This is a genomic window from Roseospira navarrensis (genome assembly GCF_009601025.1).
GTDB lineage: Bacteria > Pseudomonadota > Alphaproteobacteria > Rhodospirillales > Rhodospirillaceae > Rhodospira > Rhodospira navarrensis.
This window is the reverse complement of sequence record NZ_WIVE01000025.1, coordinates 1-56,615: the sequence shown is the minus strand read 5'-3', so window position 1 is coordinate 56,615 and position 56,615 is coordinate 1. Positions and strand designations below refer to the sequence as shown.

The 56,615-nt window shown below is 72.2% G+C and carries 45 protein-coding genes and 1 other RNA gene; 18 read left to right on the top strand and 28 right to left on the bottom strand.

Annotated elements, in window-relative coordinates:
* The first annotated feature begins 363 nt into the window (after positions 1–363).
* The 4 genes from GHC57_RS09540 (at position 364) to GHC57_RS09525 (ending at position 6,554) form a co-directional block, all read left to right on the top strand.
* A complete protein-coding gene (locus tag GHC57_RS09540; RefSeq protein WP_153343547.1) occupies positions 364–2,838 on the top strand; it encodes a caspase family protein in 2,475 nt (824 codons plus the stop codon).
* Positions 2,839–2,880: 42 nt separating this feature from the next.
* On the top strand, positions 2,881–3,600 hold the full coding sequence (locus GHC57_RS09535; protein WP_153343545.1) for a DUF6134 family protein: 720 nt from the start codon (positions 2,881–2,883) through the stop codon (positions 3,598–3,600).
* 167 nt (positions 3,601–3,767) lie between these two features.
* A complete protein-coding gene (locus GHC57_RS09530; RefSeq protein ID WP_153343543.1) occupies positions 3,768–5,888 on the top strand; it encodes a sensor histidine kinase in 2,121 nt (706 codons plus the stop codon).
* 75 nt (positions 5,889–5,963) lie between these two features.
* Positions 5,964–6,554 carry a DUF2155 domain-containing protein gene (locus GHC57_RS09525; RefSeq protein ID WP_153343541.1) on the top strand — a complete coding sequence of 197 codons (591 nt, stop codon included), beginning with the start codon at positions 5,964–5,966 and terminating at the stop codon, positions 6,552–6,554.
* Here GHC57_RS09525 and aat read toward each other — a convergent pair.
* Both aat and GHC57_RS09515 read right to left on the bottom strand, forming a co-directional pair.
* Positions 6,464–7,144: a leucyl/phenylalanyl-tRNA--protein transferase gene (gene aat, locus GHC57_RS09520; protein WP_170294794.1), complete on the bottom strand. Its 681-nt coding sequence runs from the start codon at positions 7,142–7,144 to the stop codon at positions 6,464–6,466. The two genes, GHC57_RS09525 and aat, sit on opposite strands and share 91 nt — an antisense overlap.
* Positions 7,145–7,302: 158 nt before the next feature.
* Positions 7,303–7,593, bottom strand: coding sequence for a Dabb family protein (locus GHC57_RS09515; RefSeq protein ID WP_153343537.1), 291 nt, complete (start codon positions 7,591–7,593; stop codon positions 7,303–7,305).
* Positions 7,594–7,861: 268 nt separating this feature from the next.
* Here GHC57_RS09515 and GHC57_RS09510 point away from each other — a divergent pair, with 268 nt between their 5' ends.
* The 7 genes from GHC57_RS09510 to GHC57_RS09480 all read left to right on the top strand — a co-directional run bounded on the left by GHC57_RS09510 (position 7,862) and on the right by GHC57_RS09480 (position 12,943).
* Positions 7,862–9,595: a penicillin-binding protein activator gene (locus tag GHC57_RS09510; RefSeq protein WP_170294793.1), complete on the top strand. Its 1,734-nt coding sequence runs from the start codon at positions 7,862–7,864 to the stop codon at positions 9,593–9,595.
* 36 nt (positions 9,596–9,631) lie between these two features.
* Positions 9,632–10,396 carry a DNA repair protein RecO gene (gene recO / locus GHC57_RS09505; protein ID WP_153343533.1) on the top strand — a complete coding sequence of 255 codons (765 nt, stop codon included), beginning with the start codon at positions 9,632–9,634 and terminating at the stop codon, positions 10,394–10,396.
* 64 nt (positions 10,397–10,460) lie between these two features.
* The gene (locus GHC57_RS20545; protein ID WP_153343531.1) at positions 10,461–10,775 is read left to right on the top strand and encodes a hypothetical protein; all 315 of its coding nucleotides are present in this window, start codon (positions 10,461–10,463) and stop codon (positions 10,773–10,775) included.
* A gap of 218 nt (positions 10,776–10,993) precedes the next feature.
* Positions 10,994–11,293 carry a 50S ribosomal protein L21 gene (gene rplU, locus GHC57_RS09495; RefSeq protein ID WP_153343529.1) on the top strand — a complete coding sequence of 100 codons (300 nt, stop codon included), beginning with the start codon at positions 10,994–10,996 and terminating at the stop codon, positions 11,291–11,293.
* A gap of 76 nt (positions 11,294–11,369) precedes the next feature.
* A complete protein-coding gene (gene rpmA / locus GHC57_RS09490) occupies positions 11,370–11,648 on the top strand; it encodes a 50S ribosomal protein L27 (RefSeq protein ID WP_153343527.1) in 279 nt (92 codons plus the stop codon).
* A 214-nt stretch (positions 11,649–11,862) separates the two neighbouring features.
* Positions 11,863–12,582 carry a ZIP family metal transporter gene (locus tag GHC57_RS09485; RefSeq protein WP_153343525.1) on the top strand — a complete coding sequence of 240 codons (720 nt, stop codon included), beginning with the start codon at positions 11,863–11,865 and terminating at the stop codon, positions 12,580–12,582.
* Positions 12,583–12,736: 154 nt separating this feature from the next.
* Positions 12,737–12,943 carry a hypothetical protein gene (locus GHC57_RS09480; RefSeq protein WP_153343523.1) on the top strand — a complete coding sequence of 69 codons (207 nt, stop codon included), beginning with the start codon at positions 12,737–12,739 and terminating at the stop codon, positions 12,941–12,943.
* 3 nt (positions 12,944–12,946) lie between these two features.
* Here the strand turns inward: GHC57_RS09480 and GHC57_RS09475 are convergent, their stop codons facing one another.
* The 21 genes from GHC57_RS09475 to GHC57_RS09375 all read right to left on the bottom strand — a co-directional run bounded on the left by GHC57_RS09475 (position 12,947) and on the right by GHC57_RS09375 (position 39,546).
* Positions 12,947–13,384, bottom strand: a complete 438-nt coding sequence (locus GHC57_RS09475; RefSeq protein WP_153343521.1) for a hypothetical protein — start codon at positions 13,382–13,384, stop codon at positions 12,947–12,949.
* 96 nt (positions 13,385–13,480) lie between these two features.
* Positions 13,481–15,217 (bottom strand): hypothetical protein, encoded by a 1,737-nt coding sequence (locus GHC57_RS09470; RefSeq protein ID WP_153343519.1) that lies wholly within the window; start codon positions 15,215–15,217, stop codon positions 13,481–13,483.
* Between the two features lie 208 nt (positions 15,218–15,425).
* The gene (ftsZ, locus tag GHC57_RS09465; protein ID WP_153343517.1) at positions 15,426–17,471 is read right to left on the bottom strand and encodes a cell division protein FtsZ; all 2,046 of its coding nucleotides are present in this window, start codon (positions 17,469–17,471) and stop codon (positions 15,426–15,428) included.
* A 302-nt stretch (positions 17,472–17,773) separates the two neighbouring features.
* The gene (gene ftsA / locus GHC57_RS09460; RefSeq protein WP_246152234.1) at positions 17,774–19,078 is read right to left on the bottom strand and encodes a cell division protein FtsA; all 1,305 of its coding nucleotides are present in this window, start codon (positions 19,076–19,078) and stop codon (positions 17,774–17,776) included.
* 5 nt (positions 19,079–19,083) lie between these two features.
* A complete protein-coding gene (locus GHC57_RS09455) occupies positions 19,084–20,055 on the bottom strand; it encodes a cell division protein FtsQ/DivIB (RefSeq protein ID WP_153343513.1) in 972 nt (323 codons plus the stop codon).
* The gene (locus GHC57_RS09450; protein WP_153343511.1) at positions 20,043–20,969 is read right to left on the bottom strand and encodes a D-alanine--D-alanine ligase; all 927 of its coding nucleotides are present in this window, start codon (positions 20,967–20,969) and stop codon (positions 20,043–20,045) included. The genes GHC57_RS09455 and GHC57_RS09450 overlap by 13 nt, the downstream gene beginning before the upstream one ends.
* Entirely contained in the window at positions 20,966–21,919 is a 954-nt protein-coding gene (gene murB / locus GHC57_RS09445; RefSeq protein WP_153343509.1) for a UDP-N-acetylmuramate dehydrogenase, read from the bottom strand. Before murB ends, GHC57_RS09450 begins: the two co-directional genes overlap by 4 nt.
* Entirely contained in the window at positions 21,916–23,346 is a 1,431-nt protein-coding gene (gene murC / locus GHC57_RS09440; protein WP_153343507.1) for a UDP-N-acetylmuramate--L-alanine ligase, read from the bottom strand. Before murC ends, murB begins: the two co-directional genes overlap by 4 nt.
* Positions 23,343–24,467: an undecaprenyldiphospho-muramoylpentapeptide beta-N-acetylglucosaminyltransferase gene (gene murG, locus GHC57_RS09435; RefSeq protein ID WP_153343505.1), complete on the bottom strand. Its 1,125-nt coding sequence runs from the start codon at positions 24,465–24,467 to the stop codon at positions 23,343–23,345. The genes murC and murG overlap by 4 nt, the downstream gene beginning before the upstream one ends.
* Positions 24,464–25,693, bottom strand: a complete 1,230-nt coding sequence (locus GHC57_RS09430; RefSeq protein WP_246152233.1) for an FtsW/RodA/SpoVE family cell cycle protein — start codon at positions 25,691–25,693, stop codon at positions 24,464–24,466. Before GHC57_RS09430 ends, murG begins: the two co-directional genes overlap by 4 nt.
* Complete coding sequence (murD, locus tag GHC57_RS09425) at positions 25,690–27,171, bottom strand: UDP-N-acetylmuramoyl-L-alanine--D-glutamate ligase (RefSeq protein WP_343031148.1); 1,482 nt, start codon at positions 27,169–27,171, stop codon at positions 25,690–25,692. Before murD ends, GHC57_RS09430 begins: the two co-directional genes overlap by 4 nt.
* A 19-nt stretch (positions 27,172–27,190) precedes the next feature.
* Positions 27,191–28,276 (bottom strand): phospho-N-acetylmuramoyl-pentapeptide-transferase, encoded by a 1,086-nt coding sequence (mraY, locus tag GHC57_RS09420; RefSeq protein WP_153343503.1) that lies wholly within the window; start codon positions 28,274–28,276, stop codon positions 27,191–27,193.
* 50 nt (positions 28,277–28,326) lie between these two features.
* A complete protein-coding gene (locus GHC57_RS09415) occupies positions 28,327–29,799 on the bottom strand; it encodes a UDP-N-acetylmuramoyl-tripeptide--D-alanyl-D-alanine ligase (protein ID WP_153343501.1) in 1,473 nt (490 codons plus the stop codon).
* Entirely contained in the window at positions 29,796–31,256 is a 1,461-nt protein-coding gene (locus GHC57_RS09410) for a UDP-N-acetylmuramoyl-L-alanyl-D-glutamate--2,6-diaminopimelate ligase (protein ID WP_153343551.1), read from the bottom strand. Before GHC57_RS09410 ends, GHC57_RS09415 begins: the two co-directional genes overlap by 4 nt.
* Positions 31,257–31,338: 82 nt before the next feature.
* Positions 31,339–33,138 carry a peptidoglycan D,D-transpeptidase FtsI family protein gene (locus tag GHC57_RS09405; RefSeq protein ID WP_153343499.1) on the bottom strand — a complete coding sequence of 600 codons (1,800 nt, stop codon included), beginning with the start codon at positions 33,136–33,138 and terminating at the stop codon, positions 31,339–31,341.
* Positions 33,135–33,569 (bottom strand): cell division protein FtsL, encoded by a 435-nt coding sequence (gene ftsL / locus GHC57_RS09400; protein ID WP_153343497.1) that lies wholly within the window; start codon positions 33,567–33,569, stop codon positions 33,135–33,137. Before ftsL ends, GHC57_RS09405 begins: the two co-directional genes overlap by 4 nt.
* Positions 33,566–34,567, bottom strand: a complete 1,002-nt coding sequence (gene rsmH / locus GHC57_RS09395) for a 16S rRNA (cytosine(1402)-N(4))-methyltransferase RsmH (protein ID WP_153343495.1) — start codon at positions 34,565–34,567, stop codon at positions 33,566–33,568. The genes ftsL and rsmH overlap by 4 nt, the downstream gene beginning before the upstream one ends.
* Positions 34,564–35,061, bottom strand: a complete 498-nt coding sequence (locus tag GHC57_RS09390) for a division/cell wall cluster transcriptional repressor MraZ (RefSeq protein ID WP_153343549.1) — start codon at positions 35,059–35,061, stop codon at positions 34,564–34,566. The genes rsmH and GHC57_RS09390 overlap by 4 nt, the downstream gene beginning before the upstream one ends.
* Positions 35,062–35,604: 543 nt before the next feature.
* On the bottom strand, positions 35,605–36,567 hold the full coding sequence (locus GHC57_RS09385) for a glycosyltransferase family protein (RefSeq protein WP_153343493.1): 963 nt from the start codon (positions 36,565–36,567) through the stop codon (positions 35,605–35,607).
* Between the two features lie 166 nt (positions 36,568–36,733).
* Positions 36,734–38,317 carry an ABC transporter substrate-binding protein gene (locus GHC57_RS09380; protein WP_153343491.1) on the bottom strand — a complete coding sequence of 528 codons (1,584 nt, stop codon included), beginning with the start codon at positions 38,315–38,317 and terminating at the stop codon, positions 36,734–36,736.
* A 188-nt stretch (positions 38,318–38,505) separates the two neighbouring features.
* Positions 38,506–39,546 (bottom strand): glycosyltransferase family 2 protein, encoded by a 1,041-nt coding sequence (locus GHC57_RS09375; protein WP_153343489.1) that lies wholly within the window; start codon positions 39,544–39,546, stop codon positions 38,506–38,508.
* Between the two features lie 179 nt (positions 39,547–39,725).
* On the opposite strand from GHC57_RS09375, the gene GHC57_RS09370 reads away from it, so the two are divergent.
* The gene (locus tag GHC57_RS09370) at positions 39,726–40,367 is read left to right on the top strand and encodes an SOUL family heme-binding protein (RefSeq protein WP_153343487.1); all 642 of its coding nucleotides are present in this window, start codon (positions 39,726–39,728) and stop codon (positions 40,365–40,367) included.
* 42 nt (positions 40,368–40,409) lie between these two features.
* Here the strand turns inward: GHC57_RS09370 and GHC57_RS09365 are convergent, their stop codons facing one another.
* Together GHC57_RS09365 and lexA are read right to left on the bottom strand one after the other, a co-directional pair.
* Positions 40,410–40,811: a bacteriohemerythrin gene (locus tag GHC57_RS09365; protein WP_170294792.1), complete on the bottom strand. Its 402-nt coding sequence runs from the start codon at positions 40,809–40,811 to the stop codon at positions 40,410–40,412.
* A 363-nt stretch (positions 40,812–41,174) separates the two neighbouring features.
* Positions 41,175–41,930 (bottom strand): transcriptional repressor LexA, encoded by a 756-nt coding sequence (gene lexA / locus GHC57_RS09360; protein ID WP_153343483.1) that lies wholly within the window; start codon positions 41,928–41,930, stop codon positions 41,175–41,177.
* A gap of 736 nt (positions 41,931–42,666) precedes the next feature.
* On the opposite strand from lexA, the gene ssrA reads away from it, so the two are divergent.
* Positions 42,667–42,742, top strand: a transfer-messenger RNA (tmRNA) gene (gene ssrA / locus GHC57_RS09355).
* A 27-nt stretch (positions 42,743–42,769) separates the two neighbouring features.
* On the opposite strand, the gene GHC57_RS09350 is transcribed toward ssrA, so the two are convergent.
* Positions 42,770–44,005: an aminomethyl transferase family protein gene (locus GHC57_RS09350; protein ID WP_153343481.1), complete on the bottom strand. Its 1,236-nt coding sequence runs from the start codon at positions 44,003–44,005 to the stop codon at positions 42,770–42,772.
* 228 nt (positions 44,006–44,233) lie between these two features.
* Between GHC57_RS09350 and GHC57_RS09345 the strand changes: the two genes are divergently transcribed.
* The 3 genes from GHC57_RS09345 (at position 44,234) to obgE (ending at position 46,558) form a co-directional block, all read left to right on the top strand.
* Positions 44,234–44,656 carry a CBS domain-containing protein gene (locus GHC57_RS09345; protein ID WP_153343479.1) on the top strand — a complete coding sequence of 141 codons (423 nt, stop codon included), beginning with the start codon at positions 44,234–44,236 and terminating at the stop codon, positions 44,654–44,656.
* 129 nt (positions 44,657–44,785) lie between these two features.
* Positions 44,786–45,373 carry a hypothetical protein gene (locus tag GHC57_RS09340; protein WP_153343477.1) on the top strand — a complete coding sequence of 196 codons (588 nt, stop codon included), beginning with the start codon at positions 44,786–44,788 and terminating at the stop codon, positions 45,371–45,373.
* Between the two features lie 96 nt (positions 45,374–45,469).
* Positions 45,470–46,558, top strand: a complete 1,089-nt coding sequence (gene obgE / locus GHC57_RS09335; RefSeq protein ID WP_153343475.1) for a GTPase ObgE — start codon at positions 45,470–45,472, stop codon at positions 46,556–46,558.
* A gap of 316 nt (positions 46,559–46,874) precedes the next feature.
* Here obgE and GHC57_RS09330 read toward each other — a convergent pair whose 3' ends face one another.
* Positions 46,875–51,482, bottom strand: a complete 4,608-nt coding sequence (locus GHC57_RS09330) for a 2-oxoacid:acceptor oxidoreductase family protein (protein WP_153343473.1) — start codon at positions 51,480–51,482, stop codon at positions 46,875–46,877.
* A gap of 653 nt (positions 51,483–52,135) precedes the next feature.
* Between GHC57_RS09330 and GHC57_RS09325 the strand changes: the two genes are divergently transcribed.
* Complete coding sequence (locus GHC57_RS09325; RefSeq protein ID WP_170294791.1) at positions 52,136–54,328, top strand: response regulator; 2,193 nt, start codon at positions 52,136–52,138, stop codon at positions 54,326–54,328.
* 21 nt (positions 54,329–54,349) lie between these two features.
* On the opposite strand, the gene dusA is transcribed toward GHC57_RS09325, so the two are convergent.
* Positions 54,350–55,360, bottom strand: a complete 1,011-nt coding sequence (gene dusA, locus GHC57_RS09320; protein ID WP_153343469.1) for a tRNA dihydrouridine(20/20a) synthase DusA — start codon at positions 55,358–55,360, stop codon at positions 54,350–54,352.
* 327 nt (positions 55,361–55,687) lie between these two features.
* Here dusA and GHC57_RS09315 point away from each other — a divergent pair, with 327 nt between their 5' ends.
* A complete protein-coding gene (locus GHC57_RS09315) occupies positions 55,688–56,035 on the top strand; it encodes a hypothetical protein (protein WP_153343467.1) in 348 nt (115 codons plus the stop codon).
* Positions 56,036–56,615 lie beyond the last annotated feature (580 nt).

Below are 56,615 nucleotides of genomic sequence, written 5' to 3'. Positions count from 1 at the left end.
AACGTGTCCCGATCCATGCCCGCCTCCCGCGTTCGGTATCCTTCATGATACCAAATCCGGGAATGCATAGCGAACGCTATTTGAGCCATATTTAATGTGTCATCCCGAGTGAGCGAAGCGAGACGAGGGATCTCGAGAGACCCGCTCCGACAGCGAGGAACATGCCGCCATGTTAACCTGAACCCGTTGCCCTGGCCCGCACGCCAGCGCGAGTCGCAGGGTCTCGCGGACACCTGTGGCGCGGGCGCCGCACCATCCGGCCCGGTGTGCGCCGCACCGGGACCGCGGAGTGGCCATCAGGCCGATCCGATCCTATAATACCTGATCCGGATCAAGGGCCATGGCGGCATGGGAGGACGAGTGATGGGGTGGCGTCGGACAATGCGGGCGGTCACGCCCGAGAGCCTCGGGACGCGTGGGGAAACCCGGGGGCGGCCGCGCACGATCCCGGGCGTCGTGCTGGTGCTGGCGGCCCTGGTTTCGCTGGGGCTGGCCGCGCTGGGGCCGTCCGGTCCGGCGCGCGCCCAGGGACTCGCGCCGGGGGAGGATCCCACCGAAAACCGCATCGCGCTGGTCATTGGCAACGGCGCCTATGACAGCGGCGCGCTGACCAACCCGGCCAACGACGCCTTTGACGTCTCGCGGGCGCTGGCCGAGGTCGGGTTCGAGGTCACCACCCTGATCGACGCCACCCACCGCGAGATCCGCCGGGCCTACATCGAGTTCGGGCGCAAGCTCAGCGATGGGGGCGTGGGCCTGTTTTACTACGCCGGCCACGGCGTGCAGGTGAACGGCGAGAACTATCTGATCCCCGTGGATGCCGTGATCGAGGACGAAGCCCACGTCGAGGTCGAGGGCGTGAACGTGCGCGAGGTCCTGGCCCGCATGGGCGGCGCGCGCAACCGTCTGAACATCGTCATCCTCGATGCCTGCCGCGACAACCCGTACAAGTCGGTCATGCGCTCGGGCGCCGGACGCGGCCTGGCGCGCACCAGCGCCCCCACCGGGACCTATCTGGCCTATGCCACGGCGCCGGATCAGGTGGCGCTGGACGGCGACCGCCGCCGCAACAGCCCCTTCACCTCGGCCCTGGTCGAGGCCATGGCCACCCCGGGCCACGACCTGGACGACGTGTTCCTGTCGGTCCGCCAGGACGTGCTGGCGGAAACCGACGGCAAGCAGGTGCCCTGGGTGAGCAACTCGGTCACCGGCCACTTCTACTTCCGGCCGCCGCAGGATCAGGTGGCGCAGGCCTCCGGCGCGGACGGCGCGCCCGCGCGCACGCGCTCGATCGAGCTGTCCGCGCCCACGGTTCCCGCGCCGCCGCCGGCCGGCAGCAACGCCGAGGCCCTGTTCTGGCAGTCCATCATGACCAGCCAGGAGCCGGACCTGTATCGCCAGTACCTGGAGCGCTGGCCGGACGGCACCTATGCGCCCATCGCCGAAGTGCGGATCGAGCAGTTGGAAGGCGGTCGCCCGGTGGATGTGGCGTCGGCCGATCCGGGGGGCGCTCCGGCGCCCACCCAATCGCAGCCGCAGCCGCAGCCGCCGGCCTCCACGCCGGCGCCCGGCGGTCCCGTGACGGCCCAGCCGCCCGCCCAGCCGCCCTTGCAGCCGGCGACGCCGCCGGCCACCGATCCGGGGACTCCGATGGCGGGCACCGGCACCGGCACCGGCACCGGCACCGGCACCGGCACGACCCGGACGCCCCGGCCGGCCGCGCCGCTGGCATTCGGGGGCGCCACCCCGCCGGGGCAGAGCGACGCCGGCATGGCCACCGCGCCGCCCCAGACCGTGACGCCTTCCACGCCGACACCCGAGCAGACGGCCGGTCTGCCGGCCACGGGCGTCGCGCCGGCGCAACCGGGCGGGCCGCCGCTGGGCGCGGACGGCAGCAACGACCCCAACGCCTTCGACGCGCTGGGGCGGACCGCGCTGATGATCGCGGCCCAGGCCGGCGATCAGGCCCGGATCCGCTCCCTGCTCGCCAACGGGGCCCGCGTGGACCTGACGGCGGAGGACGGCAACACGGCCCTGACCCTCGCCGCCTGGAGCGGCCACGTGGAGACCGCGCGCCTGCTGCTGCAGGCCGGGGCCGATCCCATGCACGCCGGCCCGGCGGGCCCGGCCTGGAAGGCGCTCACACGGCTGCCGCAGGGGCAGGCGGTGCTCAACGACATCGCTTTGCGCAATCCGTCCCTGGGCGAGGCCATGGCCGATCCGACGCGCACGGACTGGCGCGAGATCCAGGCCCGGCTCAACGCGCTCGGCCACAATGCCGGCGTGGTGGACGGGCTGCCCGGCTCCCAGACCCGCAGCGCCCTGCAGTCCTTCCAGAGCGCCCAGGGCCTGCCCGCCACCGGGTACGTTACGCCCGTCAGCCTGACCCGCCTGCGGGCGGTCTCGCCGGCCATCGAGACGCCGCGCCCCAGCCGGCCGACGCGGCCCGCGCCCTCGGCGTCCATGGAAACGGTGCTGGTGGTCTGCCGCCGCATCGAGGCCGCGCTGGGCGGGGACGGCGCGGACATCCCCAACCCGCTGCAGATCACCCTGGACGGCCGCATGGACGTGGACCGGATCGAGGTGGACGCCCATGACGATGTCGGCTTCTTCACCAACGCCGTGCTGCACGCCTACATCGACGACGGCTTCGTCGGCCGCCGTGACGTCAAGGCGTCCGGCAGTCTGCTCAGCTACACGGTCGGCCGGGAGGGGCGCACGCTGCAGTTCTACTCCCGCGAGGAGGACGGCATCGTCGGCGACGAGGAAACCTATATCCGGACCATCAAGATCTACGCCAAGCGGCCGGCCGGAACGCCGGACGCGGCCTGCCGGTAGGGACCGACCGGCGCCGCCGCGCCGACAACAGGGAGGGGACACATGACGCAGACGGGATCGGGGCGCGGCCACAGTCGCCGCGCCGTGCTGGCGGGCGGGCTGACGGCGCTGGTCGCGGGGTCCGCGCTGGTGGCGGGCGGGGTGCCCTCGCGCGCCGCCCGGGCGCAGACCATCCCCGACGGTTATGCGCTGAACCAGACGCTGACCTACCGCATCTTTCGGGGCGACGATCCCATCGGCAAGACGGTGTTCGAGTTCTACGCCCGGGGGGCCGACCGCACCATCGTGACCCGCACCAACATCAACGTGTCCGTGCTGATCTACTCCTACGCCAGCCAGCACATGGCCACCGAGGTCTGGGAGAACGGCCAGCTCGTCCGCCTGGAAACCCGCACCAACGACGACGGCGAGCCCTTCCGCGTGGACGGGGCGCCCGGCACCGGGGGGTTCACCGTGACGGGATCCGAGGGCACCGTCACCGTCTCGCCCACCACGCCGCCCAAGAGCTTCTGGAACGCCGGCATCCTGACGGCGCCCAAGGTCATCACCACCAAGCGCGGCGCTGTCGCCCCGGTGAAGACCCGCACCATCGGCCGCGAGCGCGTGGCCTACAAGGGCGGCAGCACCGACGCCGTCCGCTATCGGTTCGAGACGGACGACGTGATCGACCTGTGGTACACGGACGACGGCCTGTGGGTGAAGGCGCTGCGGGAATCGTTCGGCGAGGACATCGTCTATCTGCTGGACACCACAGGCGGCTGACGGGCGGCGGCTGACGGGCAGCGCCTGATGGGCGGCGGCTGACGGAACTGCGCCGGATCGGGCGCCGCCCGGTTACGGACCATTCATCGATCCCGTCTAGTCTATCGGCGGGGCACCGTCGGCATGCGCCCCACGCATCCCCTCGCGGACAGGGACATCCGATCAGCATGGAGCGCCCCGCGCCCCCCTCCAAGCACCGCTCCCTTGCGGTCATCTACGGCACGGTCATCCTGGGCATCACCCTGGTGCTCGGGGTGGTGTTCCTGCTCGGCCTGCTGCCGCTCGCCCGCACCATCCAGTCCATGACCGAGGCCCAATACGCCGAGGAGGTCCGGTTCTCGGCCTGGGGCATCAACAACATCCTGGATCAGCACTTGTCGCTGGCCCGCCAGATCGCCAGCCGCTCGGCGATGCGCGAGCGGCAGGCGGCCTATCTGGACGGCCGCGTGTCGCTGGAGGACCTGCGGGCGTTCGCCGTCCCCAAGCTGGCCGACGCGCTCAATCCGCCGGGCTCGCCCGCGCGTCCCGCCTCGTTGCGGCGCAGCGCGGTGCGCGGCGTGGCACGCTTCGCGCCCGACGGAACGTTCCTGTACAGCGCGGGCGAGGGGGACATCCGCGCCGACCCGCAGGCCTGTGCCCGGGTCCCGGCCGGCGTGACCCTTCTGGATGTCGTGCGGCGCGAGGACGGCTGGATCTTCCTGTACTGCTCGGTGCTGGCCGATCCCGAGGCCGGCCGCATCGGCTTCGACCTGCTGTCCATCAGCGCGGCGGCGCTGACGGCCTTCATCACCGAGCAGTCGGACGAGTCCGTGGTGTTCGCCTTCACCGAGGGGACGGACGAGCGCGTGCTGCTGGACGCCGGGCAGCGCGGGCATGACGAGGCGCTGGCGGTGCTGCGGCGGGCCCTCGCGGGAGACCTGCCCGAGGACGATCGCTTCGCCGTGCTGACCCAGGCCACCGCGATTCCGGGGCTGACCATCCACGCCATCGTGGATCGTGCGGCCGTCATGGCCCCGGTCCGCGCGCAGGAGCGCTGGTTGCTCTCCGGGCTGCTGGCGGCGGTGGGACTGGCGATCCTGCTCGTGGCCCTGGGCCTGCGGCCGCTGCTGCGTCGGTTCGAGGCGCAGTCCCGCCTCGCCCAGACGCGGGCGGACTATCACGACCTGTTCCACGGCTCGCAGGCCGTCATGATCCTGGTGGACCCCGCGGAAGGGACCATCCTGGAGGCCAACGCCGCCGCCGCGCGCTTCTACGGCTATGACCGGGACCGGCTGATCGGGCTGCATCACACCGACTTCAACACCCTGCAGGCCGAGGCCCTGGCCAGGCACCGCGCCCAGGTTCGCGAGGGGCGCCAGCAGGTGTTCGAGTTCCGGCACCGGCTGGCCTCGGGCGCACTGCGGGACGTGGAGGTCCACGCCAACCCGCTGTCGTGGGAGGGGCGGCCCGCCCTGTTCGCCATCATCCACGACATCACCGAGCGCAAGCGCCTTGAGGCCCATCTGATCGAGGCCCGGCGCGAGGCGGAGGCCGCCAACAAGGCCAAGTCCGAGTTCCTGGCCGGCATGAGCCACGAGCTGCGCACGCCCCTGAACGCCATCCTGGGCTTCTCGGAGATCATCCGCGACGCCCTGCTGGGGCCGTTGACCCCGGCGCTGTACCGGGAGTACGGCGGCGACATCCACGACAGCGGCACCTTTCTGGTCCACCTGATCGACGACCTGCTGGATCTGGCCCGGATCGAGGCCGGATACCTGGACCTGAGCCCGGACCCGCTGGACGTGGGCGAGGTGTTCGAGGCCTGCGGTCGCCTCGTCGCGCAACGCGCGGTCAACCATGGCCAGGCCCTGGACATCCGGCCGCCGACGCCACCCTTGACCCTGACGGCCGATCCCCGCGCCCTGCGGCAGATCCTGTTCAACCTGCTGTCCAACGCCATCAAGTACACGCCCCGGGGCGGCCGCATCACCTGCGCGGCGCGGGCGGAGCCGGACGGGACGGTGGTGCTGACGGTCAGTGATTCGGGCATCGGGCTGTCCGAGGAGGATCAGGCGGGCATCTTCGAACCCTTCGTGCGCGCCGACATGGCGCGGCGGCTGAACGTGGAGGGCACCGGCCTGGGCCTCGCCCTGGTGCGCACCCTGGCGGAGGCGCACGGGGCGACGGTGGGTGTCCGCAGCCGCCTGGGCGAGGGCTCCACCTTCGAGGTGGTGTTCCCGCCCTCGGCTCCGCGCGATCCCGACGCCGGGGCTGCCGGTGGACGCTATGCCTTGCTTCCGCCCGATTGAGCGGGCAGAGATAGCCGCCGTGTCCGCGCGCGAGGTGAGCCCGCGCGCCTTCTCCAGACCCCGGTTGCGCCCGTCATGACCGTTCGCCGTCTCCGCCCCGCCGCCCGCCTGTCCGCGCCCGCCGTCACCGTCCTGGCCGCCGCCGGCCTCGCCTGGAGCCCGGCCGCCCCGACGCCCGATCCGGGGGGCGCCGCGCTGTTGCGGGTGCAGCAGGACGGTCCGTCCGGGGCCGCGCCGGCCCCCTCGCGCGACGATGTGCCCCGCATCGACAGCGACCATGTGGTGCTGCGCTGGCTGGACAAGTCCACCGCGCGGGTCGATCAGGTGACCGTGCCGGTGGGGCGCGCCGTCACGCTGGGCGGCGTCGAGGTGATGGCCCAGGCCTGCCGCCGCACCGCGCCGGATCAGACGCCGGAGCACGCCGCCTTCCTGAAGATCGCGGAGTTGCAGCCGGACGAGCCGCCCCGCCCCGTGTTCCAGGGCTGGATGTTCGCGTCCAGTCCCTCGCTCTCCGCCATGGAGCATCCGGTCTATGACGTCTGGGTGCTGGAATGTCGCGACACGCCGCCCGGTGGTCAGGACGAGGCGGGGTCGGAGGGTGCGGACGGTCCCGACAGCCTCGACAGCCCCTCCAGCGCGTCCGACAGCGCCGCCGGATCGCAGTAGAACCGGCCCGCCGGTGGCTGCATGGCGGCATCCAGGTGCTCCATGTAGGTGCCGCGCGGCACCTCCACGGTTCCGAAGCGGGCCAGATGGTCGGTGATGAACTGCGTGTCGAGCAGCCGGAAGCCGCCCGCCCGCAGCCGCGCCACCAGATGGCACAGCGCCACTTTCGACGCATCGGTGGTGCGCGAGAACATGCTCTCGCCGAAAAAGGCCGCCGACAGCGCCAGCCCGTACAGCCCGCCCACCAGGCGGCCGTCCTGCCAGGTTTCGACGCTGTGGGCGAACCCCAGGTCGTGCAGGGCGATGAACAGGCCCTCGATCTCCTCGTTGATCCAGGTCTCGGGCCGGTCGGGCATGGATTCCGCGCAGCCCCGCACCACCTCGGTGAAGGCCGTGTCCACCCGCACCTCGAACCGCCCCCGGCGCAGGGTGCGGCGCAGCGAGCGAGGCACATGGAACCGATCCAGCGGCAGCACGCCGCGCTGGTCGGGATCGACCCAGTACACCTTGGGGTCGGAGCGCGCCCGGGCCATCGGGAACAGACCCGAGGCATAGGCGCGCAGCAGAATGTCTGGCGTGACCTGGAACACGGCACCCGGGTTGCTGTCAGGGAAGACCGGCCGACGGGTCCGGACGGCGCGGCCGTGTGCCCGTCCCGATCCGTCCGGTGTCGATCCGGACTGTATAGCACGGGGTCGCCGCCGCCCGCGCGTGCGGAATGCGCGGACCGTGTCTCCGGCGATCCGGGTCAAAGCGTCGTGACGAAGTCCGCCGCCGTCCGCTCGTCGCGCAGCGGCCGCACGACCGCGATGGCCTCGGCATACAGCGGATGCGCCTTGTAGGCGTCCAGCGCCGCCGTGTCCTCGAACAGCCCGTGCACCACCAGATCCACCGCGTTGCCGAACTGGTCCCGTTTCAGGTTGGGGACCACCTCCAGCGCGTGGACGTGCGGGATCTCCGCCAGCCGCCGCAGGGCGGCCATGGCGGTGTCCAGGGTCTCGGGGGCTTTCAGGGTGAACAGCACGACATGACGGATCATGGGACGGACAACGCCTCGGACTCGGGGATGGGGTGCGCGAATGCGGGCCGTATCCTTTCCGAGTTGGCCCGCCGTGTCGAGATTTTGTGCGGTCTGCCGCGGATCGGGGTCCCGGGCGGTGGCACGTCCGGGTCCGGATCGGTATGCTTTCCCGCGATCACGGGGCGACGGTCTTCGCGCGGTGCGGCGGCCGCCCGGGCGGGGACGGCAACGGACCGGGCGACGGCGCGTTGGTCCGGCAGCACGACAACACGGCAGGGAGGCGGGTATGGGCAAACGGTGGGCAAAGGGTGTGGCGGCGAGCGCGCTGGCGGGCCTGCTGGTGGCGGGCTGCGCGACACCGCAGGGCTCCGGCCAGGGACAGGGACAGGCGACCGCGCCGTCGTCCACCGCCGAGGCAACGGCCCCCTCCGAGACCGCCCCGGTTCCGACCGGCCCCATGCCGGTCGCTCTGCTGGTGCCGATGACCGGCGAGCAGGCGCAGACGGGGCAGGCGCTGGCGTCGGCCGCCCGCGACGCCATGACCCTGGCGGGCATGCCGCTGGTTCGCCTCAGCCTCCACGACACCCGGGGCACGCCCGAGGGCGCGCGCGCCGCCGCCCAAGCGGCCGTAACCGAGGGCGCGGAACTGGTGCTGGGCCCACTGTTCTCGGTCTCGGCCCAGGCCGCCAGGCCGGTGCTGGCCGCCGCCGACATTCCCGCCCTGTCGTTCTCCAACAACAGCGCCGTGGCCGGGGGCGGCCTGTACGTGCTGGGGCATCTGCCGGGCCAGCAGACGCGCACCCTGCTGTCCCATGCGGCAACCCAGGGCTATGGCCGGATCGCCGTGGTCGGGCCGGACACCAGCTACGCCCGGCAGGTCGCCGACGCTGCCCGTCCGCGCTCCGGTCCCGGCCCTGCGGGGGGGCTGACGGGAGCTGCCTCGTTGGAGTTGTTCCCGGCCAGCCTGGAGTACGACGCGCAGGTCAAGCTGATCGGGCAGATGGTCAAGCAGGACCTGTCCGGCGCCCTCATCCCCACCACCGGCCTGAATCTGGTCGGGCTGTCTGCTCTGTTCGCCTATTACGATGCCGCGCCGCCCGACTTCCGCCTGTTGGGCACCGACCTGTGGGAGTGGCCGGGAACGTTCTCGGAGGGCTCGCTCCAGGAGGCTTGGTACGTCAGCACGAGCACGCCGCCGGCCTGGATCGACGAGCGGACCGAGGCCCGCCGCCTGGACAGGGCGGTGGCGGCGGCCGCCCGCCGGTCCGCGCCCGAGACCCGGCCGGCCCGGCCCGCCGCGCCCGAACCGGCGGACCCGCCTGACGAGACCGAGGCGACGACCGAGGACGCCGAACCCGAGGCGGCCGCCGATGCCGTCGCGGAGGACGCCGCCACGTCTGTCGATGACGGTGCTGAGACCGAGACCGACGCGGAGGCCGAGACCGACGCCGAGCCCGAGCCGCTGCGGCTGGCCATCGGCCCCACCAAGCTGGCGCGGCTGGCCATGGACGGCGTCGCCCTGGCCGAGGCCTGGACCGCCGCGCGCCGCGACGGCGCGGCCGGCCCGGCGCCCAGCCTCAGCCGCTTCCTGACCGATCCGGCGGGCTTCCGGGGCTTTTCGGGTCTGTTCCGCCTGCTGCCCTCGGGCCTGAACGAGCGCGGCCTGTTCGTGCTGGAGGTCCATGAGGACGGACCGAGGGTGATCCGACCCGCGCCGGTTCGGTTCGGGACGACGCAGGCCCCGCGCATGCTGGTCGGGCCGGACGATTTCGAACGGCACCCCTGGCTGGCGGCGGAGATCGAGGCCCAGACGCCCGACACTGTGCCGACCCTGACGCCGGGCGCCGACCCCGAGGCCGACCCCGAGGCCGACGGAGCCATGCCGCCCCTGGCGCGCGACGCGGACGGCGGCCGGCCCGACGCGGGCGGCTCGCCCACGCCGGTCAGCGCCCCGGCGCCCGCCGCGGACGACGGCTGCCGCTGGGTCGGCTCGCGCCGCGTCTGCACGCCGACATCGTGAGGGGCGGTCGCGCGCCGGTCGGCCTCGGGTCCGCCCATGGCCGTTGAGTGGCGGGACGAGGCCATCGTGCTGGCCGGGCGCCCGCACGGCGAGACCAGCCTGCTCGTCTCCGTTCTCAGCCGGACGCACGGACGGCATATGGGGCTGGTGCGGGGCGGCGTGGGCAAGGCCGCGCGCGGCCTGTGGCAGCCCGGCAACCGTCTGCATGTGACCTGGAAGGCGCGGCTGGCCGACCATCTGGGTACGCTGTCCGGCGAGATGGCGGATGCCCTGGCCGCGCGGGTGCTGGGCCATGGCGACCGGCTGGCCGTGCTGGCGGCCATCTGCGCGGTGGCCGAGGCCGCGTTGCCCGAGCGCGAGGCCTTCGCCGACCTGTTCGAGGACACGGCGGCCCTGCTGGCCCTGACCGCCGATCCCGAGGCCCCGGCGCTGGCCGACCTGACGGCGGCCTATGTCCGCTGGGAAATGGGGGTGCTGGCCGACCTGGGCTTCGGCCTGGATCTGACGGCCTGCGCGGCCACGGGCGCGACCGAGGGCCTCGTCTACGTCTCGCCCCGCACCGGCCGGGCGGTCTCGGCCGCCCCCGGCGCGCCCTGGCACGACCGCTTGTTGCCGCTGCCCGCGTTCCTGGTCGCCGGGGAGGCGTCGCCCGGGGTCTCCGCCGAGGTCGCGCGCGCAGGCCTGCGGCTGACCGGGCACTTCCTGGATCGGCATGTGTTCGTCGCCACCCGCTCCGCCGGCGCGCCACCGGCCCGCGCGCGCCTGACGGCGCGGTTGGAGGCGCGCGGGGACATCGGGTGAAAGGGCGCGGGGTCGCGACGACCTCTTTTAAGGCGCACGGTGCCGGCGCTGACGGGTCGGTGCCGTGAAGAGCGAAGAGAAGCAGGCCCTGGGCATGACCTTGGGTGTGCGCGACCTGCTGGTGCGCCAACGCACGCAGACGATCAATGCCGTGAGGGGGCACAGGGCCGCGTTCGGCCTCGTGGGTCCGCAGGGGACGGCGCATCTCGGCCGGGTGCGGGCGGCTGTTGCAGAGGCGTCCGGGACACTGCCGAAGACCGTGGTTGAGGGGGCGACCCTTGATCGAGCAGGTCGAAAGGACAGGCAAGGGCAAACGGTCAACGAGACGGGATCAGACAATCCTGGGCGCCGAAAGGGCGCGAATGATCTCGGGCGGTGACACGACCCATGACACCCCTGTCATCCGAGTTCGGAGCCCTGGGATCCGGCGAAAACGCTTGACTCGGGTCCGCCGCCGCGTAAAGTGTCGCGCTCCCGAGGCGGCGCTGTGTGGCGATCGCCCGGGTCGGTATTGTCCGCCGCACCCATGGATCGGCTCGCCTCTGGGCCCCGTGTCGGTGCGGATCTGTTCCCCGTGCGCCAACGAGTGACGACGTCATGTTCGCAGTAATCAAGACCGGCGGCAAACAGTACAAGGTCGCCAAGGACGATGTGCTCGACATCGAGAAGCTGGAGGCCGAAGACGGCGCCAGCATCACCTTCGACGACGTGCTGATGGTCGGCGACAAGGTCGGGAGCCCGACCGTGGCCGGCGCCTCGGTCTCCGCCACCGTGGAGCGCACGTTCAAGGACAAGAAGGTGATCGTGTTCAAGAAGCAGCGGCGGCAGAACCACCGCCGCAAGCGGGGTCACCGCCAGACCCTGACGCGCGTGCGCATCACCGACATCGCCGGCTGACACCGGCCAGACAGGTTGACGGAGCCCGTAGCACGCCGCAGCGGCGCGCGGGCGACGATTGGGTGAGGAGAGCATCATGGCTCACAAGAAAGCAGGCGGTTCGTCCCGCAACGGGCGCGACTCCGCTGGCCGCCGCCTCGGCGTGAAGAAGTACGGCGACGAGGCCGTGATCGCCGGCAACATCATCGTGCGCCAGCGCGGCACCAAGTGGCATCCGGGGGACAACGTGGGCATGGGCAAGGACCACACCCTGTTCGCCCTGACCGACGGCAAGGTGAAGTTCGGCAAGGGCTTCAAGCGCCGCACCTACGTGTCGGTGGAGCCCGCCGCCCCGGTGGCCGAAGCCGCCGAGTAGGCCGCGCGCGGCGTTTCCGGCCGCCGTCGAAGACGACGAGACGACCCGAAGGGGGGTGGCGCGCCATCCCCCTTTTGTCGTGTGTTGGGCCTCCGGCTCCTGGCATCGCTCGGGCTCGTGGGACGCCTTGGTGTCTCCGCGTCCTGGTGGCCCATCGTCCACCCGCGCGGTAGGGTGAGGGGGCCGCTCCCCCCTCATCCGAGAGGCCGCCTTGATGTCGGACGGACTTCTGCCCGCGCTGGGCTATGCCCTGCTGGCCGGTCTGGCCATTCTGGCCGGGGCCGGTCTGGCCCGGTATGAACGCCTGCTGCCCGGCTGGCTGGACACCGAGCTGCGCCACGCCGTCAACGCGCTGGTCGGCGGCGTGCTGCTGGCCGCTGTCGCCCTGGTGCTGGTGCCGCACGGGACGGACGTGCTGTCGCCGCTCTGGGTGGTCGTGGGCCTGACCGGCGGCGGCCTGCTGTTCCTGGTCATTGACCGGGCGCTGGCGGCGACCGGCGCGCAGCTCTCCGTCCTGATGGCGATGCTGCTGGATTTCGTGCCCGAGGCCATGGCCCTGGGCGCCCTGCTGGCCACCGGCGCGCCCGAGGCGCTGTTGCTGGCGATCCTCATCGGGGTCCAGAACCTGCCCGAGGGCTTTACGTCCTTCCGCGAACTGACGACGGGCAAGCACCGGACCAGCCAGCGGGCGGGTCTGGCGCTGATGGCCGGGTGCGCGCTGCTGGGGCCGCTGGCGGCGCTGGGCGGCCTGCTGTGGCTCGCCGACCGACCGCAGACCCTGGGCGCGATCACGCTCGTGGCCTCGGGCGGCATCCTCTACCTGACCTTCCAGGACATCGCCCCCGCTGCCCGCCTGCGCCGGGCCTGGGCGCCGCCGCTGGGCGCGGTGCTGGGCTTCCAGATCGGCGTGATCGGTCAGATGCTGGTCGGCTGACGGGCGCCTGACGGCGGCTCTCAGCCCGGTATCAGCGCCTCCCTGATAGACATCGAGGGTCCGGGCGATCCTGCCCTCGACCTGCGGCAGCCGGCCTGCCACGGTCTTCAACGGCCTTGGCAAAGGCGGTTGCCCCAGAATGGGAGTATGCGCCATGACGACCACAGACGTTCAAACCGAGGCGGGCCTTCTGTCCGTCGCCCATCAGCTCAGCATCGGCACCGGGGAATCCCCGCGCGACCTGGCCCACCGCCGGTCCTGGATCGACGCCCGGGGTCAGGTCACGCCGGCCGGCCGCGCCCTGATGAGCGCGCTGGGCGACCAGCGCGGCACCCGCAGCGTGTTCCGCTGGGCCGTCTGATCCTCAGCTCGACGGACGCAGGGTGGAGGCGCCGAAATAGAACGCGATGATCGAGGTGAAGAACCCGCCCAGCCACACCAGAATATTGGTGTGCTTCTCGATCAGGGCCGAAAAGCCGGTGCCGCCGCCCAGGCCCTCGATCAGGATGAGCAGGCCCAGGAACACCGTCGCGCCCACCATCATATACAGCGAGATGTAGGCCATCCGGCGCCGGTTGCGGAACCGCTCGCTGGACAGGCGGTAGAGCAGCATCTTTTCCTCTTCAGAGAAATCCGGATCCTTGAAGATGGCGATCATCATCTCCAGCGGGTCTTTCGCCGCGTCCTTGGGGCCGTTCAGGGCCTCCAGCACCCGCGAGGCGGCGCTGGGCGGACGGCCCTTGTCCGTGGCGGTGGTCTCGGCGTCGGGCTGGGTGTCCTGATCCCGGGTCTCGTCGGCCATGGCGGGTGCCCCCCTCATGCGAACCAGTGGAACCGCGTGCGGCGGTCCGATCCTGGAGAATACCATAGGTCCGGCCCGCCGCCAGGGGAAGGGGGCTCACTCGCGCGGGCTGGCGGCGCCCGTCATCACCGCTTCGAACTGGGCCATGGCCCGGCGCAGGCCGTTGACGCCCTGGTCGGCCTCGGCGCCGGCGGCCATGGCCTGCCGGGCGGCATCGCGGGGCGTCCAGGCGGAGCGCGCCGGGGCCGCGCCGCTCAGCACGAAGTCGAGCTGATGGGCCAGCGCCTCGAAGCGCTCGACGGCGGCGACCATGTGGACCTCGGCGGCGTCGATGGTTTCGCGCACCGACAGCAGCCCGGCGCGGCGCGGGTCGGTCTCCGCGATGCGCTGGATGCGCTGCGAGAGGTCGGCGCGCACCGGGTCGATCTGGGCCAGAATGTCGCGGGCCTTGTCCGTTTGCGCCGACACCCGGTCGGCGAGGCGCCGGAATCGCTCGAAGGTCTCGCGGGCCGCCGGGTCGTTCGGGTCCGCCACACCGGGCGGCACCGCCTGGAAGGGCTGCACGGCCGTGGCCTGGGGCGGCGGCGGCGCTTCAGGCGCGGGCGTGGGCGTGGGCGCCGCGACCGGAGACGGGTCGGGCACAGGCGCGGGTTCGGGCGCGGGATCCGGCGACCGGGGACCGTCCAGCGCCGCGCGGGCCTGATCGGCGTCCGGCGGCAGCAGGTCGTCCCGAGGCACCAGGGGGCCGCCCCCGGTCATCAGCGCCGGACCCGTGGGGCGGGTCTCGGCCGGGGATGGCGTGGGGCCGGCGAAGTCCGGATGCACGGACACGGCCGGATCGCCGCGCGGCCGCATGATGGGGAAGGTGGCCGGCTCCCAGTCCGCCGGTCCGCCCGGCCGGAAGGGTCCGGAGTCCAGGGGCAGCGCCGCCAGTCCGGTGACCAGCACGGACGGCGGCGAGGGCAGGGTGCGGCCCAGGTTGTCCACCAGCCCGCTCGATGTCACCCGAACCGTGTCCTCGGGCGGGTCCCGCGACGGCGGCGGCGGGATGGGGGGGCCGCCCGACTCCAGGGCGGCCCGACGCGCGGCCGGTGGCGGCAGCGCCGGGCCGGGTCCGACCGGCGGCGGCGGGTCCAGGGCATCGGCCGCCGGCCGGGATGGCGGGGTGGCCCGGGACGGGGCCGGCGCCGCGTCCGGGGCGGGGACGGTGGACGGCGGCGGCGGCGGTGCGGTCGCGACCGGCGCGGGGGCCGACAGCGCCGGAGTCGCCGGGGCCTCTGGCGGGGCCGTCGCGGGCGGGGATGCCGGGGGTGGGGCCGACCGGGCGGCGGTCAGCAGGTCGCCCGCGCGCCGGGTGGCCTCGCGGGCGGCCCGGGCCTCGGCATCCAGCGCGGTGACGCGGGCGGCGTCCACGGCGCCCGGATCGGGCGCCAGATCGCCAACGATGCGGGCGTGGCGCGCGCGGGCCTCCATCAGGGCGGCGATCGCCCGATCCCAGGCCGCGTGCGTGTGGGTGGGGGCGGCGGCGCGGCCCTGACGCGCCGTGGAGAGCACGCCGGTCAGACGCAGGACCTCCGCTTGCGCCTGCTCCAGCAGGGCGTCGGCGACGGGACGGGTGGCGGTCTCCTGGTGGGCCGCGGTGGCGACCGGCGTGGCGTGGCCCCCCCCGGGGGATGGGGCCGCGCCCTCGGGCACCATCCAGGCGGCCAGGGCGGTCCCGGCCAGCGGCGAGGCGACGATCAGGCCGAGCGCCATCCAGCGATGCCGCGACCGGCGCGGCATCGTGTCCGGCCGGGGGCCGGAATGGCGGGCTCGGAACGACGGTCGCGCCATGGTCGGCAGGGGCTCCCCTGGGGTGAACCCGGCCGGCGGGCGTCGCGGGGTCCGGCGCGCCGGCCGATCCGGTCAACAGAGGTCGAAGTCTAGCCCGGTCCGGGGCGAGACCGAAACGGTGGGATCGGGACGGACCGGACCCGGGATGCGGCGCGGCCGCCTCGGGCGTGGGGTCCCGAGGCGGCCGGTTCGCTTTCCGCCCGGCCGATCAGTTCGCCTGACGGCGCAGGAACGCCGGAATTTCCAACTGGTCCTCGCGGTGCTGCGAGGAGACCGGCCGGTCCTCCGGGTTGACGGTCATGGGCCGCTGGTCCTCGCCCTGCGACTCGGCGTGCTGGCGGGATCGGGCGCGCACCCGCTCCAGGGCCGCCTCGCGCTCGCGCTCGCGCTCCTCTTCCTCGGCGCGGGCGCGGCCGAAGCCGGTCATGCGCTGGAACAGGGACGGCCGCTGACCCCGCCGCTCCTGGTCCTGCCGGTCGTGGGAGTCGGCCCGGTCCTGCCGGTCGCGCGGGTCGGCGCGGTACTCGCGCACCTCATAGCCGCCGGAGTCGCGCCGGCCGGACGGCTGTTCCGAGGCCACGTGCAGGCCCGGCTGCAGGCCCGGACGGGCGGCTTGCGGCTGCTGGGCCGGACGGGACAGGGTGGGCCGCTGCTGGGCGTGACGGTCCAGCGCGGTCTGCCCGGTCACCGGCGGCGGGGTGTCCGCGTGGCCGTAGCCATGGGTGCCGCCGTGCGGCTGGCCACCCGGGGCGCTGGCCGTGGGCGGCGTCAGGCGACCGGCCGAGGCCACCGGCGGTTGCGCGGCGGGCTGCGGGATGAAGACCCCGGGATTGCCGCCCGCCTGCCGGGTGTGCTGCGCGGGGTAGGCGGGCCGGGTGGGCGCGCCGCCGGACCCGCCATGGCTGCCGTGGCCGCCGTGGGACGCCGCCGCCGGGCGCGCTCCGCCGGAGGTCCCCTGCGCCGGCTCGGGCCGGGCCTGGGGCTCCGCCGCGCGGCGGGGCGTCGGCGCGTCGCTGTCCAGCACGGCCGCCGGGTCCACCATGTCGCCGCCCCGCAGGTCCGACGCGGTGTCGTCGAGCACGCGCGGTTCCGCCTCGCGGGCGTGGGCCGTCGCCTCGCGCGCGGCCGGCGCGGCCGGCGCGACCTGGGCGGCGGGACGGTTCTCGCGCTCCTTGGAGGCGCCGCCCTCGCCGCCGATGACGGCCCGCCCGGCCGCCAGACCGAGGCCGAAGCCGCCGCCGTTGGCGGCGTCCCGCTCGTCGCGCGGGCGCGCCTGGGTGGCGGCGTCGATGCCGCTGGCGACCACCGAGACGCGCATGGTGCCCTCGACGCTGCCGTCCAGGCAGGAGCCGAAGATCACGTTGGCGTCCTCGCACTTGATCTCCTCGCGCACCCGGTTGGCGGCCTCGTCCACCTCGTACAGCGTCATGTCGTTGCCGCCGGTGATGTTGATGAGCACGCCGCGCGCACCGCGCATGGAGGTCTCTTCCAGCAGCGGGTTGGCGATGGCGGCCTCGGCGGCCTCGATGGCGCGGTTCTCGCCGCTGGCCTCGCCGGTGCCCATCATGGCGCGGCCCATGTCCATCATGACCGTGCGGACGTCGGCGAAGTCCAGGTTGATGAGGCCCGGCATGATCATCAGGTCGGTGACCGAGCGCACGCCGGCGTACAGCACGTTGTCGGCCATCTTGAAGGCATCGGAGAAGGTGGTCTTCTCGTTCGCCACCCGGAACAGGTTCTGGTTCGGGATGATGATGAGCGTGTCCACGTACTGGGCCAGCTCGTCGATGCCGCCTTCCGCCAGGCGCATGCGGTGGGTGCCCTCGAACTGGAACGGCTTGGTGACCACGCCGACGGTCAGGATGCCCATGTCGCGCGCGCATCGCGCCACCACGGGGGCCGCGCCGGTGCCGGTGCCGCCGCCCATGCCGGCGGTGATGAAGCACATGTGGCTGCCCTTCAACTCCGTCGAGATGGCGTCATAGCTCTCCTCGGCGGCGGCGCGGCCGATGTCGGGGCGCGCCCCGGAGCCGAGGCCGTGGGTGGTCTCGCCGCCCAGTTGAACGCGCCGGTCGGTGCGGGCCTGGGCCAGCGCCTGGGCGTCGGTGTTGGCCACGACGAAATCGACGCCCTCCAGATGGGCCTCGATCATGTTGTTGACCGCGTTGCCACCGGCGCCGCCGACGCCGATGACCGTGATGCGGGGCTTCATCGATGGCTCGATGTCTTCGGGGACGCCAAGATTGATGCTCATAACTGCCTCCGTCCGTGTCTTTTCGTGGGGCGGGCGCGCTTGGGCGGGCCCTTCATTGGTGTCCTGCGGGGTCTGCCCGCTCAGGGGTTCGCTCTGCTCTGTGCCGGAGTCCTGGACCGTTTCTCGGTCTTGGCGTTCTTCGCAATGGGGAGAAACCAAAGGCGGAAGGCCGGGGGCGGCCTCCGCCCGGACCGGATCGCCCGGCCGGTCCGGAAAATTCGGGGTCTGGGTCGGTCCGTCGCCGTCGCCCTGCGGGGCGGCCGGGTCCGGGGTGCCAAAGAGGTCGTCGCCGCGATGGGTCATCAGAAATTCTCCTTCAGCCAGCGACCGATCCGGTTGACCGGCCCGAAGACGCCGCCCGCGCGCGGGGGCTCGTCGAGCATGGGACGCTCGACCTGGTCCTGAACGGCGTGGCTCACCAGCCCGGCGCAGGTGGCGAAGGCGGGGCCCGCCACGCTGTCCGCCAGCCCGCGCAGCCGCATGGGCCGCCCGGGCCGGACCTGTTTGTCCAGGATCTGCTCCGCCAGTTCCCGCATGCCGGGCATCTGGCTGGCGCCGCCGGTGAGCACCGCCCGCCGGCCGGCGACGCGATCCACGCCGGCGGCCTCCAGGTGCGCGCGCACCAGCTCCAGGGTTTCCTCCACCCGCGGCCGGATGATCTGCACCAGGTAGGACCGGGGGATCTCCTGCGACGGCTGGTCCTCGTCCTCGCCCACCAGGGGAACCCGCAGGATCTCCCGGCTGTCCGCCGGCGAGGCCAGGACGCCGCCGTACATGGTCTTGAGCCGCTCGGCGCTGGCCAGCGGCGTTGAGAGACCCTGGGCGATGTCGTTGGTCACGTGACCGCCGCCGACGGCGATCACCCCGACGTGGATCACGTGCCCGCCCAGGAACACGGCGACCGACGTGGTGCCGCCGCCCATGTCGATGACGGTGGCCCCCAGGTCGCGCTCGTCCTCCACCAGGCTCGCCAGACCGGCGGCGTAGGGCGCGGCCACGCGCCCGTCCACGTCCAGGCGGCAGCGCTCGATGACCGTGGTCAGGTTGCGCAGCGGGCCGCTGGCGGCGCTCACCAGATGGATGCGCGCGCCCAGCCGCTCGCCGTACATGCCGCGCGGGTCCAATACGTTATCCACGCCGTCCAGGCTGTAGCCCACGGGGATGCAGTGGATCAGCTCCCGGTCCGGGTCGCGCGGGTGCTGGCCGACGCAGGACAGCACGCGGCGCATGTCGGAATCGCGGACCTCGTGGCCCGAGACGTCCATCTCCACGTCGATGCGCTCGCTCTCCGGCGCGCCGCCGGTGACGGCGACCACCACACCGTCCACGCGCTCGCCGGCCATGTCCTCGGCGGACTCCAGCGCGTTGCGGATCGCCGCCTCGACCTCGTCGGGATTGGCCACGCGGCCGCCCCGCACCCCGCGCGAGCGGTGGTGGCCGATGCCCAGCACGCGCGGCACCCCGCCGTCGTCGTCGGCGCGGGCGATCAGGCAGGCGACCTTGGTCGTGCCCACGTCGAGCGCGGCGATCAGCCCCCCCCGCCGCTTGAGCGGGGTGGGGGCGCTTTCGCCCGAAGTGTCGCGGTCGGTGCGGCTGAACAGCAGCATCGTCGTCATGTATCCTGTGCAGGGCCGGAGACCGGCACGCGCCGGGCATCCGAGGGGGTCGAGGGCATGCCGGGCCCGGTTTCCAGCGGCACGCGCGGGCGCACCACCAGGCGATCGGGCAGACGCAGGTCCACCATGTCGATGTCGAGGGCGAGCAGCCGGCCCTCGCGGTTCAGTTCGGCCAGCCGCCGCCAGGCGACCAGCGGCTGTTGCTCGGGCAGACGGACGTCGATGGCGTCCGCCCCGAAGCTGTCAAGGTGCAGGGTCCAGCGTCGCCCGCCGACGAAGGTGGCGGCGCGCACCCGGCCCAGCAGGTCCGGCTCGGTGGCCAGCATGGCCAGCAGGCCGGGCACGGCGGGCGGGGCGTCCCGCCCCACGATCACGGGCAGGGCGCCGAAGGGGCTGGCGTCCACGTTCAGGGGTGTGCCCATGCGGTCGATCACGGCGTAGGTTTCGGGGGCGCGCTGCCACAGGGCCAGCGGCTCGCGCTCGGTCAGCACCACGTGGATGGCGTCGGGCAGGCGTCGCTCCACGCGCGCCGACAGCACCCAGGGCAGGGCCTCAACCCGCGCGCGGGCGGTCTGAGGATCGAAGTTCAGGATCGGCTCGCCCCGGCCGGTGCCCAGGGCGGCCAGCAGGCGGGCGCGGCCGGTGCGGGCCCGGCCCTCCACGGTGACCGAGCGCACCACCAGCCCGCCGCGCGAGGCGAACCGCTCCAGCGCGGCGGCGGTGGCGTCGATCTGGCGGCCGATCATGCCCGACTGCCAGACCCAGGCGGCGCCGGCCGAGACCGTCACCACGGCGACCAGCACGCCGGCCAGCCGCAGGGTGCGCCCCATGCCGGCCCAATCGGGACGACGCGACGCGGTGCGTCGCCGGCTGGTGGTGCTCCGGCCGCGTCCCTTGGTCGGGGCGGTGGTCTTCTTGCCGCGCGCCGGGGGCTTGGTCCCGCGCGGGCCCAGTCCTAGCCATCGCATGTCGCGGCCTCCACCATCCAGGCGCACAGCGCGGGAAACGGAATGCCCACATGGGCGGCCTGCTCCGGCACCAGGGACGTGGCCGTCATGCCGGGCTGGGTGTTGACCTCCAGCACGTACAGGGCCTCGCCGTCCAGGCGCAGGTCGGCGCGGCTCACCCCCCGGCAGCCGAGCGCCCGATGCGCCCGGGCCGACAGGTCCAGGCAGCGCGCGGCGATGCCCTCGGGCAGGTCCGCCGGCAGGATGTGCCGCGAGCCGCCGGTCACGTACTTGGCGTCGTAGTCGTAGAAGCCGCGCCGGGTGGTGATCTCGGTGATCGCCATGGGGCGGGCCTCGGCGCCCTCGCCCATGACCGAGACGGTCAGCTCGCGGCCGGGGATGAACTGCTCGACCATGGCGCGGCGGCCGAACGGCCAGTCCGTGCGCAGGTGCTCCGGCAGGTTGCTGTCCTCCAGCACCACGTAGACATCCACGCTGGAGCCCTCGTTGAGCGGCTTGATGACGTAGGGCCGGGCCATGGGCTCCGCCTGCGGATCGGCGAAGGCGTCCGGCCCGACGATGACGTCGGCGGCCACCGGGATGCCGGCGGCGGCGAAGGCGGCCTTGGCCGTGGGCTTGTCCATGGCCATGGCGCTGGCGAGCGCCCCGGAGTGCGTGTAGGGCAGCCCCAGAATGTCCAGGATGCCCTGGATGCGGCCGTCCTCGCCGAAGCGGCCGTGCAGGGCGTTGAACACCACCTCCGGGCCGGTCTCGCGCAGGGCGGTGACGAAGGCCACCGGATCGCGCGGCACGTCGAGGGTGGCGACGGTGTAGCCCTCGGCGGTCAGCGCCTTGGCGGCCGCCGCGCCGCTGTTCAGCGAGACGTCGCGCTCGGCGGAATAGCCGCCCATCAGAACGGTCACGCGGCGGCTCATGGCGTGCCTCCCTGGTCCGGGGCCGCGGGCTCGCCGATGATGCGGATCTCCCAGCGCAGGTCCACGCCGCTGGCGGCCTGAACGCGGCGGCGCACCTCCTCGCCCAGTTCCTCCAGGTCGGTGGCCGTGGCTCCGCCGGTGTTGAGCAGGAAGTTGCAGTGCTTCTCTGACACCTGGGCGCCGCCCCAGCGCAGGCCCCGGCAGCCGGCCCGGTCGATCAGTTCCCAGGCCTTGGCGTTCGGGGGATTGGCGAAGGTCGAGCCGCCCGTGCGACCGCGCACCGGCTGGCTGGAGGACCGCTCGCTCTGGATCGCGTCCATGCGCCGGGTGATATCGGCGGGGTGGTCGGGCCGGCCCTGGAGCACGGCGGAGACGAAGATCCAGTCCGTCGGCGCGCTGGTGTGGCGATAGGCCAGACCCAGGTCCTGGGCCGGCACCTCGAACAGGCGGCCGTCCCGGTCCACCGCGCGGACCGACACCAGGATGTCCTTCATCTCGCGGCTGTAGGCGCCGGCGTTCATGCGCAGGCCGCCGCCGATCGAACCCGGAATGCCGGAGAGGAACTCCAGCCCGCCCAGCCCGGCGTCGCGGGCCACCTTGGCCACGGTGGCGTCGAGCGCGGCGCAGCCGGCCTCGATGCGGTCGCCCTCCAGCACCCGCACATCGGCGAAGCCGCCGGCCAGCCGGACCACAACGCCGCGCACGCCGCCGTCGCGCACCAGCAGGTTGGAGCCCACCCCGATCACCGTGATCGGCACCGCGCGCGGAGTCTCCGCCAGGAAGGCCGCCAGATCCTCGGCGTCGGCGGGGCGGAACAGCACCTCGGCCGGGCCGCCGACCCGGAACCAGGTGACGGCCGCCAGCGCGGCGTCCGCCCGCAGGCGTCCGCGCACGGACGGCAGCCGTTGGATCAGGTGCCCCTCGGGCGCGGTGCGGGGAGCGATCATCATGCGCGCCCTTCCTCCGGAGCGCCCAGGGCCTCAAGCTGACCGGGCAGCGCGTTGGCCCAGGCGGAGATGGTGCCCGCGCCCAGGCACACAACCATGTCGCCGGGCCTGGCCAGGCGGGCGATCAGGGGCGCCAGCGCCTCCGGGCCGTCCAGCGGCGTGACCGTGCGCAGGCCCCGGGCGCGCAGGCCCTCCACCAGGGCGTCGCGGCCCACACCCTCGATGGGGGATTCCCCCGCCGCATGGACCGGCGCCACCACCACCTCGTCGGCGTCGTTGAAGCAGGTGCAGAAGTCCTCGAACAGCGCCTTCAGGCGGCTGTAGCGGTGCGGCTGGACCACGGCGATCACCCGGTGCTGGCCGACCACGTCGCGGGCGGCGTTCAGCACGGCCGCGATCTCGACCGGGTGGTGGCCGTAATCGTCGATGATCGACACGCCGTTGACCACGCCCGTGCGGGTGAAGCGCCGCCGCACGCCGCCGAAGCCGGCCAGACCCTGGCGGATGACGTCCGTCCCCAGGCCCATTTCGCGGCCGATGGCCACGGCGGCGAGGGCGTTCTGCACGTTGTGACGCCCGAACATGGGCAGGTGCATGTCCGCCAGCGTTTCCGTGGTGCCGCTGATGCGGTCGGTGGCGAACACGTCGAAGCGCCCGCCGTCCGGCCCCAGCCTCAGGTTGATGCCGCGGATGTCCGCCTGCGGGCTGAAGCCGTAGGTGACGATCTTGCGGTCCAGCACCTCGGGGATCAGCGACTGCACCTCGGCATGGTCGATGCACATGGCGGCGAAGCCGTAGAACGGCAGGTTCTGCACGAAGGTCTTGTAGGCGTCCCGCATGCGCTCGAACGAGCCGTAGAAGTCCAGGTGCTCGGGGTCCATGTTGGTGACCACGCCGATGGTCGCCGGCAGCTTGGTGAAGGTGCCGTCGCTCTCGTCGGCCTCCACCACCATCCAGTCGCCGTGACCCAGATAGGCGTTGGTGCCGCGTGCGTTGATGATGCCGCCGTTGATGACGGTGGGGTCGAGCCCCGCCGCTTCCAGGATGGCGGCCACCATGGACGTGGTGGTGGTCTTGCCGTGGGTGCCGCCGATGGCGACGGCCCACTTCAGGCGCATCAGCTCGCCCAGCATCTCGGCGCGGCGCACCACCGGCACCAGGCGGGCGCGGGCGGCGTCCACCTCCGGGTTGCCCGGCTTGACGGCCGAGGAGATCACGGCCACCTGCGCCTCGCCCAGGTTGGCGGCGTCGTGGCCGATGGCGATGGAAATCCCCAGGTCGCGCAGGCGCTTGACGTTGGCGTTCTCGGCGATGTCGCTGCCCTGGACGGCATAGCCCAGGTTGTGCAGCACCTCGGCGATGCCGCTCATGCCGATGCCGCCGATGCCCACGAAGTGGATGGGGCCGATGTCGAGGGGCAGGGCTCTCATGCGGCGGCCCTTTCCTTGCCATGGGTGGCGACGGAGAGCGCCAGATCGGCGAGGCGCTCGGCGGCGTCGGGGCGGCCCAGCGCGTGGGCGCGGGCGGCGGTGGCGGCCAGGGTGCCCGGCTCGGCCAGCAGGCCCGCCAGCCGCACCGACAGGGCGCCGGCGGTCAGCTCGGCCTGGGGCTCCAGCCAGCCGGCGCCGACGTCTTCCAGGGCGCGGGCGTTGGCGGTCTGGTGGTCGTCGGTGGCGTGCGGATACGGGATCAGCACCGCCGGGCGACCGGCGCAGGTCAGTTCCGCGACGGTCGAGGCCCCGGCCCGGCAGATCACCAGATGCGCGCTGGCCAGCCGCGCCGGGATGTCGTCGAAGAACGCTGCCGTCTCGGCCTCGATACCGGCGTCCGCATAGATCCCGCGGGCGCGCTCCAGGTCCTCGGGCCGGCACTGCTGGGCCACGCGCAGGCGGGCGCGCAGGTCGTCGGGCAGCCCCGCCAGCGCGGCCGGCACCAGATCGGTGAGCGCCCGCGCCCCCTGGCTGCCGCCGGTGACGAGCAGACGGATGGGGCCATCGCCGGTCGGCGCGGCATAGGGCACGTCGCGCACCGCCAGCGTGGCCGGGCGCACCGGGTTGCCCACGTGGCGGCCCTTGCCCTCGGGCAGGTGGCGCGTCTGCGGCAGGGCGGTGGCGATGGCGTCCACGCGGCCGGCGAACAGCCGGTTGGCGCGGCCCAGCACGCCGTTCTGCTCGTGGATCAGGATCGGCCGCCCGCGCCAGAGGGCCGCGGCCACGCCCGGCACCGCCGCATAGCCGCCGAAGCCGACCACCGCGTCCGGCTTCAGTTTGCCCATCAGCCGCCACGCCTGGAAGGCTCCCCGCGCCAGCCGGAACACGCCCCGGACGCGGCTCCGCGCGCTCAGGCCCGCGATGCCGCCGGCCGACAGCCGCCAGGTCTGCAACCGCCCCAGTGCGCCGCCGTGGCCCGCGCCCCGGTCGTCGGTCATGAACCCGAGCCGGCAGCCGCGCGCCTCCAGCACCGCCGCCAGCGCCTCGGCGGGAAACACGTGGCCGCCGGTGCCCCCGGCGGTGATGAGGATGAAGGGCGGTCCGGTCATCGCCGACGTCATGGCCGCTCCTCCGTCCGGCCGCGCCGGCGCGTCAGCGCCAGGATCATGCCCGTGGCCAGCGCCACGCCCACCATGGAGGAACCGCCGTAGCTCAGGAACGGCAGCGTCATGCCCTTGGTCGGCATCAGGTTCAGGCTGGAGGCCATGTTGATGATGGTCTGCATGGCGAGCTGGACCGACAGGCCGCCCACCGCCAGCATGATGAACAGGTCGCGGGTGTCCTGGGCGCGCACCAGGGCGCGGATGATGAGCCCCGCGAACAGCGCGACCACCAGCAGGCACAGCAGCAGGCCGAATTCCTCGCCCGCGACGGCGAAGATGAAGTCGGTGTGGGCGTCCGGCAGGTTCTCCTTGACCCGGCCCTCGCCGGGGCCACGCCCGAACAGGCCGCCCTCGGTGAACGCCTTCATGGACTGGATGATCTGGTAGTTGTCGCCGCTCTCCGGGTCCAGGAAGCGGTCCACGCGGTAGGACACGTGCGGGAACAGGAAATAGGCGGCGACCACGCCGGCCAGTCCCAGCACCGCGATCAGCCCCACCCACACCAGGGACAGCCCGGCCATGAACACCTGGGCGCACCAGATGGCGGCGATGACCAGGGTCATGCCCACGTCCGGCTGGCTGAGCAGCAGGCCGGCCACGACCACGGCCAGCCCCATGGAGATGGCGAGGCCCGGCACTTCCTCCGACTGGGCCCCGGCGGCCAGCATCCAGGCCACCACGACGGCGAAGAAGGGCTTGACGATCTCGGACGGCTGCAGCGTGAAGCCGGCCAGGGTCAACCAGCGGGTGGCGCCGTTGATCTCCGGCCCGATCAGGGGGGTGAGGGCGAGCAGGCCCAGCATGCCGCCGAACCCGATCACGGCGAGCCGTCGCACGCCCCGGGGGGACAGCAGCGAGACCGCGAACAGCAGCACCAGGCCCAGCGGCACGAACACCATCTGGCGGCGCACGAAGTGGAAGATCTGGGCGTCGATGCGCTGCGCGGCGGGTGGACCGGCGGCCAGGATCAGCACCACGCCGATGATCGCCAGCAGCGCGACCGTGACCAGCATCAGATGATCGACCGAGCCCCACCAGCGCCCGATGACGCTGCCGTCGCCCGCGCGGTAGCGCAGCCGGCGCGCCGGACCGCCCGTGCCCGCCGAGGGGGCGGGCGGCGGCGCCAGGCCGCCGCCGGGGGCGGCGCTCGCCGGGGTCATGTCGGGGCGGCGGCGCACGCTCATGGCCGCACCTCGCCGGTGTCCTCGTCCTGGTCCTCGTCGTCGTCGTCGTCGTATGCGTCCGCGTCGTCCTCCTCCAGGTCCTCGATCTCCGCCTCGGCATCGGCCGCCAACTCGGCCACCAGCGCCTTGAAGGCATCACCGCGCGCCTCGAAGTCCTTGAACTGGTCGAACGATGCGCAGGCCGGGGAGAGCAGCACGACGGGCGCCTCCTCCTCGTCATCCAGGGCGTGCTGGAAGGCCAGATCCACGGCCGCATCCAGCGTGCCGCACATCGAGACGGGCACGTCCCGGGCCTCCAGGAAGTCGCCGAACGCCTCCGCCGCCTCGCCGATCAGATAGGCGTGGACGATGCGGTCCAGGTGCGGTTCCAGGCGGTCGATGCCGCCCGCCTTGGGCTGGCCGCCGGCGATCCAGTAGATGTCCTCGTGACACAGGATGGCCTTTTCCGCCGCCTCGGCGTTGGTGGCCTTGCTGTCGTTGACGAACAGCACGCCATCGACGGTGGCCACGGTCTCGTGACGGTGGGCGAGGCCCGGGAAGGTGCGCAGCGCCTGGGCGATGACCCCCGGTGCGACACCCCGGGCGCGGCAGGCGGCATAGGCGGCGGCCGCGTTCTGCCAGTTGTGTTCGCCGGCCAGGGCGGGCAGCCCGGTCAGGTCCAGCACCTTGGCCGCCTTGCCGTCGATGTCGTCCACCAGCACGCCGTCCTTGGCGCACACCCCGCCCGGCGCGGCCCGTCCGGCGGCGAACGGGATCAGGTCGCGGCTGTCCTGCCGGGTCATCTCGGCGTGCATGTTGCGGCAGATGGTGTCGTCCAGCCCGATGCAGACCCTGCGGGGCGGCATCACGCCCTCGAAGATCCGGCGCTTGGCGGCGATGTAGCCTTCCATGCCGCCGTGCCGGTCCAGGTGATCGGGGGTGACGTTGAGCAGCACCGCCACGTCGCAGACCAGCGAGGGCACCAGTTCAAGCTGATAGCTCGACAGCTCCAGCACATAGGTCCCGAAGGGCGACACCGGCTCCAGGTCCAGGGCGGGCGCGCCCAGATTGCCGCCCACCTGCGGCGCCTGGCCGGCGTGGCGCAGGATGTGGCCGATCAGGCTGGTGGTGGTGGACTTGCCGTTGGTGCCGGTGACGCCGACGTAGAAGGCCGCCGTGCGGGCGCGCACCAGAAGTTCGATGTCGCAGACCAGCGGCACCCCGGCGTCGCGCAGGCGGTTGGCCACGGGATGGGACTTCGGGGAGGTGTGGGGGATGCCCGGGCTCCAGGCCGCCACCCGCACGCCCGACAGATCCGCCGTGGTCAGGTCGGCCAGCGGGATGCCGGCCTCTTCGGCGGCGGCGCGCCGGTCCGGGGCGTCGTCCCACGCCATCACCTTGGCGCCGCCCGCCATCAGCGCGCGCGCGGTCGCCAGACCGGACCTTCCCAGGCCCATGACGGCGACCGGCTCCAGAGCGAAGGTGTAGACGGGAATCACGGCGGGGACCTCCGAGGGTTCAGCGAAGCTTGAGGGTGGACAGGCCGATCAGCGCCAGAATCATGGCGATGATCCAGAAGCGGATGACGATGGTGGGTTCGGCCCACCCCTTCTTCTCGAAATGGTGGTGCAGCGGCGCCATCCGGAACACCCGCTTGCCGGTGAGCTTGAAGCTGGCGACCTGGACGATCACCGAGATCGTTTCCAGCACGAACAGCCCGCCGACGATGGCCAGCACGATCTCGTGCTTGGTGACCACGGCGATGGCGCCCAGCGCGCCGCCCATGGCCAGCGAGCCGGTGTCGCCCATGAACACCATGGCCGGCGGGGCGTTGAACCAGAGGAATCCGATGCCGGCCCCGATCAGGGCGCCCAGGAACACGGCCAGTTCGCCGGTGCCGGGGACGTGGTGGATCTGCAGGTAGTTCGAGAACACCGCGTTGCCGACCAGATAGGCGATCAGCGTGAACACCCCGGCGGCGATGATGACGGGCACGATGGCCAGCCCGTCCAGGCCGTCGGTCAGGTTGACCGCGTTGGACGCCCCCACCATCACGAACACCGCGAAGGCGATGTAGACCCAGCCCAGGTCGATCAGCAGGTCCTTGAGGAACGGAAACGCAAGGCTGGTGTTGTCCGAGGGATCGCCCAGCCAGACGATCCAGATGCCCACCAGGGTCGCCAGTCCCACCTGCCCGATCAGCTTGGAGCGGCCCGGCAGGCCGCCGTGGTGGCGCCGGGTGACCTTCAGGTAGTCGTCGGCGAACCCGAGGCCGCCGTAGCCCAGCGTCAGCACCAGCACGGCCCAGACGTAGCCGCTGGACAGATCCGCCCACAGGAGGGTGCCGGCCGCGACCCCCAGCAGCATCATGACCCCGCCCATGGTCGGCGTGCCCTGCTTGGTCAGCAGGTGGCTTTCGGGGCCGTCGTCGCGGATGGGCTGGCCGTTGGTCTGCCGGCTGCGCAGCCACCGGATGATGCGCGGGCCGAACACGAACGCCACCAGCAGCGCGGTCATGACCGCGCCGCCGGTGCGGAACGTCAGATAGCGGAAGACGTTCAGCGCGCCGAACTGGTCCGAAAACTGGGCGAGGTAATACAGCATCTACGGTGTGTTCCGGTGTCAGTCGTCTGTTCAATCGGGAGCGGCCGAGGTCAGGCCGCGCTGTCGTCCTTTGGTGTGTCGGCGGCGTTCGCCGGATTCAGGATGGCCTGCACCACCGTGCTCATGCGGCTGCCGAGCGAGCCCTTGACCATGACCACGTCGCCGGGCCGCAGGGCCGCCGCCACCCGGGGCGCCAGATCGGCGGCCGAGGCGGCGTGACCGCCGCGCAGTCTCTCCGGCAGGATGGCGTCCAGATGGCCCATCAGCGGCCCGGCCGTGAACACGGTGTCGATCCGGTGGTCCGTGAGGGCCGCCGCCAGACCCGCGTGCAGCGCGGGGCCGGCTTCGCCCAGTTCCAGCATGTCGCCCAGCACCGCGATGCGGCGCCCGGTCTTGCCCGGGCGGACCATGGCCAGCGTGCCCAGGGCGGCGCGCACCGCCGCCGGGCTGGCGTTGTAGCTCTCGTCGATCAGGTGCGCGGTGCCGCCGGGCACGACGACATCCTGGCGGGCCCCCCGCCCCTTCGGCGGGCGGACCCGACCGAGCCCACCCAGGCACGCCACCGGATCGACGCCCAGGGCCTGCACGGCGGCGATCACGGCCAGACTGTTGACGGCCCAGTGCCGGCCGTCCGCGCCCAGGCGGTAGCCCAGCGGCGCGCCGTCGGAGATCATGAACACCCGCACGTTGCCCGGGTCCAGGGCCACGTCCAGCAGGCGGGCGGTGGACTCCACATGATCGCCGAAGCCGACCGTTTTCCCCGCGCCCGCCGCCAGCGCGGCCCGGCGCAGGCGGCGATAATGGCGGCTGTCGCGCGGCAGGATGGCGGTCCCGCCGGTGGCGAGGCCCTCGAACATCTCGGCCTTGGCGTCGGCGATGGCCTCTTCCGAGCCCAGATGCTCGATATGCGCCGGGGCAATGGCGGTGATGACCGCCACGTCGGGGCGCGCCATCCGGGACAGGGGCGCGATCTCGCCGGCGTGGTTCATGCCCATCTCGATGACGGCGAAACGGCTGTCGGCCGGCATCCGGGCCAGCGTCAGCGGAACACCCCAGTGGTTGTTGAGATTGCCCTGGGTGGCGTGCGTCGGGCCCAGGGACGCCAGGGCCAGGGCCAGCATTTCCTTGGTGCCGGTCTTGCCGACGCTGCCGGTGACGCCGACCACGCGCACGTCCCGGGCGCGCGAGCGGGCGAAGCGGCCGAGCCCCTCCAGCGCCGCCATGGTGTCCTCGACCACCAGCAGGCGGGCGGGATCGATGCCGGAGGCGCCATCCTCCGGCGCGCGCGAGACCACGGCGGCGGCGGCCCCGGTCTCCAGCGCGGCGGCCACGAAGTCGTGCCCGTCGAAGCTGGGGCCCTGGAGCGCGACGAACAGGTCGCCCGGCTGCGCGGTCCGGCTGTCGATGGAGACCCCGGACGCGCGCCAGTTCCCGTCCGTGCGCCCGCCGGTGGCGCGCACGGCCTCCGCCGCTGTCCACAGCGGCGCCGGCGGATCGGCCTTGGCGGCGGCGGACGGCGTCATGACGCGGTCTCCCGGTTGAGGCGGGCGGCGACGGCGGCCCGGGCCTGGGCCGCGTCGTCGAAGGGCAGCACCCGGTCCCCCACGGTCTGGCCCGGCTCGTGACCCTTGCCGGCCAGCACCAGCACGTCGCCGGGGGCCAGCATGTCCACGCCGGCCTGGATGGCGGCGGCGCGGTCGCCGATCTCGATCCCGCCCGGACAGGCGGCCAGGATGGCGGCGCGGATGGCGGCCGGGTCCTCGGTGCGCGGGTTGTCGTCGGTGACGATGGCGACATCGGCCAGGCGTGCGGCGATGTCGCCCATCTCCGGACGCTTGGAGGTGTCGCGGTCGCCGCCGCAGCCGAACACGCAGATCAGGCGGCCGGCGGCATGGGGGCGCAGGCCCCGCAGCACCGTCTCCAGGGCGTCGGGCGTGTGGGCGTAGTCCACCAACACCGGCGCGCCGTCGGGCAGGGCGGCCACCGTCTGCATGCGGCCGGGCACGCCCGCCAGCGTCTCCAGCGCGCGGGCCGCGACCACCGGATCGGCGCCGCTGGCGATCACCAGCCCCAGCGCGGCGAGCGCGTTCATGGCCTGGAACAGCCCCGGCACGGGCAGATGCACCGCGACCCGCTGGCCGAGCACGGTCAGGCGCAGATCCTGGCCGCCGGCGGTGGGGCGGGCGTCGTCCAGGCGCAGGTCCTCGCCGGCGCGGCCGTAGGTCATCACGCCCACCGAGCGCGCCGCGCAGGCCCGGGCCAGGGCGGCGCTCTGGGGCGAGTCCGCGTTGAGCACGGCGGTGCCGCCCGGGGCCATCACCTCGGTGAACAGGCGGGTCTTGGCGGCGCGGTAGGCCGCCATGGAGCCGTGATAGTCCAGGTGGTCGTGGGTCAGGTTGGTGAAGGCCGCCGCCGCCACCCGCACGCCGTCCAGCCGGAACTGGTCGAGGCCGTGGCTCGACGCCTCCATGGCCAGCCGGTCGCAGCCCGCCGCCGCCATGCCCGCCAGAATCTCGTGCAGCAGCACCGGGTCCGGCGTGGTCAGGGCGCCCGGCCGCTCAAAGCCCGTGGCGCTGGCGCCCAGGGTGCCCAGGCTGCCGCCCGCATGGCCCAGCGCGCGCCACAGGGCGGCGGTGAACAGCGCGGTGGAGGTCTTGCCGTTCGTGCCGGTGATCGCCGCCACGGTTTCGGGCTGCCGGCCGTGGAACCGCGCCGCCATGCGGGCGAAGGCCTTGCGCGGGTTGTCGTGGGTGATGAGGCGCGCCGGGCCCTCCAGCGGCGGGGTGCCGTCCGGGGCCAGCACCGCCACCGCGCCGTTCGCCAGCGCCTCGGGGATGAAGGCGCGGCCGTCGGCGCGCCGCCCCGGCAGGGCCGCGAACAGGGACCCCGGCGCGACCGCGCGCGAATCCGCCGTCAGCCCGGAGATGTCCGGGCCGTCGGGGGCGCGCGCGGGGGCGGTGATGTCGGGGCCGCCGGTCATGATCGGGTCACTCTCTCCGTGTCGGGTGTCGGGGTTGGTCGGGACGGCGTCCCCGGGTGCGTCCGGGATCGCCGACAGAAGCTCACTGAGGCGCACGGTCCCGTCCTCCGGTCCCGCCGCCCGCCGCCGTGGCGAGCCGCACCTCGGTCGTCGGGTCGGGGGCCGGGCCGCGCGGCCGCACACCCAGGATGGGCGCGACGCGGGCGATGATCGCGCCCACCGTCGGGGCCGCGTTCCAGCCCGCCGTCGCGAAGCCGTGGGTTTCCTTGATGCCCTGGGGCTCGTCCAGCATGGCCAGGACCACGTAACGCGGGTTGTCCATCGGGAAGGCCGCCACGAACGAGGGCATCAGCGCCTTGCGCCGGTAGCCGCCGTCGCCGCTCTTCTCCGCCGTGCCGGTCTTGCCGCCGACCAGATAGCCCGGCACGTCGGCCTTGCCGCCGGTGCCCTCGGTCACGACCATCCGCATCAGCCCGCGCATGGCCTGGGCCGTGGCGGGAGCCAGCACCCGGCGCCCGGGCGGGGGCGCGTCGGGATCCTGCCGCAGCAGCGTGGCCGGCCGGTATTCGCCGCCGTTGACCAGGGGCGCGATGGCGTTGGCTAGATGCACCGGGGTGACCGCAACGCCGTGGCCGTAGGAAATCGTCACGGTGTTGATGGGCCGCCAGGGCTCGGGATAGAGCGGCGCCCCCGCCTCCGGCAACTCGATGGACAAGGGCGACAGCAGACCCAGGCGGTCCAGGAACGCCTTCTGGGCCGGGCCGCCCACCTTCAGGGCCATCTGGGCCGAGCCGATGTTGGAGGAATGCACCAGGATTTCCGCCACCGTCAGCCAGCGGGCCTCGGCGTGGTAGTCGTTGATGGTGAACCCGGCCATGCGCAGGGGCTTGGTGGCGTCGAAGCCGTCGGTGGGGCGGAAGCCGCCCACCTCCATGCCGAGCGCGGTGTTCAGCAGCTTGAACGTGCTTCCCATCTCATAGACACCCAGCGTCGCGCGGTTGAAGCGCGCGTCGGCCGGGGCGTGACCGTAGGCCTCGGGGGCGTAGTCGGGCAGGCTGACCATGGCCAGCAGCTCGCCGGTCTTCACGTCCATCACCAGCCCGACGCCGGCGATGGCGCTGAAGCGGTCCACGGCCTCCGCCAGCACGTCGCGCACGGCGTGCTGCACGCGCACGTCGAGCGACAGGCGCACGGGCCGCATGTCGGCGTTGAGACGGTCGTGGAACGCCCGCTCGATGCCGGCGATGCCCCGGTTGTCCACGTCGGTGGCGCCCAGCACGTGGGCGGCGAGATGCCCCTGCGGATAGACGCGGCGCTCGGCGGGCTCGAACTCCAGCCCCGGCAGGCCCAGGCGCAGGACCGCGTCCTGCTGCGTGGGCGTCAGGTGGCGGCGCAGGTAGATGAACCGCCGCCCGGAGGCCAGCCGCTTGCGGGTGGTGGCGTAGTCCAGGTCGGGCAGCACGTCCAGCAGGCGCCGGGCGGCTTCGTCCGGGTCCAGCACGGCCTGGGCGTCGGCGTACAGATGGGCGGTGGGCAGATTGGTGGCCAGGACCACGCCGTTGCGGTCCACGATGTCCGCGCGGTGCACCACGGCCTCGGCCACGGGGCCGGCCTGGGCGGCGCGGGCCGCCGCCTCGCCGCCGTTGAGCGCCATCAGGTCCACCAGCCGCCCCGCGATGACACAGAAGGCGATCGCGAACATGGCGGCCGTGATGGCCAGCCGGTTGCGGCCGACCTCGACCGCCGCCTTGGCCTGACCCTCCACGCTCAACTGGACGCGCGCCGGCTGGCGCGGCCGGTCGCCCGGCAGCGCCCCGATCTCGGCGCCCGGATAGAGGAACGGGGCGCGATCCTTCTGGCGGCGGAACAGGGTGGGGATCATGGCTCCGTCCTCATGGTCGCGGCGTCCGCGAGCACCGTCGGCTTCTCGCCGGGCAGCGGGATGGCGTGGGTGGTGCCCGGATAGAGCACCCGGGGTGGCCGCACCGGGTCGAAGGGCAGGGCGGCGCCGGCCTGATCGACCGCCGGCGGGCGCGGCCGCAGCGGGATGGCGTCGAGCACGGTCATGCGCTCCGGTCCCACCGGCACCAGGTCCAGGTGACGTCCCACCAGCCGGTCCAGCGCGTCGGGCTCGTTCAGGTAGCTCCACTCGGCGCGCAGGACATGAATGGCGCGGCGATCGGCCTCGATGTCCTCGGTCACGCGCTCAAGTTTGCCCTCCAGCGCGATGACCTCGTACTTGAGCAGGAACAGGCCGGTGGCTGCCGCCACCGCCAGCACGCCCCACAGGGCGGCGGTGCCGCGAATGGTCATGGCGGTCCTCCCTGCGTCGAAGGGGCCTCGGTGCGTTCGGCCACGCGCAGCCGGGCCGAGCGGGCGCGCGGGTTGGCGGCCACCTCGGCTTCGCCCGGCCGCAGCGCCTTGCGCCCGATGGCGCGGAAGGGGGGCGCGGCGGGACCGCCCCCGGCGTCGTTGGCCGCCGCCGGCAGGTGGCGCGACGGATTGGGCCGGTCGCCGGTCCGGTCGCGCAGGAACGTCTTGACCAGCCGGTCTTCCAGCGAATGGAAGCTGACCACGGCCAGCCGTCCGCCCGGGCCGAGCAGGCGCTCGGCTGCCGCCAGCCCGGCTTTCAGCTCGCCCAGCTCGTCGTTCACGTGCAGCCGCAGCGCCTGGAAGGTGCGGGTCGCCGGGTCGATGCCGTCCCGGGCCTGCTGGCGCGCGGCGCCCGGGATGGCGGCCCGCACCACCGCGGCCAGCCGGCCGGTGCGCTGGATGGGGGCCTCGGTGCGGGCGGCCACGATGGCCCGGGCCACGCGGCGGGCGTACCGTTCCTCGCCCAGGGTGGCGATGATGCGGCACAGGTCCGCCTCGTCGGCCTCGTTCACCAGATCGGCGGCGGAGGGCCCATCCGATCCCATGCGCATGTCCAGCGGCCCGTCCGCCTGGAACGAGAAGCCGCGCGCCGCATCGTCGATCTGCAGCGACGACACCCCGATGTCGAGCGCGACGCCATCGACCCCGGCCACGCCCTCGGCCGCGAGCAGGCGGTCCATGGCGCCGAAGCGGCCGGGCACCAGCCGCAGGCGCCCAGGGTGCTCCGCCGCCAGCGCGTCGGCCAGCGGCACCACCACCGGGTCGCGGTCGATGGCCCAAACCGTGCAGGTGGGCGAAGCCGCCAGGATAGCGCGCGTATAGCCGCCGGCGCCGAAGGTGCCGTCCACGTAGACACCGCCGTCGCGCACGGCCAGGGCCGCGACGACCTCGGCCGCCATGACGGACACATGAGCGGGGGGCGTGGTCACGGGACTCATGCCGGCGCCTCCCCTCGTCCGATGGTGTGGCCGCCGCCCGCCCCGGGCGCCAGCGCCGGCCCCCGGGGCGGCGCCTTGCGGGCGCGCTCCAGGAGCTGCTGTTTCTTCCGCATCTGCGCAGCCGGCTCCCAGATCTGGAACGTGGGCCCCTTGCCCACGAACGCGGCCTGGTCGGTAATCCCGGCATGTTCCATGAACTCGCGCGGCAGCACGATGCGTCCCGTCTGGTCGTAGGGCAGTTGCTGGCTCGACCCGAACACCAACTCGGTGATCTCGTCCAGGTCGGGCGAGAACGTGGGCTGCTGCTGCAGGCTGGCGCTCAGCCGGTCCAGGAAGTCCATGCCGCACCCCTCGATGCAGGGGTCCGTGAACGACGGGTACAGAACCACGCCCTGGAACTCCTGATCCTTCAGGGCCGTGCGAAAGGCTGCCGGGACGGAAACCCGCCCCTTGCTGTCCACCTTGTTGGTGACTGTGGACAGGAACAGCCCCATGGCCGTCCACCTTTCGTTCCGTCTGTGTCGTCCGGTTTCTGTGTTCCCGGGCCGCTCTCCGTCATGGAAGGACCGCGTCCAGCAACCCCGCTGGGTTCAGTTGGTATCGCATGGGAAATCATGGGCGTCAATGCCTTGAAGGCTACTCATCATGGGACGCCAAAACAGCGGCAGGCCGGCACAAGATATTGAGAAAGAAAATGAGAGAATAAGGGCAACACACTGGTATCCCCACCGGAATCAAGAGTCGCCTCGACTCCTGTCCAAAGTTTGTTCGCTCTATGTTCTTATCGGGGTTTTGCGGGGTCCCGCATGGGATGGCATGGGACGAAGCCCTTGCGCGCGGCCGGTCCGAGGGCCTTTTTTGGGCCCCCATGGGGGGCGGCGCGCCGGCCCATGAAACGGGCGCGTCCGGGGCATCGCCGAACGGGTTCAGGGGGACGTCCCATGCCGTCCCATGCCGTCCCCAGCGGGTCGGCAACGGGACTCGGGGCTGAGAGTCGGCCCCCTGAATTCCGGCTCCGCGAGTCGCCCTTGGGTCGGTCAGCCTTGCGCCAGATAGTCCGGCCGGAAGCGCAGGGACCGGCGCACGGTCCGCCCCTCGGTGTCCAGCAGGTCCATCTCCACCGCCGGGTCGGCCCGCATGGCGTCGCGCGAGGCTAGGTGCAGCACGCCCACCCGGTGGTGGGGGATCTCGGCCTCGACGAAGGCGCCGGTCTCGGCGCACACGCGCGGGACATCCAGATAGTTGCAGGCGTGCGGCATGATCGACACCGGCAGGCCGTCCAGATGAACGGCCATGACGATGGCCATCTGGTTCGACCCGAAGATGCGGCCCTTGCGGACCAGACGGCTCATGTTGGCCTGGATGACCGGCCAATGGGGCGAGTCCCCCGCCAGCGCGAACACCCCGTTGTTGAACGGCCGCACGCGGGCCAGCCGCCGCGTCTCGGTCGCGCTCAGACCGGCGCGGCGGGCGTGCTTCATGCAGTAGGTGCGGCCCAGGAACCAGCCGCCCAGGTGGCTGCGGATGTCCACCCCGATGGGCGACGTCGGCATGTCGTCGTAGCCCACCGCCAGCCCGCTGCGGGCCACCCCGGCCAGCAGCCAGTCGATGGCGGTGGGATCGCAGACCCAGGCGTCGGCGTCGATCCAGATGTACGTGTCGTAGCCGGGGAAGTAATCGCGGGTATAGAGCTTGTTGACCCGCGCCATCAGCCAGTGCCGGTCGCCGGCGCGCCGCCCGGCGGCGTCGATGTTCCAGGATCCGTCGGCCACGTTCTCGACGGTCGGGCGCATCCGCTCCAGCACCGCCGGGCTCATGCCGGTGGAGATCAGCGACAGGTCGATGCCGTCCAGCGCCCGGTGGGCCCGGACCGAGGCGATCAACTCGGCCGCCAGCGGCGCATAGCCGTCGTCGGCTCCGGTGACGATGGTGACGCGCCCCCGGCGGGCGGCGGCGACGGTGGCGGACTCGGATGGGGCGGCGGGATCGGCGTGCGGCATGGCGGGCGGGCGTCCTGATGGCAAGGGCGCGCCACATTGGCGGTTCGGCCGCGCCATCTCAAGCGTGAGGCGGCCAAAAAACGCCTCGGGACCGCACGGCAAAAGGCCCCGGACCCGCGTTGGCGGATCCGGGGCCCGGCTCAGGGTCGGGAGGGTGATCCGGGGATCACTCCTCGATGACCAGATCGCCCAGGTAGGGGAAGTTCATGACGTTGACCACGTCTTCGATGTGCACGCCCTCGCGCGCGGCCCAGGCCAGGTTCTGCCAGTGCAGCGGCATGAACGCGGCGTCCTCGTGCAGGATCTTCTCGACCTCCTGCAGGACCTTGGCGCGCTCCTCCAGATCCACCATGGACTGCGACTGGATGATGAGCTCGTCCACGCGCGGGTTGGAGTAGTTGCCCGAATTGTACTGGCCATAGCCGGTTTCGGGGTTCGGGGTCATCAGCAGGAACTCGGTGTAGTTGGCCGAGTCCTCGGTGTCCGGATGCCAGCCGATCATCATCATGTCGGCGGCGCGCTCGTCGAACTTGGGCCAGTACTGGGCCTTGGGCATCGTGGTCAGATCGACCGTGATGTTGATCCGGGCCAGCATGGCGGCGACCGCCTCGGCGATCTTGGCGTCGTTCACGTAGCGATTGTTGGGCGCCATCATGGTGATGGAGAAGCCATCGGCGTAGCCCGCCTCTTCCATCAGGGCCTTGGCGGCCTCCAGGTCATAGCGCGGTTCCAGCTCGGGCACGTGGCCGGCCTGACCGGGCGCGCTCTGCTGGGCGGCGACCGTGGCGAAGCCCTTCATGATCTTGTCCACGATGCCTTCGTTGTTGACGGCGTGGACGATGGCCTGCCGCACGCGCACGTCCTGGAACGCCTCGACCCGCTTCTGGTTCATCTGGAAGGTGATGATGCGGGTGCCCGGCATGGTGACCAGGTTCACGTCGTCCTCGCTCCGCAGCCGCTCCAGGTCGGTCGGCGGCACCGGCGCGATGAAGTCCACGCCGCCGGACAGCAGCGAGGCCACGCGGGTCGGGGCTTCCTTGATCGGCGTGAAGATGATTTCGGTGACGTTGCCCGGGGACTCCGTGTCCCAGTATTCGGGGAAGCGGTCGAACTCGACGCGCACGCCCTGCTCGCGCGAGCGCACCACGAACGGGCCGGTGCCCGACTCGTTGGTGGACGCGAAGGTGTTGCCGTGCTTGACGATGGCGTCCTTGGGCTCGCCGTTTTCGTCGGTGCCGGTATAGAAGGCCTTGTCCATGGGGAAGATGTAGGTCGCCATGGTCAGGACCAGCGGATAGGGCTCCTTGGTGATGAGATCGACGGTGTGCTCATCGACCACCTTCGCGCCCTCGAACGGCTCGAACAGGCCCTTGAAGTCCGGGCTCTGCTTCAGGCGCTCGACGGTAAAGGCCACATCCTCGGCCGTGAAGGCGTTGCCGCTGTGGAACGTCACGCCCTCGCGCAGATGGAAGCGCATGGTGCGCTCGTCGATCTGCTCCCAGCTCTCGGCCAGGCGGGGTTCATACTCCAGGTCCTTGGTGAAGCGGACCAGCGGGTCGAACACCATGTGCGAGAGCTGCAGCGTGCCGCCGGAAAGCTGTTCGTGCGGGTCGAGCGAGACCGGATCGGCGTCGTAGGCCATGCGCAAGGTCTCGGCCTTGGCCGGCGCCACGGGGGCGATGCCGGTTCCGAAGGCCACCGTGCACGCCACGAGCGCGCCGACGGTGGCTTTCGTGAAGGAAAACGTCATGCCTGTTCACTCCTTCGTGGGTCACGACTTGGGTGACGGGGGGGCGGCCTCGATCGATCTCCGAGGGATCGGCAGGCGGCCCGGCTGCGGCATTGTGGAACAGCCGGGGCGTGCGTGGGAAGGGGGGTGGCGCGACGGTGGGCAGAAAACCGGAGTCCGGCGGTCGGACCCTGGCCCCGGATGCGGGGTCATGCCCGCTCCGGCGACTCCGGCGGGGCGGCGTCGGCGGCGTCGGCGTCGGTGTCCTCTCGCCGGGCCTCGGTGCCGGGCGGCGTGGTGCGGACCAGATAGGGGTCCTGGCCGGCGATGCGGGCGTGGGTGTCGGACAGCAGTTCCAGCACGAAGCCGAAGCCGACCAGCATCAGCGCCGCCAGACCCGCGCCCATGGAGACGAAGAACAACGGCCGCTGGGTCATCGGCGTGCCGAAGACCACCCGCTCGACGCCGATCCAGACGAAAGCCAACAGAGCGATCAGGATCGTGACCAGGCTGACGCGGCCGAACAGGTAGATCGGCCGGGCCTTGAAGCTGGCCTGGAACCAGAGCATCAGAATGTCGAACAGCACGTCCACGGCGCGGCCCAGGCCGTACTTGCTGGTCCCGGCGAAGCGCGCGTCGGCCAGCACATCCACCTCGCCGATGGAGCCGCCCATCAGGTGCACGAGCGCCGGCAGCAGGCGGTGCTGCCCGGCCCGCAGGCGCAGCTTGCGCGCCACGTCGCCGCGCAGACACTTGAAGCCGCCCATGTCGCGCGCGGGGCACCCGGTGGTCGCCCGCAGCATGGCGTTGGCGGCGCGGCTGGGCAGCAGGCGCCAGACCGCGCTTTCCGGTCGGCCGGTGCGCCGGCCCGAAACCAGATCGAACCCCTTGCGGGTCTCGGTGACCAACAGGGGGATATCCTCCGGCCGGTTCTGCAGGTCGGCGTCCATGACCACGACGATCTCGCCGCGCGCCACGCGGAAGCCGGCGGACAGCGCCGCCCACTGGCCGGTGTTGCGGGTCAGGAAATGAGGGCGCAGGCGCGGCTCGCGCGCCGCAAGGTCCGCCAGCAGGGCGTTGGTGCCGTCGGTGGACCCGTCGCTGACGGCCACGATCTCCCAGGTCTCGCCCATGCCGTCCAGGGCCGCCGCGGTGCGCCGGTGGAACTCGGGCACGCAGTCGGCCTCGTTGTACATGGGCACAACAATGGAGATCGCAGGGGGCGCGACGGCGGCGGAACGGTCTGGCATGGCGGCGGCGGCGACCCAAGGTGTAGGGAACGGGGGCCCCGGTCGGGGCCACGCCTGTATAGCCCGGGCGTCTGCCGGGATCCAGCACCGGCCCCGCGCCGTACAGAGACAGGATGGCGCGCCGCGCCCGCCCCTCATGCTTCCCCTGTTTCGCTCCCCCCTTTTTCGCGAGGACGACGATGGCCCTGTGTTCCCTGTTCAAACGTCGCCGAAGACGCATCGAGGAGCCGCCCTACACGGTCGAGGAGACCCTGGACGAGGCCACCGAGATTCGGCGCTACGCCCCGCGGCTCGCCGCCGAAGCGCGGCTGCCCGGCGGCGACGATCCGCTGACGCGCGGGCGCGCCTTTCGCGTGCTGTTCGATTACATCGCCGGCAACAACAGCACGGACACCCGCGTCGCGATGACCGCGCCGGTGGAAAGCCGTGATGGCGGCGCCGGTGGTGGGGCCGGCGGTCGTGGGCGCGACGGGGCCCGCATCCCCATGACCGTGCCGGTCCAGTCGGCCAACGACGGGACGGGGTACGCCATGCGGTTCTTCCTGCCGGCCGGTTTCACGTCCGAGACCGCGCCGCAACCGCGCGACGGGCGCGTGCGCGTGGTCGAGATCCCCGAAACCCTGATGGCCGTGCGGCGGTTCACGGGGCTGCGCGGGGGGATCATGGTGGCCCGGCAGGCGGCCATCCTGCGCAAGGCGCTCGGCGGCTCGGTGTGGCGGGCCGCGGGTGACCCCGTGGCGTGGTTCTATGACCCGCCCTCGACGCTGCCGTTTCTGCGGCGCAACGAGGTCGCGGTGCCGGTGGCCCGGGCGGCGGACTGACCGGGCGCGCGGGCGGCGAGGCGCCGCCCGCCGCCGGGTGCGCTACGCCTTGCCGGCCACGTACCGGCCGAGGGCGCGGTCCGTGACCATGATGTGGCCGGTCAGCCAGTCCGTCAGGAACGGAATCAGCGTGTCCGCCAGATCGTGGTCGCCGTCCAGGAACCGGGTCTGCAGGTCCTCGGCGGCTTCGGTCAGTTCCGTGTGCTGCACCTTGTGCGCCAGCGCATCGGGATAGCCGTGCGCCTCCATGATGCGTTCTTCGTTGCGGAAGTGATACACGGTGTAATTGATGAGTTCTTCCAGGAATCCGCCCACAACGTCTGCGTCCTGGCCGCTGCTGACCGCGGCATCCAGGTCGTTGACGAGGTCGATCAGCTTCTTGTGTTCCTCGTCGATGGGGCCATAGCCAACACTCAAGTCGTCCGACCACTCCAGTCCAGCCATGATGACGTCCTGCCCTCCAAAGGTGTAACCCTGGCCGTTCTCCAGGGCCGGTCGAATGCGTCCATCCCCAGAATAGGGGGACGGTCTTGCAACTGTCATCAGTCATGCGCGCATGCGCGGTCCGAATTCGCCCGCGGAGGCCACCGACCGGCGATCAGGGTGCCATCTTTCCAGAAAGGCGATTGGGCGGCCCCGACGGGGTGTCGGGGAAGCGGGCAGGGTGCGCGCCCAATCCGGGAGGGCCGGGGTGCCGGCCGTATCTCAGGCGGTTCGGCGTCGGCCTGGACGCGCCCTCGTGGTGGCCGTCGCCGCCCCCGAGTCGCACGGCGGGAGGCCCGCACGCGGGCGTGTCCCGGGTGCGCCTCAGTACTGCCGCAGCAGCCCCACCAGACGGCCCTGCACCCGCACCCGGTCGGCCGGCAGCACCTGGGTGCGATAGCGCGCGTTGGCCGGTTCCAGCGCGATGGACTGGCCCTTGCGGCGCAGGCGCTTGAGGGTGGCCTCTTCGTTGTCCACCAGGGCGACCACGATGGTGCCCGAGTCCGCGCTGTCGCAGGACCGGATCAGCACGGTGTCGCCGTCCAGGATGCCGGCCTCGATCATCGAATCGCCTTCGATGGTCAGGGCGTAGTGATCGCCGGTCCCGAGCAGGCCGGCGGGAACCTCGACCCGGGTCGTGGCGTCCGACAGCGCCGCGATCGGGGTGCCGGCGGCGATCTTGCCCAGCAGCGGCACCTGCACCGCCTCCACGGTTTCCGACACGCTGGCCCCGTGCAGATGGCCGGCGCTGAAATCCCCCTGGATGACGCGGGGCGTGAAACTGCCGCCCGCGCCGCCGTCCGCGCCGGGCTCCGGCCGTCCGTTCCGGTCCGCCCCGGCCGGGTCCGGGGTGGCCGCCGCCCCCTCGCCGGGCCGGCGCAGGATTTCCAGCGCGCGGGCGCGGTGCGGCAGCCGGCGGATGAAGCCGCGTTCCTCCAGCGCCGAAATCAGGCGGTGGATGCCGGACTTGGATTTGAGCCCCAGGGCCTCCTTCATCTCCTCGAAACTGGGGGCGACGCCAGTGGCGCTCAGCCGCTCATCCAGGAACACAAGGAGTTCATGCTGCTTGCGGGTCAACATCGGACGGCGGTCCTTCTGGCGGCGGAGGGGAGGCTCCCGGTTGCGATCCGGGGCCGGGCAGGAACCGGACCGCCCGGCCACGCGGGGGCAGGGGACAGGGGGCGGGGTGTCTGGCCCGGCGCGGCGCCGGAGTCAAGGACGAACAAAGGCGGTACACTCGGTTTTGTTCTACTTTGGTTCCGCTGCCCGGTCAACCCCCGGAGCACGGGTGTCAGGGCGGCGGGCTCAGGTTAACGGAATCGCTCTTCCAGGCTTTTGCAGGGAGTCGGAGACCAGCGCTCAAGGTCCTTCAGCCGCTTCGCGGCTTCAGGATGACATCCTATAGTTTTATACCAGCGGCGGGTGAGTGTGACTCACCCGCCGAGCGGCACCGGCCCGCTCCCCCACCCGGCCACCCCCATCCTTTTCCTTGGGGATACTCTCGTGGGTGTCCGGGTGGGGGAGAGGGCCGGCCACGGACTTCAACGGTCATCATCAGATGCCGTTGGTATTAGTGCGTCATCCCGAGTGAGCGAAGCGAGACGAGGGATCTCGAGAGGCCCGCTCCGACAGCTCGGAACAGGCCGTCATGTTAACCTGAACCCGTTGCCCTGCGCGGGTCTGGCGCGCGCCCCGGCCCCGAGACGTGGCCCGGACGGGGCGGCGACTCTGGTCTTGACTTTCCGACGGCTCCGCCGCATTTTCCCGTCTCCCTCGGCGGCGGGCCGTATCCGCGCCCCCGCCCCCGGGAACCGGCGGGGCCGTAGCTCAGTTGGGAGAGCGCAGCAATCGCACTGCTGAGGTCAGGGGTTCGATTCCCCTCGGCTCCACCATTCCCCGCCCCTCGCCGATCCAGTGTCTCATGACCTGCTGTCCCCGTCGGGGCGGTCCGGGATCTCCACCCGCTTGCCCCGTGGGATCAGCCGCTCCGGGTCGTACATGGGCAGCGCGCAGAGCTCGGCCGGGCGCGCGTGGCTGTCGGTACAGGCCACGTCCAGGCCGTCGCCCGGCCCGGGACCCGGCGCATCCAGCCGCACAATGGCGACCCCGCAACGCTGATACGGGGACCACGCCGTCGAGCACACGCGGCCCATCGCCGCCGCCGTCCCTCGCCGGCGCAGTCCGCGCCCCAGGCGGGCGATGCCGTCCGGCACCCGCAGGCCCCAGGTGCGGGCGCGTCGGTCGGCGTCCCGCAACGCCGTCTTGCCGATGAAGTCCGGCTTGTCCAGGTCCACCATCCCGCCGAGCCCGGCCGCGAACGGCGTCACGGTCTCGTCGAAATCCGAGCCCGCGTTGAGCAGCCCGGCCTCGATCCGGCGGGCGCCGCCGATGGCCACGGGCCGCAGGTCGAACGGCCGGCCGGCCTCCAGGATCCGGTCCCCGATGGCCTGCGCGTCAAGGTGGGGCTCAAGATAGATCTCCCAGCCCAGTTCGTTGGTGAACCCGGTCCGCGTGACCACGACATCCTGGTCGGCGATCCGCACCCGCGCGACATCGAAATAGCGGAACGGGTCGGGATAGGCGCCGCCCACCGCGGCCTCCAGCACCCGCAGCGCGTCCGGCCCCTGCACCTGGCTGACCCAGGTGTCCGGGTCGAACACCGCCACGTCCAAGCCGCGGGCGTGGGCCCGCAGCCATAGCGTCAGGTCGCCGTTCGCCTGTCCGTACCAGAAGCGGTCGGGCGCGAGTCGCACCAGCACGCCGTCCATCAGAAGGCCGCCGTCGTCCTGGCAGGCCAGCTGGTAGCTGCACCGTCCCACCCGGACCCGCGACACGTCGCGCGTGAAGACGCGGTTCAGCAGGCGTTCGGCGTCCGGTCCCCGCACCTCCAGGGGCAGTTCCCCCGTGTGGCGCAGAATGACTCCCCGGCGCACCCGCCAATAGGTGTCGTCGGCCGAGGCGCCGGCCATGCTCATCGCGGTCAGGCGGCGGTTGTAGATCGTGTACCAGGGATCATAGGGCCGTTCCTGGTGGACCAGGGGGTGGGGCGCGAAGGTGTGCGCGAACTCGGTCGGCCGTCGGGCCTCGTCGGCCGGCGCCGGCACCACGGCGAAGAAATCGGGCCACGGGGTCTGTGGGGCGGGATCATCCTGCATGGGGGCGTCCGCGTCATGGGTCCGGGGTGGAGACAGGCCGGGCCTGGGATCCGGACCCGGCCCAGCGGGAACGGACGCACCCCGGATGCCGATCCCGGCCGGTGAGATCTTTTTTTTCTGGGGTTTTGTTGCGGATCCGGACGGGCCGAGGGCGTGCTATCAATGATCGCGGGTTACAGTTTCGTGACAGTCACCGGGGCCACCCGGACAGGCAGGGGGAAACGCATCATGATTATCAAGTCCATCCGCGAGATGATGACCGGCCGCGACCTGGCCAGCACCACGCCGAGCACGACGGTTCGCGAGGCCTGCCGCATCCTGACGGCGCGCAACGTGGGGGCGCTGGCCGTGCTGGACGGCGACCGGCTGGTGGGGATGTTCAGCGAGCGCGACGTGATCCGGAAGTGCATCTGCGGCGACCACCGCACCGACGAGACCACCGTGGCCGACATCATGACGCCGGACCCGCAGGCCATCGACATCGACCGCAGCCTGGCGGATGCCCTGACGATCATGACCAAGGGGGGGTTCCGTCACCTGCCGGTGCTGTCCGGGGGACAGGTCGTCGGCATGATCTCCATCCGCGACGTGCCACTGGAATACCGGCTGATGCACGATCGCTTCAATGAATACCGCACGCCGGCGGCGTGATCCCGCCGCCCGGGTTTGACGAACCGCCACGGGACCCGCGACACTCTCGGGTGGCCGGGGCCGGGCGCTCTCTTCTTCGGGGGGCGTCCCGCCGCCGGTCACCCCCTCCCATAGAAGAGAGCGTCGCCCATGCTGACCCCGTCCCGCCTTCCGCATCGCTCCGATGGTCCGGAGCTTGGCCGCCGCCCCCTGCTGCGCGGTCTGGCCGCGCTGGCCGCTGCCGTGCCTCTGGCCGGTCTGACCCGCCCGGCCGGGGCGCACATCGGGGCGCTGTCCGGGGCACAGGACGAGACCGCGCTGGTCGTGGTGGACGGGCCCCATGGTCCCGGTCCGGGCGCGCCTGTGGCGGGCGACCCCGCGACGGAGGCGCTGCGGCCTCGGCTGGCGGCGCTGATGGACCGGGTCGGGACCGTGGTGCTGGTCGAGACGGGCACGCCCGGGGCCGGCGTCCAGATCATCCGTCTGCGGCCCGGACGGGACGGTCGGTCGCGCGCGGTCGCCTCGCGACTCGTCGCGCCGGAGGCCGGTCCGGGGCTGGCCCGGGTCCTGCGGGACATGGGGGTCAGGGATGTGATCCTCGCGGGGCGGGTCGCCGGGGTCCGCGACGCCTGGACCAGCCGCGATCCGGACGCCGCCGCGCTGCGCGTGACGGTCGCGCCCGACGCCTGTGGACCGGCTACTGACGTCAACGGTCATCGTCAGATGCCGTTGGTATAAGTGCCTTGCGGCCCGGGGCGGGGCGTGATTTAAGCGCGCCCCATCCCGGGGCCGCGCCGCCCCGGCCATTTTTCGCGCCTGACGGACTGCCGCCCCATGAAATTCCTCGACCAGGTCAAGATCTTCGTCAAGAGCGGCGACGGGGGACCGGGCTGCGTCTCGTTCCGGCGCGAGAAGTACGTGGAGTTCGGCGGTCCCGACGGCGGTGACGGCGGACGCGGCGGGGACGTCGTGATCGAGGCCGTGCCCAACCTGAACACGCTCATCGACTTCCGCTACCGTCAGCATTTCAAGGCCCAACGCGGCCTGCACGGCATGGGCGCCAACCGCACCGGCAAAGGCGGCGAATCCATCACCATCAAGGTGCCCGTCGGCACCCAGATCCTGGCCGACGATCAGGAAACGCTGCTGGCGGACCTGACCCGGCCGGGCGAGACCATCATTCTGTGCCGGGGCGGCGACGGCGGCCCGGGCAACGCGCGCTTCAAGTCCTCCACCAACCAGGCGCCGCGCAAGTCGGGCTCGGGCTGGCCGGGCGAGGAACGCTGGATCTGGATGCGCCTGAAGCTGATTGCCGACGTGGGGCTGGTGGGGCTGCCCAACGCCGGCAAGTCCACGTTCCTGGCCACGGTCACCCGGGCGCGGCCGCGCATCGCCGACTATCCGTTCACCACGCTGCATCCCAACCTGGGGGTGGCGACCGTGGATGAGCGCGAGTTCGTGCTCGCCGACATTCCGGGCCTGATCGAGGGCGCGCACGAGGGCGCGGGTCTGGGCACGCGCTTCCTGGGCCATGTGGAGCGCTGCGCCGTGCTGCTGCATCTGGTGGATGGCACCGAGACCGACGGCGTGGACGTGGCCGACGCCTACCGCATCGTGCGCGGCGAGCTGGAGGACTACGGCGCGGGGCTGGCCGACAAACAGGAGCTGGTCGCCCTGAGCAAGGCGGATGCCCTGTCGGCCGAGCTGATCGCCGACCGCAAGGCGGCCCTGGAAGAGGCCTGCGGCAAGCCGGTGGCGGTCATCTCCAGCGCGTCCGGTCAGGGCATGACCGAGGCGCTGCGCCAGCTCTGGCCCGTGGTGGCGGAGCACCGGGCCGCTATGGCCCCGCCGGAGCCGCCGCCGGAGGAAAGCGATCCCGCCATTGACGGCGACCACCCGGTCCCGGCGGGCTGGACGCCCTGACGAGTCAGGAAACGAGTCGCAGGAGTCGGGGACGGTGGCGTTCAGCCGCCACAAGCCCGCCTCCCGAGATCCTTCGGTCGCTCCGCTCCCTCAGGATGACGCACGTTCCACGAATTTCGTCATCCTGAGCACTCGAAGAGTGCGAAGGATCTCGTTATGAGGCACGCCACAAGACACCCCTGTCATTCGGGTTCGGAGCCCTGTATGGGAAGGGAGTCCGATCCGCGTCTCGTGGACCCGGACTCCTGCCCCATCCCAGGGTGACGTCGGAAGGGGGCGCCCCGCGTGGCATCAGGCCCCCTCGCCGCGTCCGCACCTACGCCGGTTCGGCGGTCACCGAGGCGGCCGCATCCAGGGTGGACTTGAGCGCCTCGATCTCGGCGCGGTGGCTGTCGCGCAGCCGCGCCAGATCGAAGCCCGCCAGCGCCTGCAACAGGCGCCAGTGCCGCCGACGCTCCTCGACCAGCGCCACGATGGGCGCCGAGACCGGCAGACGCACCAGCGTGGTGCCCTGCACGTCCCAGGTGAACGGAATCTTGCCCGCCCGCTCCTCGGCCGTCAGGTCGATGTACTCGTGTACCGGCACACCGTCCACGTCGTCGGCCAGCGGCCGCGGCGAGACCTGGCGGCGGAACCGCCCTTCCTGCCGGGCGAAGTCGGCCGGCGTGAGCGGCACCTCCATGGTGTGCGACTCGCCGTCGGCGTCGGTGTAGGTGACGGCGCGGTGGGCCCAGTCCTGATCCGGGTCCGGGTTGCCGTCCAGGCTGAGGCGCTCGGACAGGGACTCGCCGGCTTCCGGGTCGTGGACGAACACGGGGCAGACCCGCGAGCGCACGGCCAGACGGGCGTGCTCGGTGGCCACGGCATCGCCGATGCCCTGCTCGCCCTGGCACGGAGTGTAGATGTCCAGCACCGCCGGCGACGAGGTGTGCGCCAGCGCCGCCAGCACGTTCTTCAGGAAGTGCGCCTGCAGGCCAATGGCCGTCTGCACCACCATCACCCGGGGATGGAACAGGGCGATCAGGGCCAGTTCCTTGCGGCCGTCCTCCTTGCCGGCATGGGCGGCGCCGACGCGGGCGAGATCCGAGTCCTGCGCCGTCAGGCTGGCCGTGGAGGCCTGCCCGCCGGTGTTGGAATAGGCCCCGGTGTTCAGCACCACGGCCTTGATCGGCGTGCGCGTGGCCAGGATGCGCGACAGTGCGCCGAAGCCGATGTCGTAGGTCGCCCCGTCGCCGCCCACGCTGAACACGGTGGGCATGCGCGACCGCTCCGTCGCGGTGAAGTCGGTCCAGCCGAAGTGCCGGAACGCCTGATCGTGCATCGCCGGGTCATAGGCGTCCGCAAGCTCCAGCTCGGCGATGCGCTGGGCCTTGAACTCGGTGGTGGCGTCGGCGGCCGCGCCCTCGAACAGGCCCTTGGCCAGCGCCGGGGTGTCCTGGAACAGGCTGTTGACCCACGGATCCCGGTACTGGGTGAACGGGAACGTGGACGAGTACACGCTGGAACAGCCGGTGGCGTTGGCGACCAGATTGCTCGCCGGGCCGTTGCCGGTGGGGCCGGTTTCCAGGCGGAACAGGGTCTTTTCCAGGGTGGCCATGGTGGCCGTGATGCGGGCGCGCCGGTCGGCGTCGGTGACCGACGCCAGCTTGGCGGTCAGGCCGTCCAGCAGGCCCTCGATCTCCGCGATGCGGGTTTCGGTTTCCTTGCGGTGGCGGGCGTGGCTGGCGGCGACCACCTGACGGATGGCCGTGGCCTCGCCGCAGCCCCGGCAGGCGCCGTGACCGCCGGTGGTGGAATAATAGGTGTCGCGGTCCAGGATCAGGCGCTTGGCCAGGGTCCCGGTGAGGGTCTCGGTGAAGCGCGACGGCGTGTTGGGCAACTGCGACCAGATTTCGAAGCGGTCGCGCAGCGCCGTCAGCACCTCTTCGTCCTGGCTGCGCTGCTCCAGGGCGCCCGGCACACAGACCGTGACGCACTCCAGGCAGCCGCTGCACTTCCACGGGTCCAGGGCGACGGCGTAGAGGCCGCCGCTGCCGGCCTCCTTGCGCTCGAACTGGGTGTAGAACACCGGCGTCTTGGCGACCGGGTAGTCGGCCAGCGCGGCCGTCACCTGGGCCACGGTGTCGGCCAGCCCGGCGTCGGCCGGGATCACAGAAGCGGCGGCTTCGGCGAACGCCTCGTCCAGCGGCTTGTGCCGGTTGCGCACGGCGTTGTAGGCCGCGCGGATGCCGTCGCACAGGGCGTCGCCATAGCCGGCGAGCGCCACCGTCTCGGGTGCGGACGGATCCAGGGTGCCGATGGCGCGGGACAGCAGGTCCTCGATGGCGTGAATCGTGGACGGCATGGCGGCGTCCGGGCACACCAGGGTGCATTCCAGGCAGCCGGTGCACTTGTCGGCATCGAACACCGGCACCTGACGGCGGAACAGGCCCTTGTCCTTCATGGCGCCGCTGCCCGGCGGCATGAACAGGCCGGCGCCCGGCATCACCGGGGCCTCGCCGATGGTGCCGTCGCGGAACGCCGCGCCGATCATGTCGTCAAAGTAGCCCGGGTCGAACAGGGCGCTAGGCGAGCAGCCCGCCTCCAGCCCGCAGGGCATGGCGGACAGGGCGACGGTGCGCAGGTCGCCGTCCTCGTTGGCCGCCTCGGCGTCCAGGAACTCGGGGGCGTCGTAGGGGACCGCCACGGTGGCCGTGGCGCCGTCGCGGATGACGGACATGTTGCCTTCGACCACGGCCTCGCCCTTGCCGCCGAACTTCTTGACGATCTGCGCGCGCACCCGCTCCATCAGGGTCGCCTCGTCGGCACCGTGGCTGACGCGGGCCTCGTGACCGCACAGGGCGCCGATGAAGGCGATGCCCATCATGCGGGTCTCAAGCTCGGCCGAGGGCGCGTGCCGGCGGGCCACGGCGAAGGCGTCCACCACGTGGAAGCGGATCTGCTTGTCGCGGATGTCGCGCCGCGCGACCGGCGGCAGGCCGCGCCAGACCTCCAGTGGGGAAAGGTTGGACTGCATGATGAAGGTGCCGCCGCGGACCAACCCCTTGAGCGGGTTGGTGTGCGAAAAGACCTTGTGGTCCGGCGACAGCACGATCTCGACGTCCTCGATCTCGGCATTGGTGATCTTCACCGGATCGGGGCTGAGGGTGATGTAGAAGTTGGTGGGCGCGCCGCTCTTCTCCGAGCCGTACTTGGGCGCCGACTTGGAGTACAGGCCCAGTACCCCGGACAGGATGTCGGTCAGCAGCTTGCCCGTGGCCACGGTGCCGTAGCCGCCCACCGAGTGGAAGCGGATGCGGAAGGCCTCGTCCGGCAGCAGGTGCGGGTTGGCGCCGGTCTTCAGCGCCATCAGTTCGGTATCCGGATAGGCGGCCTTCAGGCGGGCCTGGGCCTCGGCCAGGCGGGCCGGCGGATTGTCGTAGAAGAACTGGCTGCCGAGATAGACCAGCGGCGCGCGCTCCGCCTGATCCATGGCGTCGAACGCGGCGACCAGATGGCGCGGCTGCAGGTCATGGCCGCCCAGACCGAAGATGGCGGTGGTCAGGCGCGGCGGCTCGGCCACGGCCGGGATCTCCGGGTGGGCGGCGCCGCCCGCGTTCTCGCGCGCCTTGGACAGGGCGCGGGTGACCAGCCCGGTCAGCGCGGTGACGTCGGAGCGCTCCAGCACCGTGACCGCGCGCTTGCCGGCGAGGGCGGCGGCGACCTCGGCCTCCGGGAACGGCTGCAGCAGCTTGACGGAGATGCAGCCCACCTTGCGGCCCTGGCCGCGCAGGTGATCGACCACGGCTTCCACGTCCTGGGTGACGGAGCCCAGCCCGATCAGCACGGTTTCGGCATCGTCGCAGCGGTAGGGCATGATGGGCCCGTAGGACCGGCCCGTCCTCTCGGCGTAGGCGGCCATGGCGGCGCGCGCGAGGCGCGGCACGTCGGCGGCGAAGTGGGTGAAGTGATCCACCGCGCCGGCCTGGAAGTCCGGCTGGTTCTGCACCGGGCCGGTCAGGCCGGGATTGTTGACGTCCACCAGGGCGGGCACGCGCTGGCGGGTGCCCTTCTCCCAGGCGTTCAGCCACAGCCGGCGCCAGCGCCCCTTCAGGTCCTCCGGCAGATGCGCGAGGCTCTCCGCCAGCAGGCTGCCGGTGCTGTCGGTCTCGATGGCCGCGGCGTTGTCCGTCAGGAAGGCTTCAAGGGCGGCGTGGCCCTCGGCGGGGATGGCGTCGCAGTGCCGCTCCAGCCAGGCGGTGAGCTGGTAGACCCGGCCCTTGGCGCCGAACAGCAGCTCCTGGGCCACGGTGGGGCAGGGCATGCGGTCCGCCGGATCGCCCAGGTAGTCCCGCAGCAGGGCGGGTTCGGGCAGGGCGGCCTCGCTCATCATGTGGCTGGTGGCGAAGCCGTCCATGGCGTTGGCGACCGGGATCAGGGAGTCGGCCGCGATCTTGTAGCCGATGGCGGCCAGATCGGCGGCCTCCTGCGGGGTGGACCCGAACAGGATGGTGTAGCCCGACGGCAGCAGCGCATAGACATCGTCATGCCCGGCCATGACGTTGAGCGAGTGGCGCGAGACCACGCGCGCCGCCACCTGCAGCACGAAGCCGCCGACCTTCTTGCCCACCGTCACATAGTGGGACTCCAGGCCGTACAGGATGCCCTGACTGGACGAGGCGTTGGAGATGTACTTGCCGCCGGTCAGCGCCGCGCCGAGCGCGCCCGACTGGGCCGAGTGCTCGCCCTCGGGCTCGAAGAAGAACGGGTGATGACCCCAGACATTGCACCCGCCCTTGGCCCGGAACTCCTCGTACATCTCCGAGATCTCGGTGGACGGCGTGATGGGGTAGCCGATGACCCCGCCGCACACATGGGACATCACGTGGGCCACGGCGCCGTTGCCGTTGATGACGGTGGGAATGCCTGAGAAAGTCGTGCTCATCGCGGTCCGTCCGATCTGGAGTGGAAGCGGGGTTCGTTCGTTTGTGTGCGGTGCGGCGTGGAGACATAGCGTTGCGTGCCAGCGATGGCCACAAAAATATTGTTCCGATTGCCGGTCGTTTTGGCGCGCTTCGCCGTCCGATCCGGGGCGGGTCCGCCCCCCGGTTCGCAGCCGGATCCGCACCGGGATCCCTGTCCTGAGCCGTTTCCCGTCCGCGCCTGCGCCGCCCGGTCGCGCCCGCGTGTTGGCGCGGGATCCGAGGGGGGCGCGGCCCTCCTTCCGGCCCTGTCCTGTGCGCAGGGCCTGAGCACAAGGCTACCGTGATCCGGCCTGCGATCCCAACGGTTTCAAGGCCCCCGCGCCCCTCTGCGGGCAATTTGTTGCGAAAGCGGTTCGGGTGTGGCGTTTCGGCACGGGCCCCCGTGTCGCGTCCCCGTCGCGTCCCGTGTCACTTTGCGGCACAGGCCGCCGGCGCGACAGTCATTTTGACACGCGTTCCGACGCGGCCGCCGATCCGAGTGCCGCGCCGCCGAACAAAACGGCCCCGACGGGCACCGGCACGCATGGCGCGATCCTTGCTAACACCGAACGACATCCGCTGGTCCGCGAAAGGCCGGCCCCGTCGTCCAACATTGCCGCAAGGACCGCCCACCATGCCTCATACCCCGGCCACCCGCCGCTTCCGGACGCCCGCCGCGCCCGCGGGAGACGCGCGGTCCGGCCCGACCGAGAGGACCGGGCCGCCCGACGGCGGCCGCGACAGGGCCGGGTTCGGCGCGGCCGACCCGGACGCGGTCAGCATCATTTCGGTCGATGCCGCCGGCCGCATCCTCGCCTTCGATGCCGCCGCCGAGGCCACGTTCGGCTATCGGCGCGAAGAGGCGCTGGGCCAGCCCATGGGCGAGCTGATCCTGCCGCCCCACCTGCGGGCGGATCACGAGGCCGCGATGGCGCGTCTGCACCGGACCGGCCTGTCCCGGGTGGTGGGCCGGCGGATCGAACTGGAGGCCATGCGGTCGGACGGCGCCCGGTTTCCCTGCGAGGTGACGATCTCATCCGCGCACCCGCCGGAGGGACCGATATACACCGCCCATATCCGCGATCTCAGCAATCGAGTCGCAGCCGAGCAGGCCCTACGCGCGGCGGCGTCCCGACCGGCGGAGACCGGGCAGGACACCGCCAGTCTTCTGGCCCAGATGGGCCATGAAATCCGGGCGCCGCTGAATGGGGTGCTCGGGATCCTGGGCCTGCTGGAGGACAGCCCGCTGGGCCCCATGGAATCCCACTGGGTTCGCACCGGGATGGACTCGGCCACGGCCCTGCTCGACGCCATCAACGACGTGCTGGATCATGCCTGGATCGAGGCCGGGCGGATGACCCTGGAGCCGGAGCCGGTCGGCCTGGGCGGCCTGGTGGAGGGCGTGCTGGACGTCATGCGGCCCCGGGCCGATGTCCGCGGGCTCGCGCTCAGCGCCCACGTGGATGCGGACGTGCCGCGCCGCGTCACCGCCGACGGCGGGCGCATCCGCCAGGTGCTGTTCAACCTGCTGTCCAACGCCATCCGGGTGACGGACCGGGGGACGGTCAGTGTGAGGGTCCGCCTGCTGCCGGCGGATGGATCGACAGGCGCGCCGCCGGTGCCGCAGGACGGCGCGCGCTGGGTCCGCTTCACGGTGGCCGACACCGGCCCCGGCATCCCGGCCGAGCGGCACGCGGACCTGTTCCAGCCGGCCGGGGCGCGTCAGGCCGGGCTCGCCGGACGGCCCGGCGTCACCGGCATGGGCCTGCTGCTCTGCCGCCGGCTGGTGGACCTGATGGGCGGCCGGATCGGTGTCGAGAGCCGCCCGGAGGAGGGCGCGCGGTTCCACGTGGATCTGCCGCTGGCGCCGTCGGTGGCGCTGGGACTGGAGCCCATCGAGACCGCCGGATCGGGGGCCTCCGACGGGGTTCTGTGCGGCGCATCGACGGACCGGCGCGGCAAGAGCATCCGCATCCTGCTGGCCGAGGACAACCAGAGCACCGCCATGGTGGCCAAGACCATGCTGTCCCGCGCCGGGTACCGGGTGGACACCGTGGCCAACGGCGCCGAGGCGGTTCAGGCCATCGGCACCCTGCCGTACGACCTCATCCTGATGGACCTGTCCATGCCCGTCATGGACGGTCTGGAGGCCACCCGCCGCATCCGGGCCCTGGCGGGCCGCCGCAACCGCATCCCGGTGATCGCGATGACCGCGCACAGCCTGGCGGACGCCCGAACCCAGGTCCTGGAGGCCGGCATGAACGACTTTCTGCCCAAACCGAGTTCACGTCATCAGATGATTGCCATGATCCGCCACTGGACCCGCGTGCGATGCTGGGACCGCCTGCACGCGGAGGCGGCCGGTCCCACCGCGTTGCGGCAGCCCGCGCCCCAGACCGTGATGCCGCCGGTGGACGAGGCGACGCCGCGCCTGGACGTGCGCGTTCTGCACGGCCTTGCTCAGGATACGGACGCGGCCGTGCTGCGGGGTCTGTGCGAGGGCTTCGCCGAGGAGGCGTTGAACCGGGTCAACGCCATCTCCGAGGCCGTGGCCCGAGACGATGGCGCGGCGCTGGAACACCACGCCCATGCGTTGTCCAGCAGCGCGGGCACCTTCGGCGCCATGCGGCTGTACCGCATCACCCACGCCATCGAAACCGCCTGCCGCCAGAATGAGGTGGGCAAAGGGATGACGCTGGCGCGCACCCTGCCGCTGGAGGCCGAGCGGGCCCTCGCGGCTCTGCCGGAGGCGGTGGAGTCGGTGCAGCGGGCGATGCGCAGCCATGCCGACCCCCGGCCCGACCCGGACCCCGACCGGGCGGCCTGAGCCCGGGTCTTTGCGGACCGCTCAGGCCGGCACGGGGCGGGGGGCGGCGGCCTCCATCCGGTCCAGGGCCGCGAGAATCACCTCCGGGCCGGCGCCCGGCCGATGCGCGGTCTCGCTCAAGTGGCGGCGCCAGGCGCGCGCGCCGGGCACGCCGTGGAACAGCGGCAGGATGTGGCGCGTGATGGCCTGCAGCGGCACCCCCTCCGCCATGCGCCGCGCGGCGTAGTCCGCCATGGCGCGCGCGACGGCGGTCCGGTCCGGCAGCGGCGCGGCGGCGTCGCCGAAGACCCGCCGGTCGGCCTCGGCCAGGATCCACGGCGTCTCATAGGCCGCGCGGCCGATCATCACGCCGTCCAGAGCATCCGGCCCCTCCAGAAGGGCCGCCGCCGCCTCCAGGTCGCGCACGCCGCCGTTGTAAATGATCGTCAGATGCGGAAACGCGGCCTTGAGCCGACGCACCCGCTCGGGCTGAAGCGGCGGGACCTCGCGGTTCTCGCGCGGGCTCAGGCCGTTCAGCCAGGCCTTGCGGGCATGGACGATGAACACCCGGCAGCCCGCGTCAGACACCGCCGCGACGAAGCGGTGCAAGTGGTCGTCGCTGTCCAGGTGGTCGATGCCGAGCCGGTGCTTGACCGTCACCGGGCGGTCGGTCGCCTCGGCCATGGCGGCGACGCACTCGGCCACCAGCGCCGGTTCGGCCATCAGGCAGGCCCCGAAGCGGCCGCTGGAGACCCGGTCCGATGGACAGCCCACGTTCAGGTTGATCTCGTCGTAGCCCCAGGCGGTCCCCATACGGGCGCAGGCGGCCAGCGCCGCCGGATCGCTGCCGCCCAGTTGCAGGGCAAGGGGGGGCTCCGCCGGATCGTGATCCAGGTGCCGGGCCGCGTCGCCGTGCAGCAGCGCGCCGGTGGTCACCATCTCGGTATACAGCAGAGTGTGACGGCTCAGCAGCCGCAGAAAGTAGCGGTCATGCCGGTCGGTCCAGTCCATCATGGGCGCCACGGACAGCCGGCGCGCACGGTCGATGCCCATGGGGCTCCTTCGTCGGGTTCGGGGTGGCGGGCGACTGACGCCGTCGGCGGCACGGTGGCGCGAGTCCCCAAGGCGCGCAAGGCCAAACGTGTTCTGGTTGACACGCACGCGAAACAGAGTCACTTTACATAGTGAGGACGTGTGTCACCAGTCCAATCCGTATGAGGCGGATCGGGCGACCGCACGCCGATTCGCCGGGAGGCCAGAATGGCCCTATCGACACCGACAGTGGGCTCCGCCATCTCCCCCTCGTCCTCGGTTTCGCGGACGACGGGGATCGCGCGTCCGGGGTCGGTCGGGTCGAGTGGATCCGGCGGCCTCTCGGCCATGACCGAGGCCCTGGTCGGCACCGCCGGCATCCAGGCCCGCACCCCCACCGACCATCAGGATTTCGCCGACTCCCGGGACCGGCAGTCGGACACCGGGCGCGGCGGCGCGATTGCGGCCGATGCGCGGCGGCCGCGCGCGGGAGGGCTCGAGTCGTCCTATGCCGTCACCCCCTTCGTGGTCGATATGGTGGTGAAGTCGGTGGAGGCCAGCGGTCGCGGCGCGGCGGTGTCCTCGGCCGGCGACGCGCTGGAGGCCGCCACGCACGTCTATGACGCGGCGATCCAGACCATCGCCGGGCTGGGCCGGTTCGACGCCCTCGGCCACCGCCTGGACCGGGTGTTCTGATCCCGCCCGACGAAAAGGTTGACCTTTGCGCCGGCGCCGCGAAGCGGCGGAGGCGATGAACCGGACTCGTCCGGTTCATCGCCGATCAGGATGAGTGGGGTCGCGCCCCGCACCGCGCTGCCGCCGGCAGCCCTCCAGGGCAACGGGCTCAGGTGAACATGACGGCCCGGTCCGCGCCGTCAGGGCAGGCCTCTCCGGATCCCTCGTCTCGCCTCGCTCACTCGGGATGACAAACCAAAAGGATAGGGTGTCATCCTGAAGCCGCGAAGCGGCTGAAGGATCTCGAGCGCGGGTCTCCGACCCGCTGAAACGACCTGCAGGAGCGATGCCGTTAACCTGAGGCCGTTGCCCGGGACAGCCCTCCCAGGGCTCCGAATCCAGATGACAGGGGTGTCATGGGTCGTGCCCCATCACGAGATCCTTCGCGCCCTACGGGCGCTCAGGATTGTCTGTTTGATTTGTGGCATTGTGGAGATGCCGGGTTGCGGGGCCCCGGGTGGCCACCCGGGGCCCCGCACCGGATCGTGTGATCGTCTCAGGATGGGGTCTTTGCCCGTTGTCATCGTGATCCGCGATCCGG

What these genes read in the sequence shown, in the direction of transcription:
- GHC57_RS09540 (WP_153343547.1), top strand. Translation starts at nt 364, where the DNA reads ATGGGGTGGCGTCGGACAATGCGGGCGGTCACGCCCGAGAGCCTCGGG.
- GHC57_RS09535 (WP_153343545.1), top strand. Translation starts at nt 2,881, where the DNA reads ATGACGCAGACGGGATCGGGGCGCGGCCACAGTCGCCGCGCCGTGCTG.
- GHC57_RS09530 (WP_153343543.1), top strand. Translation starts at nt 3,768, where the DNA reads ATGGAGCGCCCCGCGCCCCCCTCCAAGCACCGCTCCCTTGCGGTCATC.
- GHC57_RS09525 (WP_153343541.1), top strand. Translation starts at nt 5,964, where the DNA reads ATGACCGTTCGCCGTCTCCGCCCCGCCGCCCGCCTGTCCGCGCCCGCC.
- GHC57_RS09515 (WP_153343537.1), bottom strand. Translation starts at nt 7,593, where the DNA reads ATGATCCGTCATGTCGTGCTGTTCACCCTGAAAGCCCCCGAGACCCTG.
- GHC57_RS09510 (WP_170294793.1), top strand. Translation starts at nt 7,862, where the DNA reads ATGGGCAAACGGTGGGCAAAGGGTGTGGCGGCGAGCGCGCTGGCGGGC.
- recO (WP_153343533.1), top strand. Translation starts at nt 9,632, where the DNA reads ATGGCCGTTGAGTGGCGGGACGAGGCCATCGTGCTGGCCGGGCGCCCG.
- rplU (WP_153343529.1), top strand. Translation starts at nt 10,994, where the DNA reads ATGTTCGCAGTAATCAAGACCGGCGGCAAACAGTACAAGGTCGCCAAG.
- rpmA (WP_153343527.1), top strand. Translation starts at nt 11,370, where the DNA reads ATGGCTCACAAGAAAGCAGGCGGTTCGTCCCGCAACGGGCGCGACTCC.
- GHC57_RS09485 (WP_153343525.1), top strand. Translation starts at nt 11,863, where the DNA reads ATGTCGGACGGACTTCTGCCCGCGCTGGGCTATGCCCTGCTGGCCGGT.
- GHC57_RS09480 (WP_153343523.1), top strand. Translation starts at nt 12,737, where the DNA reads ATGACGACCACAGACGTTCAAACCGAGGCGGGCCTTCTGTCCGTCGCC.
- GHC57_RS09475 (WP_153343521.1), bottom strand. Translation starts at nt 13,384, where the DNA reads ATGGCCGACGAGACCCGGGATCAGGACACCCAGCCCGACGCCGAGACC.
- GHC57_RS09470 (WP_153343519.1), bottom strand. Translation starts at nt 15,217, where the DNA reads ATGGCGCGACCGTCGTTCCGAGCCCGCCATTCCGGCCCCCGGCCGGAC.
- ftsZ (WP_153343517.1), bottom strand. Translation starts at nt 17,471, where the DNA reads ATGAGCATCAATCTTGGCGTCCCCGAAGACATCGAGCCATCGATGAAG.
- ftsA (WP_246152234.1), bottom strand. Translation starts at nt 19,078, where the DNA reads ATGCTGCTGTTCAGCCGCACCGACCGCGACACTTCGGGCGAAAGCGCC.
- GHC57_RS09455 (WP_153343513.1), bottom strand. Translation starts at nt 20,055, where the DNA reads ATGCGATGGCTAGGACTGGGCCCGCGCGGGACCAAGCCCCCGGCGCGC.
- GHC57_RS09450 (WP_153343511.1), bottom strand. Translation starts at nt 20,969, where the DNA reads ATGAGCCGCCGCGTGACCGTTCTGATGGGCGGCTATTCCGCCGAGCGC.
- murB (WP_153343509.1), bottom strand. Translation starts at nt 21,919, where the DNA reads ATGATGATCGCTCCCCGCACCGCGCCCGAGGGGCACCTGATCCAACGG.
- murC (WP_153343507.1), bottom strand. Translation starts at nt 23,346, where the DNA reads ATGAGAGCCCTGCCCCTCGACATCGGCCCCATCCACTTCGTGGGCATC.
- murG (WP_153343505.1), bottom strand. Translation starts at nt 24,467, where the DNA reads ATGACGTCGGCGATGACCGGACCGCCCTTCATCCTCATCACCGCCGGG.
- GHC57_RS09430 (WP_246152233.1), bottom strand. Translation starts at nt 25,693, where the DNA reads ATGAGCGTGCGCCGCCGCCCCGACATGACCCCGGCGAGCGCCGCCCCC.
- mraY (WP_153343503.1), bottom strand. Translation starts at nt 28,276, where the DNA reads ATGCTGTATTACCTCGCCCAGTTTTCGGACCAGTTCGGCGCGCTGAAC.
- GHC57_RS09415 (WP_153343501.1), bottom strand. Translation starts at nt 29,799, where the DNA reads ATGACGCCGTCCGCCGCCGCCAAGGCCGATCCGCCGGCGCCGCTGTGG.
- GHC57_RS09410 (WP_153343551.1), bottom strand. Translation starts at nt 31,256, where the DNA reads ATGACCGGCGGCCCCGACATCACCGCCCCCGCGCGCGCCCCCGACGGC.
- GHC57_RS09405 (WP_153343499.1), bottom strand. Translation starts at nt 33,138, where the DNA reads ATGATCCCCACCCTGTTCCGCCGCCAGAAGGATCGCGCCCCGTTCCTC.
- ftsL (WP_153343497.1), bottom strand. Translation starts at nt 33,569, where the DNA reads ATGACCATTCGCGGCACCGCCGCCCTGTGGGGCGTGCTGGCGGTGGCG.
- rsmH (WP_153343495.1), bottom strand. Translation starts at nt 34,567, where the DNA reads ATGAGTCCCGTGACCACGCCCCCCGCTCATGTGTCCGTCATGGCGGCC.
- GHC57_RS09390 (WP_153343549.1), bottom strand. Translation starts at nt 35,061, where the DNA reads ATGGGGCTGTTCCTGTCCACAGTCACCAACAAGGTGGACAGCAAGGGG.
- GHC57_RS09385 (WP_153343493.1), bottom strand. Translation starts at nt 36,567, where the DNA reads ATGCCGCACGCCGATCCCGCCGCCCCATCCGAGTCCGCCACCGTCGCC.
- GHC57_RS09380 (WP_153343491.1), bottom strand. Translation starts at nt 38,317, where the DNA reads ATGACGTTTTCCTTCACGAAAGCCACCGTCGGCGCGCTCGTGGCGTGC.
- GHC57_RS09375 (WP_153343489.1), bottom strand. Translation starts at nt 39,546, where the DNA reads ATGCCAGACCGTTCCGCCGCCGTCGCGCCCCCTGCGATCTCCATTGTT.
- GHC57_RS09370 (WP_153343487.1), top strand. Translation starts at nt 39,726, where the DNA reads ATGGCCCTGTGTTCCCTGTTCAAACGTCGCCGAAGACGCATCGAGGAG.
- GHC57_RS09365 (WP_170294792.1), bottom strand. Translation starts at nt 40,811, where the DNA reads ATGGCTGGACTGGAGTGGTCGGACGACTTGAGTGTTGGCTATGGCCCC.
- lexA (WP_153343483.1), bottom strand. Translation starts at nt 41,930, where the DNA reads ATGTTGACCCGCAAGCAGCATGAACTCCTTGTGTTCCTGGATGAGCGG.
- GHC57_RS09350 (WP_153343481.1), bottom strand. Translation starts at nt 44,005, where the DNA reads ATGCAGGATGATCCCGCCCCACAGACCCCGTGGCCCGATTTCTTCGCC.
- GHC57_RS09345 (WP_153343479.1), top strand. Translation starts at nt 44,234, where the DNA reads ATGATTATCAAGTCCATCCGCGAGATGATGACCGGCCGCGACCTGGCC.
- GHC57_RS09340 (WP_153343477.1), top strand. Translation starts at nt 44,786, where the DNA reads ATGCTGACCCCGTCCCGCCTTCCGCATCGCTCCGATGGTCCGGAGCTT.
- obgE (WP_153343475.1), top strand. Translation starts at nt 45,470, where the DNA reads ATGAAATTCCTCGACCAGGTCAAGATCTTCGTCAAGAGCGGCGACGGG.
- GHC57_RS09330 (WP_153343473.1), bottom strand. Translation starts at nt 51,482, where the DNA reads ATGAGCACGACTTTCTCAGGCATTCCCACCGTCATCAACGGCAACGGC.
- GHC57_RS09325 (WP_170294791.1), top strand. Translation starts at nt 52,136, where the DNA reads ATGCCTCATACCCCGGCCACCCGCCGCTTCCGGACGCCCGCCGCGCCC.
- dusA (WP_153343469.1), bottom strand. Translation starts at nt 55,360, where the DNA reads ATGGGCATCGACCGTGCGCGCCGGCTGTCCGTGGCGCCCATGATGGAC.
- GHC57_RS09315 (WP_153343467.1), top strand. Translation starts at nt 55,688, where the DNA reads ATGACCGAGGCCCTGGTCGGCACCGCCGGCATCCAGGCCCGCACCCCC.